We start from the raw sequence: 57,297 nt of genomic DNA on the forward strand, positions 1-57,297 counted from the left end.
CGGCGGCCTGGTAGTTCTGGCTCGCGTCGTAGATGAACGACTGCGGCGCGCCCGCGACGGTGAAGTCGCGGGTGTAGCCGCCCTCGACGTCGTCGAGGAGCTGGTTGCGCAGCCGGATGTTGGCGAAGGTGCCGCGGATCATGACCTCGTGGTTGCCCCGGCGCGATCCGTAGGAGTTGAAGTCGCCGCGGGCGACCCCGTGCTCGACGAGGTACGCTCCGGCGGGGCTGTCGGCCTTGATGTTGCCTGCCGGGCTGATGTGGTCGGTCGTGACAGAGTCGCCGAGCTTCGCGAGCACCCGGGCGCCGACGATGTCGCTCACCGGGGTGGTCTCGAGCGTCATGCCGTCGAAGTACGGGGGCTTCCGCACGTAGGTGGACTCGCTGTCCCACTCGAAGACTTCGCTGTCTGGCGTCGGCAGGGAGCGCCAGCGCTCGTCGCCCTCGAAGACGGCGCCGTACTCCTTCGTGAACATCTCGGTGTCGATCGAACTGTCGATCGTCGACTGCACCTCGGCGGAATCCGGCCAGATGTCCCTGAGGAACACCGGGTTGCCCTCGGTGTCGTCGCCGAGGGCATCCGTCTCGAAGTCGAAGTTCATCGAACCGGCGAGGGCGTATGCGATCACGAGCGGCGGGCTCGCCAGGTAGTTCATCTTGACGTCCGGGCTGATCCGGCCCTCGAAGTTGCGGTTGCCCGAGAGAACGGCCGTGACGGCGAGGTCGTTCTCGTTGATCGCGGCGGACACCTCGTCGATGAGCGGACCGGTGTTGCCGATGCACACGGTGCAGCCGTAGCCAACGGTGTAGAAGCCGAGGGCTTCGAGGTCACCGGTGAGGCCGGCCTTCTCGTAGTAGTCCGTGACGACCTTGGAGCCCGGTGCGAGGGTCGTCTTGACCCACGGCTTGCTCGTGAGGCCCTTCCTGACGGCGTTGCGGGCGAGGAGCCCGGCCGCGAGCATGACGCTCGGGTTGGACGTGTTCGTGCAGGAGGTGATCGCGGCGACGGCGACGGCCCCGTGGTCGAGGGTGTAGCTCGCCCCCGCGGCGGTCTCGATCGCGACCGGGCTGGAGATGGTACGCGGCGGGTGGCTCACGTGGGTGTGCGAGATCGCGTGGGCGCTGCTCTCGTCCTGGGCGGTGAACCCGATCGGGTCGGAGGCGGGGAAGGTCGCCTCGACGGCGGCATCGACCTGGGACAGGTCCTGGGTCGCGTAGCTCTGCAGGTCGGTCTCGAACTGGTTCTTGGCGCGGCTGAGCTCGACCCGGTCCTGCGGACGCTTGGGACCGGCGATCGAGGGGACGACGGTACCGAGGTCGATCTCGAGGTACTCGCTGAAGACGGGCTCCCGGGCCGGGTCGTGCCAGAGGCCCTGCAGCTTCGCGTATGCCTCGACGAGGGCGACCTGTTCCTCGCTGCGGCCGGTGAGGCGCAGGTAGCCGAGGGTGACATCGTCGATCGGGAACATGGCGGCGGTCGAGCCGAACTCGGGGCTCATGTTGCCGATGGTCGCGCGGTTGGCGAGGGGGACCTCCGCGACGCCTTCTCCGTAGAATTCGACGAACTTGCCGACAACGCCGTGCTTGCGGAGCATCTGCGTGATGGTGAGGACGACATCCGTCGCGGTGACGCCGGTCGGGATGGAGCCGGTGAGCTTGAAGCCGACGACCTTGGGGATGAGCATGGAGACGGGCTGGCCGAGCATGGCCGCCTCTGCCTCGATGCCGCCGACGCCCCAGCCGAGAACGCCGAGACCGTTGACCATGGTCGTGTGCGAGTCTGTACCGACGCAGGTGTCCGGGTAGGCCTGCAGCACACCGTTGACGACGCGGGTCATTGTGACGCGGGCGAGGTATTCGATGTTGACCTGGTGGACGATGCCGGTTCCCGGCGGGACGACCTTGAAGTCGTCGAAGGCGGTCTGGCCCCAGCGCAGGAACTGGTAGCGCTCGCCGTTGCGCTGGTATTCGATCTCGACGTTGCGCTCGAGGGCGTTCTCGCTGCCGAAGAGGTCGGCGATGACCGAGTGGTCGATGACCAGTTCGGCGGGTGCGAGCGGGTTGATCTTGTTCGGGTCGCCACCGAGCTCTGCGACGGCCTCGCGCATCGTGGCGAGGTCGACGATGCAGGGCACGCCCGTGAAGTCCTGCATGATCACGCGGGCTGGCGTGAACTGGATCTCGGTGTCCGGTTCGCTCGTGGGAACCCAGGCGCCGAGGGCGCGGATGTGATCGGCCGTGATGTTGGCGCCGTCTTCGGTGCGGAGGAGGTTCTCCAGCAGCACCTTGAGACTGAACGGCAGCAATTCGTAACCCTGCACCGAGTCCAGGCGAAAGACCTCATAGTCTGTCGCTCCGACGCGGAGGGTGTCCTTGGCTCCAAAACTGTTTAACGCAGACACGATGCCCTCTCCTTTGTTGAAACTGACGGGAATCCGTCCGCAGTCCCCAATCCTGACGAACGGACCAGCGCAAGGCCAGCAAGGGTAACCTAACCGGCGGCGTCACCGAACGATATCACCGTCAAACTATCTTGACGTAGAGATAACTCTAGCAGGGAGCGGCTGCCCGGTCTTCCCCTGGCGCGCCCTATTCGCGGTCGAAAACGAGACCGGTGCGCCGCGCACGCCGGTACATGAGCTCGATGCCCGCCGCTCCGAGCGCCCCGATGCCGATCCCGAAAAGCAACGGGAGGTCGAGGCGCACGTCGATGACGAAGAACGCCCGGGTGAACGGGATCGTGCACGCGAGCACCATCGCAGCGGCCATTCCCGTGACGAGGGCGAGACGGGGACCGGTGAGCGGCCGGGCGAGCACGCAGAGAATCCAGAGCGAGACGACGAAAAGCGCGATGGTCGTGACGCTCCGCGCCTCGTGGAGCGGAATCCTGCCGTAGAGGAAGAGGAACGTCACGAGGGCCGTCGCCGCGGCGATGGCGCCTGTCGGCACGGCGTAGCGGAGGATGCGGCGCAGGACCCCCGGGGTGTAGATCCGCCGGTTGGGCGCAAGCGCGAGCACGAAGGAGGGGATGCCGATCGCGAGGCTGGAGACCAGCGTGAGCTGCCGGGGCAGGAACGGGAACGGCAAGGCGAGCAGGGAGGTCGTCAGGGCGATCAGGATGCCGTAGACCGTCTTGGACAGGAACAGGTTGGCGACGCGTTCGACGTTGGCGATGACCCTGCGACCGAGGCCGAGCACCTCGGGGAGGCGGTCGAAGCGGTTGTCGAGCAGGACGAGGCGCGACGCCGCCTTCGTGGCAGGGGTCGCAGACCCCATCGCGATGCCGAGGTCGGCGTCCTTGATCGCCATCGCGTCGTTGACGCCGTCCCCCGTCATCGCGACCGTCCGCCCCTGTCCCTGCAGCAGGGCGACGGCCGTCCGCTTCTGCTCGGGGCTGACCCGTCCGAACAGGCTCGTCGTTTCGAGTGCGGCCGCCAGTGCTTCGTCATCGTCGAGTTCTGCAGCGTTGACCGTCTCGCCGGCCACGCCGAGGCGGCGCGCGATCGCGGCGACCGTCACGGGGCTGTCCCCGGACATGACGATCACGCGCACCCCCTGCGTCGCGAAGTACCGCAGGGTCTCTGCCGCGTGCGGGCGCACCGATTCGCGGAACACCACGAGGCACACCGGTTCGAGGCTGGAGTGCTCCGGGTCGATCGCCATGTCGAGGGGTGTCGTCCCGTCCAGGCGCACGAGCGCGAGGGTGCGGTGTCCCTCGGCGGCGATAGCGGATGCCGCGGCCAGCGATTCGGGGTGCGCCGCGAGCAGCCGCTCGGGGGCCCCGAAGAGCCACGACGAACTGACGCGCCCGGGAAGGTCGAGGGTGATGCCGCTGAACTTGCGGGCGGAGCTGAACGGGAGCCGGGCGCCCACGACGGCCGCCCCCGGTTCGAAGTGCAGCCCGAGCACCCGCGCGGTGAGGTTCGCCGCATCGTCCGTGCCGATCAGGCCGAGCACGAGCCGGGCATCCGCTTCGTGCGCCGCCGACTGCACGACGAGCCTGTCGAAGTCGAGCGTGCCGCTCGTGAGGGTACCGGTCTTGTCGAGGCAGAGCACGTCCACCCGCGCGAGCACCTCGACAGCGGCGAGTTCCTCGATGAGGACCTTGTGCCTGGCCAGCTGGATGGCGGCGAGGCCGAAGGCGAGGCTGATCAGGAGGACGAGGCCCTCGGGGATCATGCCGACGACGCCGGCCACCGAGTCGCGGAGTGCGCTTCGCCACGGAGCATCCGGCCCGGTGAAGAGCGCGTCGAGCCCGCCGTATGCCGCGATGCGCCCGATCAGGGTGAGAAGGATCACCGGGCCGAGCAGCCACGACAGCAGCACGAGGATGCGGTTGGTCGCCGCCCGGAGCTCGGAGTGGACGAGGGAGTGCCGTTTGATCTCGGCGGTGAGCCGGTTCGCATACGAGTCAGCACCCACGAACGTGAGCCGCGCGTAGCCGGAGCCGCCCGAGATGTACGAGCCGGACAGGAGTTCGTCGCCGACGACCTTGACGACCGGATCGGACTCCCCGGTGAGGAGGGACTCGTCCGCGACGAGATCGTCTCCGTCGAGGACGACGGCGTCAGCGGGCACCTGGTCGCCCGGCCGGAGGATGAGCACGTCGTCCTGCACGACCAAGCCGAGCGGGACGATGTGCGCGAACCCATCACGCTTGACCGCGACTTCGGGAACCGCGAGGAGCGCGAGGCGGTCGAGCACGAGCTTCGCACGGACCTCCTGCACGATCCCGATCAGCGCGTTCGCGACGACGACGAGGTAGAAGAGGCCGTCCCGGTAGTCGCCGAGCACGGCGACGGCGACGAAGCACACGGTCAGGATCGCGTTGAACAGGGTGAAGACGTTCTCCCGCAGGATGTCCGCCACCGTGCGCGACGTCGACTGCCGGACGTCGTTGCCTCGACCGTCCGCGAGCCGCTCGGCGACCTCGGCGTCGCTCAGCCCATCGTGAACCCCCGCGCCGGTCATGAAGCTGCGCCGGTCACGACGCTGCTGTGGTCATGGATCAGTTCCCGGATTCACCGTCGGCGGGCGGGCTCGGACGGTAGACGGACCGCACCATCAGCCACGACACGATGAGGAGCGGCGCATACAGCGGGATGCCCATCAGGAGCTTGGTCGCGCCGAGCCAGGCGACGTTGCCTGCGTAGTACAGCGGGAGTTCCACGGCGAGGCGCAGGAGGAACAGCCCTGCCCAGAGCGCGGTCAGCAGGGTGAGCACCCGGCGCTTGGACGGGTCGGACCGCCAGTTCACGCCGTCGCCGACCAGGAAGCCGACGGCGAGGCCGATGAGCGGCCACCCCACGATGATCGAGATCACGAGGGCTCCCCCGTACACGCCGTTGATCCAGAACCCGGAGAGGTAGAAGTCCTCTGCCTTTCCGGAGAGCAAGGCGAGCACGGCGCTGATGCCGATGCCGACGAGTCCGCCGACAGCCTGCGTCACGGTCTGCCTCGCCGCGACACGCAGGCCCGCCATCACGACACCGATCACGATCGGGGCGACGAGGGAGGGAACCAGGGCCCGGGTCAGGGTGTACGTGACGAGGAAGACGAGCCCGGGCACCACGGCCTCGACCAGGCCGCGGATGCCGCCCATCGCTGCGAGCAGGGCGTGGCCGCTGATCGGCTCCCCCTCTGCCGCGGGCGAGAAGCCGGCACGTCGCGCCGCAGCGGCCATGCCGTCGGCGAACACGGCCTTCGGGGCCGGCTCCACCGGGTGGGGGGTCTCCGGCTCGTCGCGGGATGCTGGGGTGTCCGTCATGTCGGGGCGATCTTCCTGGCGGGAACGGGTGGGGTCAGGCGTCGGACGGTTCTGCGGGGCCGGCGGGCGTGACCGGCATGCGCAGCGGGATCAGGTCGCGCGGCGGCATCGGTGCGGACCCCCGCACGACGACGATGCTGCGGAAGAGGTCCTCGATCTGCGCGGCGGCGTCCGGGTTGATGGCGCCTTCGCCCGCGATCACTCCGCGGAGGAACCAGCGGGGGCCGTCGACGCCGATGAAACGGGCCAGCCTGCTGGTTTCGGAGGCGTCCTGGCCGGTGGCTACGGGGATCTCCGCGACGAGCTCCGGACCGAACGGTCCTTCTCGCAGCGTCGTCGTGCCGCCCTGCTTGCCGATCTGGTCCGCGATCTGGTCGCGGATCTCGTGCCACAGCCCACTCGACCGCGGTGCGGCGAACGGCTGGACCTGCAGGGTCGAACCGGCGTAGTCCAGGCCGATGGCCACGACACGCTTGCTGCCCTCTTCGATCTCGAGGCGCAGGTGCAGGCCCTCGCGCGGCAGGACCTTGACGCCGCCGAGGTCGACGTACGGTCGCACCGGGTTCGCCTCGCTCTCGTCGAGGGGCCCCTCTGTCTCACGGTCCTCCGGCGCCGACTTGGGCAGTGGTTCCGGGAATTGGTCCGCATTCGCGACGTCGGTCACGGGGTGTCTCCTGACATTGGTGAGCCGGCGGTCTGCCGGCCGTTTCCCGATTCACTCACACCCGTTGATCCGAAGCCGCCCGCGCCGCGCTGGCTGTCTGGCAGCCGGTCGACGGGAATGAAAGCGGCCCGGGAGACGGGCGTGATGATGATCTGGGCAATGCGATCGCCCACGGCGATCGCAAAAGATTCGGTCTGGTCGGTGTTGAGCAGCGAGACCTTGATTTCGCCCCGGTAGCCGGCATCGACGGTACCCGGCGAGTTCACGATCGTGATGCCGTGCTTGGCCGCGAGGCCGCTGCGGGGCACGATGAACGCCGCATAACCGTCCGGGAGGGCGATCGACACGCCGGTCCCGACCAGGGCACGCTCGCCGGGGGCAAGAACACGCTCTTCAGCCGAGTGCAGATCTGCTCCGGCGTCGCCCGGATGCGCGTACCGCGGAACGATGGATGCGGTTATCAACACTTCGACGCTTTCTGCCACGTGTCGAGGGTAGTGCAGAAGTCTGATCGAATAGAGCCATGCCTGAATATCGTGAAAAACTCTGGGCCTCACCAGCCCCATTCCTCGCGACCGCACTGCTGATGCCGGCGAGCATCCTCGTTTTCGCACCGATCTCGATGCTCTGGGGAATCATCATCGCCATCGTGCTCTACGGTGCCGCGATCCTCACCCTGCTGCTGACTGCTCCGGTCGTCTCCGTCGCGGACGGTGTCTTCACGGCGGGTCGCGCGCGAATAGGAACGGAGCTGATCGGGGAGGCCGTGCCCTTCGAGGCCGCAGAAGCGACGCTCGAGCGCGGACGCAGGCTCGACGCGCGGGCCTGGCTGTTGATCAGGGGCTGGATCGGTCCCGTCGTACGGGTCCCGATCGAGGATCCCCAGGATCCGGCACCGTACTGGCTCGTCTCGACACGCCACCCAACGACGTTGGCCGCCGCGATCAATGGATCACGACGGCCGGCATCAAGTAACTAAAACGCGCTTTTAGGAGTCGCACTCCAGGCAGACCGGGCCGAGCTTGGTCTCGTGCGACATCTGCGAGCGGTGCTTCACGAGGAAGCACTCTACGCAGGTGAATTCATCGGCCTGCGGGGGCAGGACGACGACATCGAGGTCGAGGTCGGACAGATCGGCACCGGGTAAATCGAACCCACCGGGGTTGTCTGAGTCGTCTACATCCACGACGCCAGACATCTTGTCCGGTACGCGCTCCTTGAGGGCCTCAATCGACTCAGAGTCGTCTTCGGACTTTCGGGGTGCGTCGTAATCGGTTGCCATGCCCATCCATTCATTCATTTAATGCCGATTAACGAAATCAGCGGGCACAGTTTGCAACAATCCCGAAGGAATAGCAAACTCTCGCCGCTGATAACTTCGGCTGAGTGGTCAACTTACGGCACGCCCGGCGTATTCCCCGGAATGAGGGGCGTTTCATGACAGTGTTGGCGAATCAGTGATCGCGAGAGGGCTTTCGCCATGCAGGATTTGAAGGTAATCGGAGTAGAGAACGGCGCGCTGCTTGCAGCGAGCGAGGATGGTGACCGTTTTCGGATCCCCATCGACGAGGTTCTCCAGTCCCGGCTTCGCCAAACCCAGATAGAACACACCCCGAAAACAAAGCTGTCCCCGCGGGACGTGCAAGCGCACATCCGTTCCGGCATGTCGGCTGAGGACGTCGCCGCCGTGACGGGAGCCCCGATCGACTTCGTCCGTCGCTTCGAGGGTCCGGTTGTCGCCGAACGCGAGTACATCGTCTCGTGCGCCCTCGGCGTGCCCGTCCACACCGCGATCGAGCCCGATCCCGGAGAGGGATCCGCGACGTTCGGCGGCGTCATCCGCGAGCGCCTCGCCTCCCTCGGGGCAACGGACGAACGCTGGGCCAGCTGGAAGGAACCCGGCGCCGGCTGGATCGTCAAGCTTGCCTTCACCGCGGACGACATCGACCACGATGCCCGCTGGTCCTTCGAACCGAAGAAGAACGCGCTCTCCCCCCTCGGCAACGAGGCCATCGCACTCTCCCAGCAGGGCGAGCTCAAGGGCGCGCTCATCCCCCGCCTCCGCGCGGTCGGCGCGGAGACGAGCCCCGCCGACGTGTCCCGCTTCGACAGCGGCGCATTCACGTTCAAGGAGTCCCTGCCGGACGAGCTCATGAACGACACGGCGCCCCAGTTGGATCCGATCCCCTATTCCCGCTCGGCCGGAACGACGGAGGCCGTGTCCAAGGCGGCGATCAAGCGTGCCGCAGAACCGCCCAAGAGCCTGAGCGAGACCGCGGACCTGCTCGAGTCCCTGCGCCGCCGCCGCGGCGAGCGTGAAGCCGCCGTCCTCGGCTCAGGCGCCCCCGTCCCGGACTCCCGGGGCGAAGCGCCGGCACCGGGCGGACCGCGACTCATCGACGACCCCGCCCAGGCATCCGTCGCCGACACCCCGGTCGAGGCCCCGCGTACGGACCCGACCCGCAACGCCTGGGCCTCCCAGGCGGCCACCGGGCAGCCGCGCAACACCGGCAACCTCGGAAAGCGTGGACGCGCCTCGATGCCCAGCTGGGACGAAATCGTCTTCGGCGCCCGCACCGACGACGACCTCGCCTGAGCGCTCACCTCCTCCTCCTCCTCCCCCCCCGCTTCCGTCCTCCGCGGGCGGGGACCCGGCCCGGCCACGATCCGACTTCGTCGCCGTGGCTGGTATTCGGCGGGCCTCGTTGTTATAGTTTTATCGAACATACGTTCGATACGGCAGGCGAGGTGATCAGTGGTCCCGATCGACGGGCAACACCCTGAACCCGTCACGGTCCAGACGAACAGCAGGGGAGAACCCCGCCGGATCCTCTGGCGCTCGCGACGATTCCGGGTGACGGACACGCCGACCGCCCTCGTCGGCACGGCGGACTGGTGGCGCCCCTTCGCGCCGAACACCTTCGGTGTCGGGCATCCGCCGCTGTGCATCGCCGGCTGGCGGTTCCAGGCGACGGCGGAGGACGGCGAAACGCACGTCTTCGACGTGCGCCATGCGACGGAAGACGACGACTGGTTGCTGCTGCGGACCTTCGACTGACCCGGCCGGTTCCACAGTGTCCCCGCCCGGCGTCATACTGGCCGCATGCCCACGCGTGCCTCCCGCTCCGATGTCCTGCGCCTCCGACTGGTGAGCCACGGGCTTTCCGCGCCCGCAGGAGAGGCCGGCGGGCCGGACGGCCCGCTCGCCGTGGTCGAGCGGATGCTCGCGGTGCAGGCCCAGGACCTTCCCGCGGCGAGCTGGGCGCTCGGGGTGCGCTCCCCGGGCACCGTCGCCGCCGATGTCCTGTCCGCGCTCGATGCCGGGTCGATCGTGCGTTCGTATCCGATGCGCGGAACGCTGCACCTGGTCCCCGCGACCGACGTCCGGTGGATGCTGGACCTCACCGCCGCGAGGGTGCTCGCATCGATGGCGACCAGGCAGAGACAACTCGGGCTCGACGACACCATCATCGCCGCGGCCGCGGAGGCGGCCACCGGCCTCCTCTCCGGCGGCAGGCGCCTCAGCCGCACCCCGTTCCTCGCCGGGCTGCGGTCCGCGGGGATCAACCCCGACGGCCAGCGCGGCTATCACCTGATCGCCGCCCTCGCGCTCGCGGGTCTCGTGGTCTGGGGTCCCAACCAGGACGGCCAGCCTGCGCTCGCCCTGCTCGACGAGTGGGCGCCCGCGCAGCGCCGCCTCGACCGAAGTGAGGGACTCGCCGAGTTCCTCGTCCGCTACCTGGATGGCCACGGCCCCGCGACCCTGCGCGACTTCGCGGCGTGGACCCAGCTCACGGTCGCTGACGCCCGGGTCGCTCTCGCGGAAGCCGGCGACCGGCTGGAGGAGCTCGAGGTGGACGGCGAGACCCTGCTCCTCCCCGCGGCCACGGAACGCGGCACCCTCGGCTCGCGACCGGCACAGCGCACGCCCGTGCTCGCGCTGCCCGGCTTCGACGAGTACCTGCTTGGCTACCGCGACCGGTCGTACGTCGTGGACGACGCCGATTTCCCGCGGGTCGTTCCCGGTCTCAACGGGATCTTCCTGCCGCTCATCGTCGCGGACGGGCGCGTGATCGGCACCTGGCGGAAAGAAACCACGCGCACCAGGGCGGCCGGACCGACCGTCGCGGTCGAGGCTGCGCCGTTCGGCACCCTCACCGCACGGCGAACCACCGGCTTCGCCAGGGCGATCCGTGACTATTCCGCCTTCACCGGACTTCCCACGACGATCACTCCCCCGACTGCCCCTTCCGCTCGAGCGGGCACGATATCCTGAACGGGTGAGAATATCGGCCCGCGTTCGATCCTCGAGCCGGATTCCGTTGCTCCAGGCTGTGAAGACCTCCCTCGCCGTCATGCTCGGCTGGGTGCTTTCGCAGGGACTCCTGCACACTGAGCTCCCGATCTTCGCCGCGATCGCGGCGCTTCTCGTCGTGCAGCCGAACATCAACCAGACCCTCGGCCGGGCGATCGAGCGCAGCCTCGGCGTCGTCGGCGGGGTGCTCGTCGCCTACGGCGTCGGCGTAGCATTCGGCAAGTCGAGCTGGATCGTGCTGCTCGCGATCGTATTCTGCATCCTGCTCGCCTGGGCGCTCCGCCTGGCCCCGAGCTCGGCGAGCCAGATCCCGATCAGCGCCATGATGGTGCTCTCCATCGGAGCCACGACGCCGGAATACGCCAGGGATCGCATCATCGAGACGATGATCGGCGCCGCGGCCGCACTGCTCGTCAATGCGCTCATCGTGCCGCCGGTGCTGCTCGCGCCCGCGCACGAGACGGTCATCCGCCTCGCTCGCGAGGTCGCGGACACCCTGGACCGCATCGTCGACGCGCTGCGCTTCCCGCAGACGCAGACGCAGATCGAGGAGATGATGATCAAGGCGCGGCTGCTCAGGCCGATGCTGAACAAGGCGGAGAAGGCCCTCAAATCAGCGGAGGAGAGCCTGACCCTGAACCCGCGCCACACCACGAACCGACGCCTGCTCGACGTCGACGAGGAGTTCTACAACCGGCTGACCTCTCTCGTGACCCGTGCGATCGGCATGACGAGGTCGCTCAGGGACCACTACGACCATTCCCTGCATCTCGAGCCGACGGTGCTCGCGATCACCGTCGAGCTGAGCCGCTCCGCGCACGACCTCCGGCTCCTCGCTGCGGAGGCGGACTATCCCGATCGGGATCACCTGCCCGTCGCGGTGGAACCGCCCGCCCTGACCGAACCGCTCCTGATCATGACGCCGCATCCGCAGCACTGGATCCTGATCGGATCGCTCATGGAGGACCTGCGGAGGGTCCGCGAAGAGATCAAGGGCGAGTAGTAGCCCAAAAAAAGGGGCCCCACCTAAGTGGGACCCCTTTTCACGAACCGGGAAGACTACGCCTGGTTGAGGACGGCCTGCAGCTCGATCGTGATGGTGACCTTTTCACCGAGGAGGAAGCCGCCGGTCTCAAGCGCTGCGTTGTAGTTGAGGCCGAAGTCGGCGCGGGTGATCTCGGTCTTGGCCGTTGCACCGGCCTTGTAGTTGCCGTACGGGTCGGTGCCGAAGCCGCCGAACTCGAAGTCGAAGGTGACGGGCTTGGTGACGCCCTTGATCGTGAGGTTGCCGTCGACGAGGAACTCGCCCTTGACTTCACGGACACCGGTGGAGACGAAGTCGATCGTCGGGTAGGTCTCGGCCTCGAAGAAGTCGCCGGTGCGGAGGTGGCCGTCGCGGTTGGCTTCGTTGGTGTTGATCGAAGCGACGTCTGCCGAGGCGGTGACGACGGAGTCGAGGGGGTTCTCGCCGGTGACGAAGGTCGCTGCGAAGGTGTCGAACGTGCCCTTGACCTTGCTGATCATGATGTGGCGGATGCTGAAGCCGACCTCGGAGTGGGTCGGGTCGATGGTCCAGGTTCCGGCCTTGTAGCCCGGGATGGTCGTCGCGGTGGTTTCGGTCATGATGCTCCTCAAGTCTGCGTGACGGATGGATCGCCGCCCTCGGATACATGCAAGCGCATAGAGAGCGGGTTTATTCCGGATCGGGGAGAAACTCCCGAAATACTTTTGCCGGACTACACTCGGCCATCACAGGGGAGGCCGGTCATGCTGCAGCTTCGGGACATCGCGGGCGAAGCCGTCATGCTGCTCGCGGGCGGTCGCTCCATCCTGCTCCAGCTCGCGGATCCGGCGATCGGGCACGGGGTCGCCCACCACAGCGATTTCGAGAACCGGCCGCTCGACCGGCTGGCCGGCACCCTGAGCTACGCATACGCCGTGACCTGCGGCACTCCCGATCAGGCAAGGGCTGCGGTCCGGCGGGTGAACCGGGCCCACGTTCCCGTCGTCGGCGCGGCAGCCGGCGGGGCGCCAGCGTACAACGCCTTCACGCCCGAGCTGCAGCTCTGGGTGGCCGCGACGCTCTACGACTCGGCCGTCGGCATGTACGAACGGGTGTTCGGAGCGTTCGACGAAGGCACCGCCGAGTCCCTGTACCGGGAATACGCGGTGCTCGGCACGGCCCTGCAGGTGCCCGAAGCGCTGTGGCCGCGCGATCGGGCGGCCTTCGCGACCTACTGGCAGGAGAGGCTCGATGGGCTCCGGACGGATGACACCACCCGGGAGGTCGCCAGACGGCTCCTGTACCCCCGCAGCGGGCCGCTGCTGTTGCGCCTGGCCATGCCCCTCGCTCGCCTGGTCACCGTCGGACTGCTGCCACCCTCCGTGCGCGACCTGTTCGACCTGAGCTGGTCTCCTCGTCGGCAACGCCGCTTCGACCGGATGCTGCGCCTCACGATCCGCGTCTACCCGCTGCTCCCGAGGCGCGTGCGGCACTGGCCGCGCGACCACTACCTCGGCTCCCCCGCTCCGTCAGCCGCACGGATTCGTGTTCGCTGATCCGTTTCGCTGATCCGTGGAACGCCGCGTTTGCCGGGGCGATACACTCTCGCCATGGACAGCACGACGGACACCGTTCGCCCCACGACGACGCAGCATGAAGAGCTGGGCCGTGCAGCGCGGATGCGGCTGCCGCGATCGTCGCTCGCCGCCTGGGAGGCCCCGGCGAATCGCAACGATCCGGTGGACCTGCTCCTGGGCCAGGCGAGCACGAGAGACCCGTCCCTGATCCCGCTGCGGCATGCCCGGATGGGCGTGTCACCGTTCACGTTCTTCCGTGGAACGGCGCTCGTGATGGCGCGGGACCTCGCCGCGCTTCCGGACACGGGGCTCGGCACCCAGCTCTGCGGTGACGCGCACCTGTCCAATTTCGGCCTGTTCGCGAGCGAGGACCGCCGCGTCGTCTTCGACGTCAACGATTTCGACGAGACCTGGCGCGGACCCTTCGAGTGGGACGTGAAGCGTCTGGCGACCTCGTTCGTCCTCGCCGCTGCCGACGCCGGCCTGCCTGCCGAGATCGGCAGGGCTGCTGCCCTCGAGGCCGCGCACAGCTATCGCAGCACGATCGCGGACTATTCGAGTATGCCCATCATGCGCGTCTGGTACGACCGGATGGAATCGAGCCACGTCGAAGCCATCATCTCCGCGTCGACGGGCAAGACCGGTCGCCGCGCGGTCAGGGACAGCGTCGCCAAGGCGGAGACCCGCGACACCTGGTCCGTCGTGCGCAAGCTCACCCGGGTGGTGGACGGGCACCGGCGGTTCCTCGACCAGCCGCCGCTGCTGACCAGGATCCCGCTCGCCGGCTCGACGGCCGAAATCGTCGAGGCGACCTTCGCCGCCTATCGCGCATCGCTCAACGAAAGCCGCAGGCGCCTGCTCGACCGGTTCCACATCATCGACTTCGCCCACAAGGTCGTCGGGGTCGGCAGCGTTGGCCTGTACTCCTGGGTCGTCCTGCTCGAAGGGATCGGACCGGAAGACGTGCTCGTGCTCCAGCTCAAGGAGGCACAGCGATCGGTGATCGACCGGAGTGACACGGCGACGGGGTCGCACGCGGGGCCCGCCCATGCCGGCCAGCGCGTCGTCGAGGGCCAGCGCCTGATGCAGGCCTCGGGAGACGTGTTCCTCGGTTGGGCGACGACCCCGCTCGGCGGGCAGTACTACGGGCGTCAGCTGCGCGACATGAAGTGGTCGCCCGATCCTGCGACGTTCACCGCGGCAGGGCTGCTCGCCTATGCCCGGCTGACCGGCACGACACTCGCGCGCGCCCACGCCCGTTCCGGAGACCCGGTGCCGATCGCCGCCTACCTGGGCCTGGGCGGCAAGGCCGACAGGGCGTTCGCCGACTTCGCGGTCGCCTATGCGGAGCAGGCCACGGCGGACTACGCCGGTTTCGTCGCCGCGACCAGGTCAGGGCGCCTCGTCAGCGCTTAGTGGAAACCGTCGCCTAGAAGAAACCGTCCGGCGTGCCCGCCGCCTTGGTGACCTCATCGGTGCCGATGTGGGCTGCGGTGAGCTTGGCCATCGCCACGCGGAGTCCCGATTCCATCTGGGCAGCCCAGACCTCGGTCTCCCGGCTCGACGCGTCCGCGACGTCGGCCCGCTTGATCGCGGTCTCCTTCTCGGCGCGCTCGTTCTTGACCTGCTGGATGCTCAGGGTGATTCCGTAGTACGCCGCGACCATCGAGGCGATCGGAGTCGCGAAGACGGCGAGGGCGTTGATGCTCTCGCTCGAGACGCCGACGAGGATCATCACGACGAACGCGAGTCCGAGCATCCCGATGGCGGCCAGCACGACGAGCGCAGTGCGCGACGCGCCGCTCCCGCTGGCCGAAACGGCGGATGCCGGCCGAGGCTGCTTCTCCGGCGGGGCCGAGATCGCCCGGGACCCGGTCTCCGTTCCAACGACCGGGGTCACGGCCGTGTTGTCACCCGTGTTGTACGGGGTGGTGCGGTTGAAGTTCTCTGTCGGAAAATCAGTCATGGTGGTACTCCGTCATCCCTGTGGTTTCGGCACGTATGTGGTTTCGGCACGTGTGTGTGGGTCTGAAGCTGCGGGCATCCGCCCGATCCGGTTCACGTGGTCCGGCCGGCCTGGCCGGACGCGTCCGGCGGGCTCGGCACGTCGTCCGCTGCGTCGAGGAAGACCCGTTTATACGAGCGGCCGTCCGGCAGCTCGATGGTCTGGCTGGCCAGTTTACCCCGGCTCACCCGGAGATAGACGGCCTGGACGGTGATACCGAGCCTCGTCGCCGCCTCCGCGACCGAGTATCCGGGCAGTTCGGTCGGCACGGAACTCGGACGGGCCGATCGCTTCCGGCCTGCCTCGAGGCGGGCGGCGATCTCGGAATCCGAACCGCTCCACCGCCACCTGGCCGCCGGTGGTTTCAGCCCGGCCGCCGCCGCGATGGCCTCCCAGCCGGTACCGGCGGCGAGGGCGTCCCGCACCGCGGCGAGGGTCGCCGGGTCGGCGTCGAGGGCGAGCAGCAGCCGGCGGATGCCGCGTACGCGGTCGAGCGGGTCCGCTGCGGAATCGAGGGCCGCGAGTGCGGCAAGGGCCGTTCCGGTCTCCGCGGACAGGAAGCCGCGCTGACCGCTCACGAGGCCGCCTGGGCGAGGACGAGCACGGAGTGCGGTGCCAGCACGACGGACCCGTCGTCCGCGCGGGAGAGCAGCGCGGGCCCGTCCGTCCCGAAGTCGAGCAGCACGGCGCCGGACCCGGCAGGCATGCGCCGGGCATCCGCTGCGAGGTTCACCAGGATCTCCGCGGAACCACGGACCAGGCGCAGCCAGGACCCCTCGGCGTCGTACTCGACACCGACCCGGTCAAGGCGCGGTTCCGTGAAGGACGGCACCTCGCGGCGCAGTTCTGCGAGCCGTCGGTAGAGGCCGAGCAGCCGTGCGGGTCCTGGACGCTCGGATTCGTCCCAGTCGAGCCGGGACCTCGTGAACGTCGCCGGATCCTGCGGGTCGGGCACGAGTGCGGGATCCCAGCCCATCCGCGCGAATTCGCTGATCCGCCCGGTCGCGGTCGCCGCGCCGAGTTCCGGCTCCGGGTGCGAGGTGAAGAACTGCCACGGCGTGGTCGCACCCCATTCCTCCCCCATGAAGAGCATCGGGGTGAAGGGGCCGAGAAGGGTCAGGGTCGCGGCGATGGCGAGCTGGCCTGCGTCGAGCGTGCCGGTCAGGCGATCGCCGGTGGCACGGTTTCCGATCTGGTCATGGTTCTGGCTGCCGACAACGAGACGCCAGGCCGGCATCCGTTGCCTGTCGATCGGACGGCCGTGCCTGCGGCCGCGGAAGCTCGAGAACGTTCCGTCGTGGAAGTAGCCGTCGGTGAGGACCTTGGCGAGGGCGCTGAGCGGGGCGAAGTCGGCGTAGTAGCCGGTGGTCTCCCCGGTCAGTGCGACGTGCACGGCATGGTGGAAGTCGTCGCTCCACTGTGCGTCGAGGCCGTAGCCTCCGGCCTCCGCCGGGGTGATCAGGCGTGGATCGTTGAGGTCGGACTCGGCGATCAGGGTCAGCGGGCGACCGGCGAAGGCACTGAGCGCGGCGACCTCCCCGGCCATTTCCTCGAGCAGGTGGGTTGCCCGATCGTCGCGGAGGGCGTGCACGGCGTCGAGGCGCAGCCCGTCGACGTGATATTCGTCGAGCCACATCAGGGCGTTGTCGATGATGTGCCGCCTGACCGGATCGGAGTCCGGTCCGTCGAGGTTCAGCGAGGAACCCCAGGTGTTCCCGGCCGCCTCGCTGAGGTACGGCCCGAATTCCGGCAGGTAGTTCCCACTCGGCCCGAGATGGTTGTAGACGACGTCCTGGATCACTCCGATGCCGGCCTGGTGGCAGGCGTCGACGAAGCGCTGGTAGGCGGCGGGTCCCCCGTAGCCCTCGTGGACGGCGTACCAGAGCACGCCGTCGTAGCCCCAGTTGTGGGTTCCGTTGAAGGCGTTGACCGGCAGGAGCTCGACGAAGTCGATCCCGAGTGAGACCAGGTGGCCGAGGCGTGCTGCCGCGGCGTCGAGGGTGCCCTCCGGGGTGAAGGTACCGAGATGCAGCTCATAGATCGTGGCGCCCGCGAGCTGGCGGCCGGTCCACCGCGAGTCCTGCCAGGCGTGCGCGCCGGGGTCGAAGGTGCGGGACAGGGCATGCACGCCGTCGGGCTGGCGGCGGGAACGCGGGTCGGGGAACGGCCCTGCGCCGTCGATCACGAATCCGTAGTCGCGAGGCTCTGCCCGGCCGTCGGACATCCGCAGGCGCCACCAGCCGCCCTCCGCCCTGGCCAGGGACCGGGTGACCGGTTCCCCGGCAGAGCCGGGGGCGGTGTCGCGCAGGAACAGGTCGACCGCCTGGGCGTGCGGCGCCCAGACCTCGACATCCCAGGCCTCGTTGGTGGGCTCTGCTCTGCTCATCTGCCGGCCTCCCCCGTGACGATCGGTGATTCGATCCCCTGGCCCGTGCCCTGATCCGGCACGAGGAGGGCGACCGGGTAGCGGCGCAGCAGGTCGCGCACGAGGAGGGTGCCGCCGGCGAACCGTTCGCCGGTGAGGACGTCGGTCACCGGGATGCCGGCGAGCACGATCGTGGTGTCCCGCCAGCCTCCCTGTGCTGCGAGGCCGAGCGGAAGCCGGGTGGCGACCGTGACGGCGTCGCCGCGGTCGAAGGCGAGCAGGTGTGCCGCGGCGGCGCCGTATGCCGGAACGGCCGCGTGGCGGAAGAACCGTTCGGGGGCGTCGCGGCGCTGGCGCAGCGCGCGGCTCGTGACGAGCATCTTCGCGGCGCCGGTCTCGTCGATGGGCGGCAGCCATCCGTCGTCGATACGGGCGAGGATGCCGCGGCGGACGGTGTAGTCGACGGGGCGCCGGTTGTCCGGGTCGACGAGGGAGGTCTCCCAGAGTTCGCTGCCCTGGTAGACGTCCGGTGCTCCCGGCATGGTGAGCTGCACGAGCTTGGCCGAGAGGGAGTTGCTCCAGCCCGCCTGCCGCACCCGTTCCACGAAGTCCGTGAGGGCGGCCGTGACGGTGGGGTCGTCGAAGGCCGCGGCGACCAGGGTCTCGAGCTTCTCCTCGAAGGGGGCGTCCGGGGCGTTCCAGGTCGTCGACGTTCCGGATTCGCGGGCGGCCTTGAGCGCGTATGCGCCCAGGCGTTCGCGGCTGGCCGGCCAGGACCCGACGACCGCCTGCCAGAGCAGGTTCTCGAGCGGGCCGTCGCCGAGCGGCACATTCGTGCGAAGCGTGTCCAGGGTCGCCTCCCACTCCGCGGGAATCTCGGCGATGACGGTGATGCGGGCGCGGACGTCCTCTCCCCGTTTCGTGTCGTGGGTGGAGAGCGTCGTCATCGAGTCAGGGAAGGTCGCCGCCCTGGCCTGCTGGCGCGCGTGGAAGGTATCCGCATCGATGGAGAATTCCGAGGGGTCTGCTCCGACCTCGTTGAGCGAGGTGAGCCGGCTGTAGCGGTAGTACGCGGTGTCCTCGACGCCTTTGGCCATCACCATGCCGGAGGTCTGCTGGAACCGGACGGCAGCGGGGGTCCGCGGGTCGGCCAGCACGGCCAGGAGCCGGCCGATCGTTCCGGCGAGGTCCGGCCTGCGGTCGGACGCGCGCCGTGCGGCCTCGTCGACCAGCTCGAAGCCGAGCGGGAGGTAGGAGCGGTACACCGGCATGGCGGTGAGCAGCTCTGCGAGGGCGTCGACCGCCTCCGGCCCGGGGATCCCGGGGATGAGGCGTGCGATCCTGCGCACCTCTGAGCCCAGGATGCCGTCGGCGATGCCTCGTTTCCGCTCGGAGACGAGCTCGGCCCAGGTCTGCGGGCGGCCGTTCTCCCCCGGTTCCGGGGAATCGTCCTGCAGGCGTTTCTCGAGCGCGTCGAGGGCCGGCCGTCCCGCCGGGTCGACGAGGATCCGGTCGACGTCGGCGAGGGCGTCGTAGCCCGTCGTGCCCCTGGTGGACCAGCTCGTCGGCAGGGTCTCGTCGCCCTCGAGGATCTTCTCGACGAGCACGTACGTTCCGTCGGTCGCCAGGCGCAGCCGGTCGAGGTAACCGCCCGGGTCGGCGAGGCCGTCGGGGTGGTCGACCCTGATGCCCTGAACGAGGCCGTCCCGCACCCAGCGAACGATCTCGCGATGCGACTCGTCGAAGACCCAGGGAACCTCGACGCGGATGCCCGCAAGGCTGTTCACGGCGAAGAAGCGCCGGTAGTTGAGGTCCCGGTCGGCACGGCGCCAGTTGACCAGCGTGTAGTGCTGCCTCGAGTGCACGGTCCGGGGATCGGCGCCGTCGTCGGCCGTGCCGGGGAGGATCGGGAACCGGTGGTCGTAGTAGTGCAGCTCGTCGCCGACGATCTCGAGCCGGTCGAGTTCGCTGCCCTCTCCCGCGTCGCCGAGGGCCGGAAGCAGGATCTTTCCATCGCCCGCCGCCCAGTCGACGTCGAACGCCTCCGAATAACGGGAGTCCTGCCCGAATCGGAGCAGGTCCCACCACCAGGCGTTGCGGTGCGGGTCGTCGACGCCCATGTGATTGGGCACGATGTCCACGAGGATGCCGCGCCCGGCATCCGCCACCGCTGCAGCGAGCAGGCGGAGCCCCTCAGGCCCGCCCCTGGCGGGGTCGATGGCCGCGTGGTCGACGACGTCGTAACCGTGGTCGGAGCCGTCGGCGGAGGTGAGGAGCGGCGAGAGGTAGATCCAGTCCGCGCCGAGGCCGACGATGTAGTCGAGGACCCTCTCAGCGGCGGCGAGGTCGAAGGCCGCGGTGATCTGCAACCGGTAGGTCGAGTGCGGGATCCTCATGGTTCGACCGGGTGGTCCGGGTTGAGCGCGAGCGCCGTCGGCGTTCCGGCGAGGCCGGCGAGGGAGGCTGCCACGGAATGGTCAGGCGCGACCTCGGGCGCCTGGTAGGCACGGAGCACGACGACGGACCGGGACTTGACCGTCTGGATCGCGCCGGCCGGGCGCGGGATCGCGTCGGCGCCTTCGCCGGCCGTGTCGACCACGATCTCCCACTGCGGAGCGTAGATCGCAGGGGGCAGCCGGAATTCGACGTCCTCGGCGTCCGTGTTGAAGCACACGAGGAAGTTGACGTCGACGACGGGCTGGCCGCGATAGTCACGTTCCCGGATGCCGTCGCCGTTGAGGTACATGGCGACCGTGCCCGCCCTGCCCTCGTCCCAGTCCTCCGTGCGCATCTCCTCGCCGTCGCTGTTCAGCCAGACGATGTCGCTCAGGGTGTCGCCGTCGGCGGCGCGGACGTTGGGATGTCCGTCGAAGAAGCGGCTGCGGCGGAAGGTGGGGTGGTCCTTGCGCAGCCGGGAGATCGCGGCGGTGAATTCGATGAGCGGCTGGTCTGCCGTGTCCCAGTGGATCCAGCTGAGCTCGGAGTCCTGGGCGTAGGTGTTGTTGTTGCCCTGCTGGGTGCGGCCGAGCTCGTCGCCGTGCAGGAGCATCGGCACGCCCTGGGACAGAAGGAGGGTGGTCAGGAAGTTGCGGTGCTGCCTGGCGCGCAGGGCGAGGACTTCCGCGTCGTCCGTCGGGCCCTCCGCACCGGAATTCCAGGACCGGTTGTGCGACTCACCGTCGTTGTTGCCCTCGCCGTTGGCGTCGTTGTGCTTCTCGTTGTAGGAGACGAGGTCGGAGAGGGTGAAGCCGTCGTGCGCCGTGACGAAGTTGATCGAGGCCACCGGACGCCGCCCGGAGTGCTCGTAGAGATCCGCGGAGCCCGTGATCCGCGAGGCGAACTCTCCGAGGGTCGACGGCTCACCCCGCCAGAAGTCGCGGACGGTGTCCCGGTACTTCCCGTTCCATTCCGTCCACTGGGCCGGGAAGTTGCCGACCTGGTAACCGCCGGGGCCGACGTCCCACGGCTCGGCGATGAGCTTCACCTGGGAAACGATCGGATCCTGCTGGACGAGTTCGAAGAAGGTGGAGAGCTTGTCGACGTCGTAGAGGTCCCTGGCCAGGGCGGAGGCCAGGTCGAACCGGAAGCCGTCGACGTGCATCTCGATCGCCCAGTACCGCAGGGAATCCATGATGAGCTGGAGGACATGGGGGTGGCGCACGTTGAGCGTGTTTCCCGTGCCCGTGTAGTCCATGTAGTACCGCTTGTCGTCGTCCATCAGACGGTAGTACGCCTCGTTGTCGATGCCCTTGAACGAGATGGTCGGGCCGAGGTGGTTGCCCTCTGCGGTGTGGTTGTACACGACGTCGAGGATGACCTCGATGCCGGCATCGTGGAGGCTGCGCACCATTCCTTTGAACTCCTGCACCTGCTGGCCGCGATCCCCCGTTGAGGAGTACGCGTTGTGCGGGGCGAAGAAGCCGATCGTGTTGTAGCCCCAGTAGTTGCGGAGCCCCTTCTCCTCGAGCGTCCCGTCGTTGACGAACTGATGCACCGGCATCAGTTCGATGGCCGTGACTCCGAGTTTCTGCAGGTGGTCGATGACCGCGGGATGCGCGACCCCCGCGTATGTGCCGCGCTGCGACTCAGGGACGAGCTCCATGAGCTCGGTCAGGCCCTTCACGTGGGCCTCGTAGATGAACGATTCGCTGTACGGCGTGCGCGGCGGGCGGTCGCCGAGCCAGTCGAAGAACGGGTTCACCACGACACCGAGCATCATGTGCGACGCAGAGTCGTCGTCGTTCCGGGAATCCGGGTCGCCGAAGTTGTAGGAGAAGAGCGACGGATCCCAGTCGATCGTCCCGGAGGTGGCCTTGGCGTACGGGTCGAGCAGGAGCTTGTTCTCGTTCAGGCGGTGTCCCGTTGCTGGGTTGTAGTCGCCGTGCACCCGGTAGCCGTACCGCTGCCCCGGCTGCACGAGCGGCAGGTAACAGTGCCAGATGAACGCACTCGACTCGATGACCTCCACCCGGGTCTCGGTGCCGTCATCGTCGAAGAGACACAGTTCGACGCGTTCCGCCGCCTCGCTGAAGATGGCGAAGTTCGTTCCGGTTCCGTCGAACGTCGCTCCGAGGGGGTACGCGGTGCCTGGCCAGGTTTCCAAGGGACTCCTTATGCTGATTTCCGGTGGATGCGCTCACCCGAGCGGGCAGGCGGCACCCCTTGTACGCTACCGCGTCACGAACCTCCCCAGCTGGGAGATCAACCCAGCGCGTCCCGCACCAGCGGAGCCACCCGGGTGCCGTACAGCTCGATGCTCGACATGAGCTTCTCGTGGCTGAGGGTGCCGAGGCTGTACTTCAGGTCGAAACGCGACAGGCCGAGGCCCTGCGCCGTCGCGACGATCTTGGCCGCCACGGTCTCCGGCGAGCCCACGAACAGGGCGCCCTCCGGTCCGGCATCGTGTTCGAACTGGGCGCGGCTCACGGGACCCCAACCCCGCTCCCGCCCGATGCGCTCCTGCATCGCGGCATAGTGCGGCCACATCTCCTCGCGCGCCTGCGCATCCGTTTCGGCGACGTACCCCGGGGAGTGTTCACCGATCGGCTGGGTCGGACGCTTGAATTCGCCGAGGGCGCGGTGGTAGAGCTCGACGAGGGGTGCGAAGGCGAGGGGTGAGCCGCCGATGATCGCGAGCATGAGCGGGAGCCCGTAGTGGGCGGCGCGGACAACGGACTGCGGGCTGCCGCCGACGCCGACCCAGGTGCGCATGGACCCGGACTCCGTCGGCGGGTACACGCTCTGGTCGGTGAGCCCCGCGCGGGTCGTTCCCGTCCAGGTCACCGGTTCTTCCTTGAGGAGTTCGGCGAAGAGGTTGAGTTTCTCTTCGAAGAGCCGTTCGTAGTCACCGAGGTCGAGACCGAAGAGCGGGAAGGATTCGGTGAAGGAGCCGCGGCCGAGGATGACCTCCGCGCGGCCGTTCGATACGCCGTCCAGGGTCGCGAAGCGCTCGAACACCCGGACCGGGTCGTCGGAACTCAGCACCGTCACGGCAGATCCGAGCCGGATGCGTTCGGTCCGCCCTGCGATCGCCGCGAGCACGACCTCGGGCGCCGAGACCGCGAAGTCCGTGCGGTGGTGCTCCCCGATGCCGAAGAAGTCGAGGCCGACCTGCTCGGCGAGGACCCCTTCAGCCACGACGTTGCGGAGCACCTGCGCCTGGTGCAGGGGCGCGCCGTCGGCATCCCAGGTCACGTCTCCGAAGGTGTCGAGTCCGAGTTCAAGCTCCTGTGCCATGCCATGCTCCTCTGTTGCCGGTCGTGGTGTTGCCGGGTCTGGTCCTGCCGCGCATCCCTGCACATGTCTATGCAAATGCATCCACTACCCGAACCTCCGGCACCACGCTGGTATTCCGCCCGGATCGCATTATCGTGTCAGCATCCGTCGTTCATCGCCACGTCGCGTCGCACGCCCCCCACGAATGGAGAAAGCATGGACTGGAAGATCGAGCTCATCTTCGTTCCCGTGACCGACGTCGACCGGGCGAAATCCTTCTACGTCGATCAGGTCGGCTTCCATGCCGACTTCGATTCCCAGGTCAGCGACACGCTTCGTTTCGTGCAGCTGACCCCGCCCGGTTCCGCGTGCTCGATCGCATTCGGCACCGGGATCACCGATATGGCACCGGGCTCCCAGCGTGGGGTGCAGGTCGTCGTGCCGGACGCGGACGAGGCCTGGCGGCATTTGCGCGACCACGGTGTCGACGCCACGCCCGTCGATGAGCAGCCCTGGGGTCGCTTCGTGACCTTCGCCGATCCGGACGGAAACGCCTGGACGCTCCAGGAGCTCCCTCCGCGCGACTCGTGACCGGGCCCTCCCGCGCCCGGTCGGGGCACGGGTCGGGTCAGACCTCGGCGTCGACGTAGTACCAGCGCTGGGCGACGCGGGTGAAGCGGCTCACCTCGTGTTGGGCGCTCCGCACACCGCCCTGGCGGCAGTATGCGGTGAATTCGACCACACCGGTCGAGTCGAATGGTCCGCCCTTTTCGGTGCGTTCGATATCGAGACGTGTCCAGTGGAGGGTGTCGTCGAGTTCGAAGTGCGCGGGTCGGGTGCTCGGATGCCACGAGTCGAGCAGGTAGTCCACGTCGCCGACGGCGAAGGCGGAGTAGCGCGATCGCATCAGGCGCTCAGCCGTCGGTGCGGAACTGACCCCGGCGTGCAGCGGGCCGCAGCACGCCGAATAGCGCTCGCCGCTCAGGCACGGGCAGTGTTCCGGGCGTTGCGCGTGCGGATCGGCGCGGGGGTCACGGGGGTTCGGCACAGCACCATTATCGCCGCCGCCGGAAGACCGGGGCGAATTCCGGGCAACGGGATCAGGGGCGAGGAGATCAGTACTGGACGTCCGACTCCGGTTGGGCGCGCACCTCGGTGGCGTCGTCACCCTCCGCAACGCCGACCAGCCCGGCAGCCTCGCCGGATTCTCCGGTCTCGGCCCCGGCCAACAGGTAGGACACGAACCAGTCGCACGCGAGGTTCGCCGCGGTGGCGAGGGCTCCGGGTTCCTCGAAGAGGTGGGTCGCACCCTCGACGACCGCGAGCCGGTTGCGACAGCGCATCCGGGTCCTGGCCCGGCGATTGAGGTCGAGCACGCCCGGGTCTGCGCCGCCGACGATCAGGAGCGTCGGGGCCGTGACCTCGGGGAGCCGGTCCCCCGCGAGGTCGGGACGGCCGCCGCGGCTGACGATGGCCGCGAGCCGTTCGTCGGCGTCGGCAGCGGCCCAGAGCGCGGCGCCGGCACCTGTGCTCGCACCGAAGTAGCCGATCCGGCAGGACCGGGTGTCCGGCCGGCCGAGGAGCCACTCGGTCGCCGCGGCCAGGCGCCCGGCGAGGAGCCCGACGTCGAACACGTTGGCCCGGTCTGATTCTTCCCCCGGCGTGAGCAGGTCGAGGAGCAGGGTGCCGAGGCCGGCGCGGTGCAGGACGTCGGCGACGAACTGGTTGCGCGGGCTGTGGCGGCTGCTCCCGCTGCCATGGGCGAACACGACGACCGCGGGGGCGTTCTCGGGAAGGTACAGGTGCCCCTCGAGGACGACCGTGCCGACCGGGATCTCCACGTCACGGTCGAGCCCGGATCCGCCGGCATGGCGTCCGGAACGGATCCGCCTGGCGGCGGCGTCCAGCAGCGCGGTCACTTCGTCGTCGGTTGTGGCCGCGAAGTCGATGTAATGGTTGCCGACGGCCACGAGGCGGCGCGGCACGTTCACGCAGACCAGTTCGTCGAAGCTCGTGAGGTCGAGCAGCGCTTCCGCCGAAGCCACCGGGACGGCCAGGATCACCCGCGTTGCGCCGTGCAGCCGGGCGACGTCCCCGGCGGCGCGCGCCGTCGCACCAGTCGCGATCCCGTCGTCGACGATGACGACGGTGTGACCGCGCACGTCGACCCGTTCCCTGCCCTTGCGCAGCTCCGCGACGCGGGCGTCGAGAATGGCCCGTTCGTGGCGTTCGACCGTCGCGAGCTCGTCCGCGCTGATGCTGGCCATCGAGAGGATGTCCGGGTTGAGTTCCCTGACGCCGTCCTCGCCGATCGCTCCCATCGCGAGTTCCGGCTGGAAGGGAACGCCGAGTTTTCGGACCACGATCACGTCGAGCGGCGCGGCGAGAACCCTCGCGACCTCCGCAGCGACGGGCACCCCTCCCCTGGGCAGGCCGAGCACGATCGTGTCGGTACCCCGCAGGTACTCGAGCCGCTCGGCAAGCTGCCGGCCGGCATCCACCCGGTCACTGAACAGGACCATCGCCCCCACCTCCTCTGGACTGCAGAATCGTTCACCATCATGGTCCGGTGCGGCGAATCGCAATAGGGCGTGTTCGAGACGGGCACGGCCGAAAGCCGATTCATTCCGCGGTCGGAATGAATCCCGGAGGGGTGGCGGATCGCCGAAAGTCGCACCGGCGACCGGGTGGACGAGCGATTCAGACCGCCACGAGCGAGCGAAGTCCGGGGTGGAGGTCGCGCAGGGCGCGCTCGACGCGGGCGTGCAGGGTGAACCCGACGGCGGGACATCCGCTGCAGGAGCCGGTCAGGCGCACCGTGACGACCTCGTCGTGTGCAGAGACGAGCTCGACGACGCCGCCGTGGGAGCGGATGAAGTCGCCGACGCGCCCGGACAGCACGGTGCGGGCCGCCACGGCGAGGTCGGCGTCGCGCGTGCCGGGAGTCCCCGCAACGGCAGGAACCCACTCCGCGGGATTCTCGAGGGCGGCGTGCAGCGCGCTCCGCACCGCCGCGCCCTCCGAGGACCAGCTGCAGGTCGCGGAAAGGCACGTCGTGACGGAGCCGGCACCGACCGTGAGCCCGGTGAGCACGCCGGTGTCGAGCAGGCGACCGAGGTCGCCCGGTGCCGATCGGACGGCACCGGTGAATCCGAGCGAACCGGGCGGCATCACCCAGCGGAGCGCCTCTGGGCGGTCGTGCACGGCTTCCGGGTGCAGCGGGATCATCTCAGGCCGTCCCGGTCGCGAGTGCGACGATGCCGTGGACGATCCACGCCGAGCTCCAGGCCAGCACGAACATGTACCCGAACGCGATGGCCGGCCACTTCCAGGTGCCGGTTTCCCGCTTCATCACGCTCACCGTGGACATGCACTGCAGCGCATACACGAAGAAGACCAGAAGCGCGGCGATCGTCGGGGCCGTGAAGACCCGGTCGCCGGCATGGGCGCCGTCGGTGTACGTCATGGCGGAGAGGGCAGCGGACGGGTTGTCCGGGTCGTCGGCTGCGGCGATCTGGCCGAGCGTTGCCACGAAGGTCTCCCGCGCGGAGAGGGAGGCGACGACGCCGATGTTGACGCGCCAGTCGAAGCCGAGCGGCGCGAAGACCGGTTCGACGGCACGGCCGATCGAGGCCGCCGCACTGTGGTCCATCACGAAGGACGTCACCGCGCCCTCATCCGTGACGTCGACACCGGATGCCGTCAGTTCTGCGGTCGAGTGCAACGGGAAGTTCAGGAGGAGCCACAGCACGATCGTCGTGAGCATGACGATCGTTCCGCACTTGCGCAGGAAGGCCCGGGACGAATCCCACATCGTGAGGCAGATGGACCGCAGCGTCGGGACGCGATACGGCGGCATCTCCATGTAGAACGGCATCAGGAGGCCGTTCCGGTCCTGCACGGTCTTCACGATCCAGGCCGCGAGCATGGCAGACACCGCCCCGAGAAAGTAGAGGCAGAACATGATGACGCCCTGGGTCTGCAGCGGGCCGATGCGGGACTCCGGGCTGACGAGCATCCCGATCAGGAGGATGTAGACCGGCAGCCGTGCCGAGCAGGTCATCAGGGGCGCGCCCATCATCGTCGCGATGCGGTCCTTGGCCGACGGCAGCGTGCGGGTCGCCATGATCCCGGGGACCGCGCACGCGAAGGAACTCATCAGCGCGACGAACGCCCGGCCCTCGAGCCCCGCCCGCGACATGATGCGGTCCATCAGGAACGCGGCCCGGCACATGTAGCCGACGCCCTCGAGCAGGGAGATCAGCAGGAACATCAGCATGATCTGCGGGATGAAGACGACGACGGCGCCCACCCCTCCGATGATCGCGTCACCGAGCAGGCCCGCGAGCCAGGGCACCGGCACGAAGACGTCGACCAGTCCGGCGAGCCAGCCGAAGAACGTCTCCACGAGTCCCTGCAGGGGTGCTGCGAAGGAGAAGATGATCTGGAAGAAGGTGACCATGACCGCGATGAAGATCGCGGTGCCCCACACCGGGTGCAGCAGCACCGCGTCGATCCGCTGGGTGGTTTTGTCGGGCTGCGCCGGGCGGTACTCGCTCGCCAAAAGGATGGATTCGGTCCAGGCCTCGAGCTCGGCCGGGTCTGTCGGTGGATCGAGCACGGGCACCGCCCAGTTCCGCCAGCCGGCGATCTTCATGCGGAGTTCGGGGATGCCGATGCGCCGGTTGCCGATCACCCGGACCACCGGCACGCCGAGGGCCCGTTCGAGCCCGGCGATGTCGAGGCGCCCGCCGCGGGTGATGAGTTCGTCGGTGAGGGTCACGGCGATGCACACCGGCCGGTGCAGGCGCAGGACCTGCGACACGAGCCGCAGTGACCGCCAGAGCGTCGTCGCGTCGATCACGACGACCAGGGCGTCGGGCGATTCGACCCCGGTGAGCCGGCCCTGGAGCAGGTCGGTGACGATCTGCTCGTCCGGACTCACCGGCTCGAGGCCATAGGTGCCTGGCAGGTCCTCGACGACGAAATCCTGGCCGCCCGAGCGGAAGACGCCGACGGACCGGCCGACGGTGACGCCGGGATAGTTGCCGGTCTTCGCCCGGAGTCCTGTGAGGGCGTTGAAGATGCTCGTCTTGCCGGCGTTCGGGCTGCCGACGAGCGCCGTGCGCGGGGCGCCGGTGACGACGGTGCCGCCGGTCGGTCCGCCGTGGCAGTCCGGCCCGCTCGATGCGTCCGTCACAGAGTCGTTGTCACGCGGATGCCGCGGGCCTGCGCGAGTCGGAGGCAGATGTCGTAGCCACGGACCCGGTACACGGCAGGGTCTCCGAGCGGCGCCCGGCGGAGGAGCTCGATCCTGGCGCCGGCGACGAAGCCGAGGTCACCGAGGCGACCGGCGTACGGGGCCGTACCGTGGTCTCCCACATCGATGATGCGGGCAGGCACTCCGATCGGCAGCGCCTCCAGGCCGCAGGGGTTCGACAGCGGAGGTGTGGTGGCCGCAGGCGATCCGTCTACCCGGCTGGACACTCTCACTTCACGTTCTCCTCGGCGTCGTCGGGTCTCCCCGCCGACTGCGGAGCGCTCACCCTCAGCCTAGCTGAAGTTAGGGCAGGCTTACCTACTCCCGCTCCCGGCCGGGTGGGTTCGCCCGCTCGCTCGCTGCGCCTATGCCGGATACTGGGTTCGGAAAGCGGGAGCGAAAATGACAGGAATAACGCCAGGGCGGTACCGGCACTACAAGGGCAATCTGTACGACGTGATCGGCGTCGCCCGGCACTCGGAGACCGAGGAGGAGCTCGTCGTCTACACGGCGCTTTACGGCGATCGTGGCCTGTGGGTGCGTCCCCTGGTGATGTTCCTGGAGTCCGTCAACATCGACGGACAGGCGGTTCCCCGGTTCGCCCCGATCGACACCGACGCCGCAGCGCACTCCGTGCTGGATATCCGGGACTGAATATTCCGAGCTGACATCGTGCTGGAAGCAGCTCTGATACAGGAAAAGCCCCGACCGAAGTCGGGGCTTTTCCTGTCTTGGTGGATCCGAGGGGATTCGAACCCCTGACCCCCTGCATGCCATGCAGGTGCGCTACCAGCTGCGCCACGGACCCAGATTGTGTTTCAGGTTTTCCCCCGAAACAACTTCTCTAGGCTACTACATGCGGAAGCCTGTTGTGACCACTGTCAGTCCTGGACCTTGTGGACGGGCAGTTCGATCGGGATGACGGGGCAGTCCTTCCAGAGTCGCTCGAGGGAATAGTACACGCGCTCCTCCTCGTGGAAGACGTGCACGACGAGGTCGCCGAAGTCGACGAGAACCCAGCGACCCTCAGCGCGGCCTTCGCGGCGCAGCGGCTTGTGACCGGCTGCGGTGAGCTGGTCTTCGATCTCGCCGGCGATGGCGACGACGTTGCGCTCGGAGCGGCCGGTGACGATGAGGAAGATGTCGGTCAGTGGGAGAGGGCTGGAAACGTCGATCGCGACGAGGTCCTCCCCCGCTTTCGAGTCTGCGGCGGCGGCGGCCAGCTTGAGGAGCTCGAGAGCGTGGGCAGAAGCGGTCATCGAATGAATCCCTGTGTTAGTGAAAGCGAGTGAAATGGCATTAAAAGATGTGGAGGAAGTAGCCGACCGCGAACAGGGCCAGCACGCCGACGGCGAGCACGCCGACGGTGACGGTGAGAACGGTGGGAAGCGTGAGTCCGCGCTGTTTCGGCGGGGCCATGACGCCTCGGGTCGACGCGTGGGTGCTGACGGCGCGACTGGCGCTCACCGGGACGATCCCGTTGCGGTGGCCGCCCTCGTCGAGCTGGTCGAGCATGCGGTCCATCTCGGAGGAGTCGTAGACGTTGGGGTGCACCCCGGTTTCGCCGAGGCTGCGTGGCAGGTCGATCGAGCCCGTGATCATGATTTCACCGGTACTCGTCAGCGGACCAGAGGAGTTGCCCTGGTGCGGGATCGAGGGAAGGATCAGCGCGTTCGTCGTGGTCGGGATGCCGCCGGCGCTCACGCCCTGGTTCACCAGCTGGTCGAACGGGGCGAGCGTCTCGAACCCGGGCAGCAGGTCGTTCTCTTCGCCGCGGTCGAGCGACCAGTGCCCGACAGGAGGGTGCAGGGAGCCGGGACGGGTCTCGCCGACGGGGCTCGGCGCGACGTCGACCATGAAGGCGATGGGTTCCGGCTCGACCGGGCGACCCTGCGGGCGGACATTGTCCTGCTCCTCGGCGGGGGAAGCTGGCGTAGTGAGGGGTCGGGATGCGGTGAGCGTCGCGACGGCCGCGAGCAGGGAATCCTCGGCCGGAGGCGCTTCGGCGGATTGCAAGGCGCGGAGTTCGCGCCGGGTCAGGGTGTGCTCGCGGACCGGAACGTCCGCGGCAGTCCCGGCGCTGGTTTCACCGGGAGTCTCGACGGCGTCGGTCGTTGCGCCGGATTCCGGCGCCGCCGGGGTTTCAGCTTCGGCTTCAGCTTCGGCTTCGGGAACGAGCTCAGCGAGGATGACGGGTCCGGATTCGGCCGCGGGTCCACCGGTCGACGGCAGGACCAGAAGAGACTCGGGCTCGACAGTGGGGGCATCCGCTGACGGGGCCGCCGGGGTGACCGGTTGCGCGGGCTGCGTGTGGTGCGGGGAGTGTTTCTGCGCAGCGGAGGGCGCGTCGGGCTGGTGCCCGTTTGCCAACTCGCGCGCTTGACGACGCGTCAGTGGCGGTGGGTTAGTACCCAACGTCATGCCACACTCCGATACAGATGATGCTTTGAGATGTACTGGACGACCCCGTCGGGAACCAGATACCAGACCGGGAAACCCCGGTTCACGCGTGCACGGCAGTCGGTGGACGATATCGACAATGCCGGAACTTCCAGCAAGCTTACGTCCTGGTTCGGCAATCCCGAAATGGTGAGCTCATGTCCCGGTCGACTCACAGCGACGAAATGGGCGAGGTCCCAGAGTTCCTGCACGTCTTTCCAGCTCAGGATCTGGCGGATGGCGTCGGCACCGGTGATGAAGAACAGTTCGGCATCAGGGCGCTGGGCGTGCAGGTCGCGCAGGGTGTCGATCGTGTACGTCGGGCCGACCCTGTCGATGTCGACGCGGCTCACGGTGAAACGGGGGTTCGACGCCGTCGCGATCACGGTCATCAGGTAGCGGTGTTCGGTTTCGGTCACGTCGCTCTTCTGCCACGGCTGCCCGGTCGGCACGAAGACGACCTCGTCGAGGTGGAAGCTCTGCGCCACCTCACTCGCGGCGACGAGGTGGCCGTGGTGGATGGGATCGAAGGTGCCGCCCATGACGCCGATGCGGGGGCGGCGCTCAGTCACGGAGACGGTGTCCCTAGTGCTCGTCGACGCGGCCGTGCGCTGCGGCGTATGCGCGCGCCTTTTCGGCGTGGCGGTTGGCGACATCGCGGTAGGACCAGACGACCCCGCCGAGGGCGCCGAAGGTGACCAGGGCAATCAGGCCGTAGACGAACGTCGGCATATACACTCCTTTTCTGCGGGACGGCACGCGTGACGTGCAGTACCGCACCATTCTAGTGGGGCCGTTCGGACTAGGCCCGCACCTGTCCGCTGCCGCGCACGATCCACTTCGTGCTCGTGAGTTCCTGGAGTCCCATCGGGCCTCGGGCGTGCAGTTTCTGGGTGGAGATGCCCACCTCGGCACCGAAGCCGAATTCGCCGCCATCGGTGAACCGGGTCGATGCGTTGACCATGACGGCCGCGGAATCCACTTCGTTCAGGAACCGTTCGGAGTTGACGATGTCGTTCGTGATGATCGACTCGGTGTGGCCCGTCGAATACCGGCGGATGTGCGCGAGCGCCCCATCGAGGCCGGGAACGACCGCGACCGCGAGGTCGAGGCTCATGTATTCCGTCTCCCAGTCGAATTCGGTCGCGGGGACGGCGTCCGGGAAGAGCGCCTGGACGCGGGCGTCGCCGTGGATGGTGACCCCGGAGGCGGCGAGACGACCGAGGACGGCAGGCAGGAGACGGTCAGCGGCGCCCTCGTGGACGAGGAGGGTCTCGACGGCGTTGCAGACGCTCGGGCGCTGCACCTTCGAGTTGTGCACGATCTCGACGGCCCAATCCCGGTTGGCGCTCTCGTCGAGGAAAATGTGCACGACGCCGGCACCGGTCTCGATGACCGGGACCTTCGACTGGGTGACGACGGCATTGATCAGGCCGGCACTTCCGCGCGGAATGAGCACGTCGACCTGGCCGCGGGCCTGCATGAGTTCGGTCGCGCCCTCGCGCCCGAAGGGATCGATGGTCTGCACCACGTCCCCCGGCAGGCCGACGGAGTCGATGGCTGACTGGAGGAGGGCGACCAGGACCCGGTTGGTGTTCTCGGCGGCGGATCCGCCGCGGAGGACGACGGCGTTGCCGCTCTTGAGCGCGAGCGCCGCGATATCGACGGTCACGTTGGGCCGCGCCTCGTAGATGACGCCGACGACGCCGAAGGGCACCCGCACCTGGCTGATCTTCACACCGTTGGGCAGGCTGCTGCCTCGGACGACCTCGCCGACGGGGTCTGTCAGGAGCGCGATCTGGAGCACAGCGTCCGCGAGGCCGGCCACGCGGGCCTCATCGAGGGTGAGCCGGTCGAGGAGACCGGTACTGAGTCCGTTTGCGGCGCCGGCGGCGAGGTCGTCACGGTTCGCCACGAGGATGTCTGCCGTGTTCCTGCGCAGGGAGTCCGCGATCGCGGTGAGCGCCCTGTTCTTCTGCGAGGTCGGAGTGGACGCGAGGACGATCGAGGCCCTGCGCGCCGCATCGAGGGTCAGGGTGAGCCGGAGGGAGTCGACGGGTGACTGCAGCATGCCGGTAGTTTACGGCACGTTTCCCACCCCCGCGGGGCCAGGACCGGACAGGTTACAGCCGGGGAGTCGGTTCGAACCAGGTGCCGACGTAATCGCCGCGCAGGGCCTGGGCGACGAGCCCTGTCGAGGTGACCAGCACGGCCGTTCCAGCTTCCGCTGCAATCCGGGCCGCTGACACCTTCGTACCGGCCCCACCGGTGCCGACACCGGAGGAGCTCGCGCCGAATTCCACGCCGGGAAGCCGGTCGCCTGCCGCGATGTGCGGGATGCGTTCCGCCCCTGGGAGATGCGGCGGGCGGGTATAGAGGGCGTCGACGTCGCTCAGAAGCACGAGGAGGTCGGCTCCGATCAGGGTCGCGACGAGGGCCGCGAGCCTGTCATTGTCGCCGAAGCGGATCTCGTGGGTGGCGACGGTGTCGTTCTCGTTCACGATCGGGAGGATCCGCAGCCCGAGCAGCCGGTTCATCGCGCGGCGCGCATTGGACCGGTGTGACGGGTTCTCGAGGTCGCCGGCGGTGAGCAGCACCTGCCCGGCGATGATCGAGTAGCGCCGGAGACTGTCCTGGTAGCGGAAGATCAGGAGGTTCTGGCCGACGGAGGCCGCGGCCTGCTGGGTTGCGAGGTCGGTGGGCCGTTCCTCGAGGTTGAGGTACGGCATCCCGGTCGCGATCGCACCGGAGGAGACCAGGACGATCTCGGCGCCGCGGGCGTGCGCCTCGGCGAGGGCGTCGACGAGCGGGGAGATCTGCGACACGTTCGCGCCGCTGATCGAGGATGACCCGACCTTCACGACGATGCGTGCCGCCGTCTTGATGTCGTCCCGCCCGAGGACGCTCACTCGGAGTCTTCCTGGCTGCTTTCCGAGCCTGCTGGGGCGCTCTCGCCGTTGTACTCGACCTCGCCAGAGGTCCACATTCCGGCGTCGCGCTCGCGGATGAGCTCGGCACGGGCGGCCGCCTTGGCGTCCATCCGGCCGAAGTACTCTTCCCGGCGCTCGCTGCTCGTGCGACGCTTCGAGTCGTCCAGGCGGGTGTCGGTGCCGCGGGGGGCCGTGATGAGCTCCGCCGTCGACGTGAGAGTGGGCTCCCAGTCGAAGACGACACCGTTGCCTGCGCCGATGATCACGGTCGAGCCGGCGACGGCTCCCGCCTTGAAGAGTTCGTTCTCGATGCCGAGCTTGGCCAGGCGGTCGGCGAGGAAGCCGACGGCCTCGTCGTTGGTGAAGTCGGTCTGCTGCACCCAGCGCTCGGGCTTGGTGCCGATGATGCGGTAGATGTTGCCGAACGAGCCGCCCTCGACCTTGACGACGAAACCGCTGTCGTCGACGGCCTTCGGACGGATGATGATGCGCGGCTTGGCCGCGAGTGCCGCGGCGGACTCGATGCGGCCTGCTTCGACGAGTTCGGCGAGGGCATAGTTCAGCTGGCGGAGGCCCTCGTGGCTGACGGTGGAGATCTCGAAGACGCGGTAGCCGCGGGCTTCGAGGTCTGCCTTGACGAAGTCCGCGAGTTCGCGGGCCTCTGGAACGTCGATCTTGTTGAGCGCGACCAGCTGGGGACGGTCGAGGAGGGGTTTCTGGCCTTCCGGAACCGGGTAGGCGCCGAGTTCTCCGAGGATCACGTCGAGGTCGCTGAGCGGGTCGCGGTCGGGGTCGAGGGTCGCGCAGTCGAGGATGTGCAGGAGAGCTGTGCAGCGTTCGACGTGGCGCAGGAATTCGAGGCCGAGGCCCTTGCCCTCGCTCGCGCCCTCGATCAGGCCGGGAACGTCTGCCACCGTGTAGCGCACCTCGCCGGCGTCGACGACGCCCAGGTTCGGGAACAGGGTCGTGAAGGGGTAGTCAGCGATCTTGGGCCTCGCGGCGGACATGGCCGCGATCAGGCTGGACTTGCCTGCGGAGGGATAGCCGACGAAGGCGACGTCCGCAACAGTCTTGAGCTCGAGCTGGACATCGCCTTCCCAGCCGTAGGTGCCGAGGAGTGCGAAACCGGGGGCCTTGCGCTTCGAGGAGGCGAGTGCGGCGTTGCCGAGCCCGCCCTGGCCGCCGGGGGCCACGACGATCCGGAAACCCGGTTCGGTCATGTCGGCGAGTTCGTTGCCGTCGACGTCCTTGACGACGGTGCCGAGGGGTACGGAGAGTTCCATGATCTCGCTGCTGAAACCGGCGCGGTGGTCGCCCATGCCGGGACCGCCGTTGACGGAGCTGCGGTGCGGGGACCGGTGGAAGCCGAGGAGCGTGGTCACCTGGGGATCGGCGACGAGCACGATGTCGCCGCCGTTTCCGCCGTTGCCGCCGTCGGGGCCGGCCAGGGGCTTGAACTTCTCCCGCTTGACGGACACACAGCCGTTGCCGCCGTTGCCCGCGCGCAGGTGCAGCGTGACCTGGTCAACGAATGTGGCCATGGGGGTGCCCCTTTCAGGTGGCGTAAAACAAGCAGAGGGCGAGCCGAAGCCCGCCCTCACGCTTACAGATTGTGGATGCCTACGCGGCAGCCACCACGATGTTGACGACCTTGCGGCCACCCTTCGCGCCGAACTCGACCGAGCCGGCCTCGAGGGCGAACAGCGTGTCGTCGCCACCGCGGCCGACGTTCACGCCGGGGTGGAAGTGGGTGCCGCGCTGGCGGACGATGATCTCGCCCGCTCCGACAACCTGACCACCGAAGCGCTTCACGCCGAGGCGCTGGGCGTTGGAGTCGCGACCGTTGCGAGTGGAACTCGCACCTTTTTTGTGTGCCATTTGTTCTGCTCCTCGGGCCTAGGCGATGCCGGTGACCTGAACGCGAGTGAGCTCCTGACGGTGCCCCTGACGCTTCTTGTAACCGGTCTTGTTCTTGAACTTCTGGATGACGATCTTCGGGCCGCGGAGGTCGTTGAGGACCTCGGCGGTCACGGTGACTTTGGCCAAAGACTTCGAGTCAGAGGTGATCTTGTCGCCATCGACGAGGAGCACTGCGGCCAGCTCGACGTTGCCGTCCTTGTCAGCCTTGATTCGGTCCATCGTTACGATGGTCCCGACCTCTACCTTCTCCTGCCGCCCACCGGCGCGCACAACTGCGTAAACCACGTTACGTACCTATCTCTGGGGAGCCGTGAGGCCCCGATTCCTATGATGGAAAGTTACTGCGTAAACGGCCCAAGTCGGCCCGTCTCTGTCAGAAAACCTTAGGTGTCAGCGCGGGCTCAGGCCCAACGCACACCAACAGTCGAGTTTAGCTGATCAACCTGCCCCGGTCAAACTGGGGCTGGGATCGACCGGGGATCGCCTGCTCCCCCGGCACAACGCTGCGGGGAACATACAATCTTGGGATGACCGTGTTGATAGATCAGCCTACATGGCCCGCGCACGATACGGTCTGGTCGCACCTCGTCAGCGACGTGTCGCTCGAAGAATTGCACGGTTTCGCCGCGGCGAACGGCATTCCCCTGCGGGGTTTCGACCTGGACCACTATGACGTGCCCGCGCACCGCTACGAGGCCCTCGTGGCGGCTGGGGCGCTTCCGGTGGGCAACAGGGAGCTCGTGCTGCGCTTGCGCGCGAGCGGGCTCCGCGTGTCCGGACGCGAACGCTCCGGACGCTGAACCCACCGCGGCCCGGCGGCGCGTCGCGGCGTGTCTCGGCGTGTCGCGGGTACGGAAAACGGCGGCCGACCGAAGTCGACCGCCGTACGGCCCCGATGCCCCTGGGCTCGTGCTGAACTAGTTCTGCGTCTCCCGTGCCGGCAGCACGATGGGCTGCGCGTTCGACGTCGAGCCGCCGGCCGTCGTGACCCTGCGGCTGCGCGAGCGGCCCTGGCCGGGCTGCTTGGGCTCAGGGAGCGACTCGAGCACCGAGTCGAGCAGCTGGTCGGTGACCTGCTTGCTCACGGTACGACGGGCGCGGGACGACTTCCGCACCGGGATGTCGAGGATCTCGACGGAACCGGTGTTGGCCTCCGTCAGGTCCGCGGCAACGGCCTGGGTGATGCTCGGCGCCTCCACGGGGGCGGATGCCTCGGCGACGGGCGTGACCGTGGGCTCGACCGGGGCTGTGGACTCGTTCGCGTGCACCTCCTGCTCTGCGGAGACGGGGACGGACGCGGGGGCATCCGGCACGTGGATGATCGGGATGGACCCGGTCAGGGCGCGCGGGATGGTCCTGGCCGCGATCAGGGCGAGTGCGTGCTTGGCATCCTCGGTGATCCCGTGCGTGCCCGATGTGGCCTTCGCCTGCTCGGACACGGATCCGTTGGTGCCGGAGTTACCGCCGCGGTGGCCGTTGTTGCCGCCGTTGCCGTTCCCGTTGCCGCCGTTGCTCCCGTTGCCGTTGCCGTTGCCGTTGTCGTTGCCTGAGTTGCCCGACTTGCTGCGCGGGCGGCGTTCCTGGGGCGGCTGGGCGGTCTGGCGGTGCTTGGTGACGGGGTCGTGGTGGATGACGACTCCGCGGCCCGCACAGGCCTCGCAGTTCTCGCTGAACGACTCGAGGAGTCCCAGTCCGAGCTTCTTGCGGGTCATCTGCACAAGCCCGAGCGAGGTGACCTCCGCGACCTGGTGCTTGGTGCGGTCGCGGCTCAGGCATTCGAGCAGGCGGCGCAGCACGAGGTCGCGGTTGGTCTCGAGGACCATGTCGATGAAGTCGACGACGATGATGCCGCCGATGTCGCGCAGCCGGAGCTGACGCACGATCTCCTCTGCGGCCTCGAGGTTGTTCTTCGTGACGGTTTCCTCGAGGTTGCCGCCGGAACCGACGAACTTGCCCGTGTTGACGTCGACGACGGTCATCGCCTCTGTACGGTCGATCACGAGGGAACCGCCGGAGGGCAGCCAGACCTTGCGGTCGAGGGCCTTCTCGATCTGCTCGGAGATGCGGTACTCGTCGAAGGCGTCGTTTTCGCCCTCGTAACGCTCGACGCGGTCGACGAGGTCGGGGGCGACCTGGCCGAGGTAGGTCTGGATCGTCTCGCGGGCTTCGTCCCCGGAGATGACCATCTTCTGGAAGTCCTCGTTGAAGACGTCGCGCACGATCTTGATCAGCAGGTCGGGCTCACCGTGCAGCAGCGCGGGGGCCTGGACAGTGTCGACGAGCTTGGAGATGGATGCCCACTGCTCGGTGAGGCGGTTGACGTCGAGCGTCAGCTGCTCGTCGGTGGCACCTTCCGCGGCGGTACGCACGATCACGCCGGTGTTGTCCGGCAGGACCTCTTTGAGGATCTTCTTGAGGCGGGCACGCTCGGTGTCCGGAAGCTTGCGGCTGATGCCGTTCATCGAGCCGTTCGGCACGTAGACGAGGTACCGGCCGGGAAGCGAGACCTGGCTCGTGAGCCGGGCGCCCTTGTGGCCGATCGGGTCCTTCGTGACCTGGACGAGCACCTTGTCGCCTGGCTTGAGCGCGAGCTCGATCCGACGCGCCTGGTTGCTGTTGGCGGCATGTTCCGCCGCGGCTTCCCAGTCGACCTCACCGGAGTACAGCACGGCGTTGCGGCCTCGTCCGATGTCGACGAAGGCGGCTTCCATGCTCGGGAGCACGTTCTGTACCCGGCCGAGGTACACATTCCCGATCAGGGATGCGTCCTGGTTCTTGGCGACGTAGTGCTCGACGAGCACGCCGTCCTCGAGGACGCCGATCTGGATCTTGTTGTGTTTGGCCCGAACGACCATGACCCGGTCGACCGATTCACGGCGGGCGAGGAACTCGGCCTCCGTGATGACCGGACGGCGACGCCCGGCGTCGCGGCCGTCGCGGCGGCGCTGCTTCTTGGCCTCGAGGCGGGTCGAGCCCTTGATCCGCTGCGGCTCGGTGATGAGCTCGGGTTCGCGCGGAACGCGGACCCGGACGACGGTGTTGGCAGGGTCGTCGGCACCGGAGCGGTTCTCGTCGCCTGGCCTGCGGCGGGCGCGGCGGCGGACGGTCGACGTCTCGTCCGGGTACTCATCGCGGTCCGAGCGGCCGTCGGGACGGTTGTCCGAGCGGTTGCGGTCGTGACGGTTCTCCGCGCCGTTGTCCTGGCGGTTGCCCGAGCGGCTGTCCTGACGATCCCCGTCTGGGCGGTTGCCGTCCTGACGATCGTCGAAGGCACGCGAATCGTCGCGCCTGGCTCCGGCACGTGCCGGAAGCGGCACGATGTTCGGCGCCTGGAAAAGAAGAGAGGTCGAGGGCCTGCGAACCGGCTGTGCGGGTTCGACGGGCGGAGTCGGCTGGTCCACGGTGGTGTCCTGTTCGGCTGGGGTCGTCGCGGTGGACGCCCAGGGTGCGGGCTCCCCCTCGAGGAATGGTGCTGTCGGTGCCTCCACGGCGTCTGTCGCGGCGCCGGGTACCGTGGCCGGTGCTTCCGTTGGCGCGATCGCCGCGGCGGCTACACGCCGACGGCGGGATCCGAACAGACCTTTGCGTTTTTTGGTGTTTTCGTTGTCTTCCACCATTACTGGTGCGCTCCTTGACCGTTTTGGGCGACCGCGCCACCCATCCGGCTACTCTCTCGTGCGAGAAAAACGCTTGCGCGTTCACCTCGGGAATCCTCTTCGTTCGCAACCGGCTCTTGGCTCTGGCTGCTAATACCTTTGGTCGTGGGACCAATGAATCTGGGCTGTTACGGCCCATTAAGCCTTCTCTGGCTGTGCTTGAGCGCGGCCCAAGCATCCGTGTTGATTATCGCATGTATTGTTCAGGATCGAGTGCGAGGCGCATGACATAATCCTGAGGTGCAACAGACCGAGCAATCCAGGCGCCCCACCGGGCTCGCCATCTTCATGATCATCGGGGGTGCGATCGCCCTCGCGGCGGCCTTCGCGCTGACCCTGGACAAGATCGCCATCCTCGAGGATCCGCAGGCGCAGCTCTCCTGCAACTTCAGCGTGCTCGTCGGCTGCAGCACCAACCTCGGTTCCTGGCAGGGTGCGCTGTTCGGTTTCCCGAACCCGTTGATCGGACTCATCGCCTGGACGGTCGTCATCACGATCGGCGCCGCGATCCTCGCTGGCGCCCGGTTCGCCCGCTGGTTCTGGATCGGACTGAACGTCGGCGTGGCGCTCGCGCTCGTCTTCGTGATCTGGCTGATGGGCCAGAGCTTCTTCGTGCTCGACGTGCTCTGCCCGTGGTGCATGGTGACCTGGGTCGTCACGATCCCGATGTTCCTGGCCGTGACCCTCTACAACCTCAGGACGGGCACCCTCCCGGTTCCGGCCGGGGTGCGGCGCTTCGCCGCCGGCGCCTCCTCGTGGATCGTCGTCATCACGATCGGCTGCTATCTCGTGGCCGCAACGGTCGCCCAGCTCAAGATGGACTTCCTGCACCGCCTCTAGCACTGCACCGCCTCCAGCGCAGCACCGCCTCCAGCCGGGCGGATGCCGACCGTCGTCTTAACCGCAGAGTGTCGCCGTTCCTCCGCCTGGTTTCGGCGGGGACGGCGACACTCGGCGCGACGGGGCTGCGGTTCTAGTCGAACCAGAGCGCCAGTTCGCGGGACGCGGACTCTGGCGAGTCTGAACCGTGCACGAGGTTCTGCTGGACCTTGGAACCCCAGTCGCGGCCGAGGTCGCCGCGGATCGTACCGGGTGCTGCGGTCGTGGGATCGGTCGTGCCCGCGAGGGAGCGGAAGCCCTCGATGACGCGTTCGCCGGCGATGCGGATCGCGAGGATCGGCCCGCTCTCCATGAACTCGACGAGGGGCTCGAAGAAGGGCTTGCCCGCGTGCTCCGCGTAGTGCTCAGCGAGAAGGGAGCGGTCGGCCTGGACGAGCTTGATGTCGACGAGGGAGTATCCCTTCTGTTCGATGCGTCGCAGGATCTCTCCGGAGAGGTTGCGTGCGACGCCGTCGGGCTTCACCAGGACGAGGGTTTCTTGGACCGGGGTACTCATGAGTTCTCCTTGTTGTTGTCTAGTCTCGAGCCGGTGACCATGCAGTATGCCCACATGCCGGTGAACAGTGCGCCAACGATGAACATGGCCGGGTTGATGAACCCGGTCAGGACGATGACGGCCTGGACGAACCAGCCGATCCCGTATGACCAGTTGTAGCGGAGCAGGCCGATCGTCGCGACCATCACGAGGCAGAGCAGCGCTCCCCCGCCGAGTGCCACCCAGGCCGGCAACGAGCCGAGCCCGAACAGCAACAGCGCCGCGAGGAACACGATGATCGTCTCGAAGCCGAGCACGATCGACGCGAGCGACTCGCGCACAGACCGGTTCCGCCGCGAACGCGGGGCGTCGGTCATTTCTTGAGCCACTCCCTGGCTACGGCGAGCGACAGGGCCTCGCCGACCAGGGTGATCGAACCGGTGACGATCACGCCGCGACGTGGGGCGTCTGCGGCCCAGGTCCTCGCGGCGTCGAGGGCGTCGGCGACGTCGTCGAAGCGGCTGACGGCATCCTCGTCCGTTCCGGCCGCGACGATGTCGGCGAGGTCGTCGACGGGGATCGCCCGGTCGGACTCGGACTGGGTGACGTGGAACCGGGTCACGACGGGAGCGAGCGCCGCGACGATGCCCGCTGCGTCCTTGTCGGCGAGGATCCCGATCACGGCGACGACCTCATCGAAGTGGAAGTAGGTGCCGAGTGCCTCGGCGAGGGCGCCGGCCCCGTGCGGGTTGTGCGCGGCATCCACGAGCACGGTCGGTTCGATGCCGATCAGCTGCAGCCGCCCGGGTGAGGTCGCGGTCGCGAGCCCCTCCGTGAGGATGTCGTGGTCGAGCGGGCGGGTGCCCGCGCCGAGGAAGGACTCGACGGCGGCGATCGCGACGGCAGCGTTGTGCGCCTGGTGGGTGCCGTACATCGGCAGGAACAGGTCGGGGTATGTCGCGGCGAGGCCGCGCACCGTGATGAGCTGCCCGCCGACGCCGACCTGGCTGTCGAGCAGGGCGAACTCCTCCCCCTCGCTCGCGAGGGTCGATTCGGTCAGTTCGACGGCGCGTTCCAGTTCGGCCTGCACGGTCTCGGCCTGCCGGGCGCTGATGACGGATGCCGCAGGCTTGATGATCCCTGCCTTGGTGCGGGCGATCTCCGCGACGGTGCTTCCGAGCCGCTTGGTGTGATCGAGCGCGACCGGGGTGACGACGGCGACGAGGCCGTCGGCCACGTTCGTGGAGTCCCATTCGCCGCCCATGCCGACCTCGATCACGGCGACATCGACGGGAGCGTCCGCGAAGCAGGCGAAGGCGAGCACGGTGAGGGCTTCGAAGAAGGTGAGCGGCTCCTCGTTCTTCGCACCGAGTTCGGCGTCCACCATCGCGAGGTACGGCTGGATGTCCTCCCAGTTCGCGGCGAGGGCGCGGTCGCTGATCGGTTCCCCGTCGATCACGATCCGTTCGTTGAGGCGGACCAGGTGCGGGCTCGTCATCATGCCGGTGCGCAGTCCGTACGCGCGCAGGATGCTCTCGGTGATCCGGCTCGTGCTGGTCTTCCCGTTGGTGCCCGTGATGTGGATCACCGGGTAGGTGGTCTGCGGGTCGCCGAGCAGTTCGACGACCCGCCGGGTCGGGGCGAGCCGCGGTCGTGGAGCGGCTTCGCCGACCCGGTCGAGGAGGGCTGCGAAGACGGCCTCTCCCGCGTCGCGGTACTCGTCGTCTTCCGGCAGGTTCTGGTCCATCGAATCAGACATTCACGATTCCGTTCTCTCGGGCGACGGCGACGAGCACCGGCCCGCGGTTGGCGTAGTGGCCGGCCTCGAAGCGCACGTAGTGCTCGACGGGGGCCCCCGCGAGCTGTTCCAGCCACTCGGAGGGCACGGCGCCCGCGAGGATGGCCGGGTCGACCTCGGTCGGGGCGTGCGCGGCGAAGCGCACGGTGAGCGTTTCCGCGGCCACGTCGACTCCCGGCGCGAGGCGCAGGGTGTCGAGGTCGGCCTGGTCGAAGAAGACGAGGTCGAGGCGGATCCGGTCCGCCACGAAGAATCCTGCCGACTTGCGGGTGTCCTGCACGGCGCGGATCAGGTCGCGGGCGAAGCCCTCGGCCTCGAGCTCCGGCGTGGTCACGGTGTCGAGCAGCACGAAGCCGCCGCCCTGGAGCAGCGCGAGGGCGGGTCCGGCCTCCGCGACGGCCGCGGATGCCGCGTCGGCGTTGCTCGCCCCTGTGCCAGCCTGCAGCACGAGTTCGTATTCGCCGGCCTCGAGCGCGATGCCGCCTGCGGTCACGATCCCGTCGGTTTCGCTCCAGTCGCCGCTGCGCGCGGCCTTGATCGCGGCCTGCACCTGCTTGCCGAGCCGGGGCCCGGCCGCGCGGGCGTTGACGGTGAGCCGGGAGGTGATGCCGTAGTTCGCCGCGCTGTCCTCGGCGAGTTCGACGAGGTTCACGCTCTTCACGTTGAGCTCGTCGCGCAGGATCGCCTCGAACGGGGCGAGTGCCGCCGTTCCGGTCGTGACGACGGTGAGCTGCGCGAGCGGCAGCCGCACGCGCAGGCCCGCCTGCTTGCGCAGCGAGAGCACGGTGGAGCTGATCGTGCGGATCTGGTCCATCGCGGTGACGAGCCCGTGGTCCGACGGGAAGAGGCCGGCGTCCGGCCAGTCCGTCAGGTGCACGCTGCGGCCAGCGGTCAATCCCTGCCAGATCCGCTCGGTGACGAGCGGCAGAAGCGGCGCGGCGACCCGGCAGACGGTCTCGAGCACGGTGTACAGGGTGTCGAAGGCTTCCGTGGCCGTACCGCCGGCGACGGCGCCGGTCCAGAAGCGGTCCCGGGAGCGCCGCACGTACCAGTTGGTCAGCACGTCGGCGAAGTCGCGGAGGCGGGCGGTCGCCTGGGTCGAATCGAGCGCCTCGAGGTCGCTCGTGACGTCGACGATGAGGTCGCGGGTCTTCGCGAGCAGGTACCGGTCGAGCACGTCGGTCGAGTCGGTGCGCCAGACGGCGTCGTAGCCGTTCTCCCCCGAGGCGTTGGCGTAGAGCGAGAAGAAGTACCAGGTGCTCCAGAGCGGCAGCATCACCTGGCGGGTGGCCTCCCGGATGCCCTCCTCCGTGACGATGAGGTTGCCGCCGCGCAGTACGGATGAGCTCATCAGGAACCAGCGCATCGCGTCGCTTCCATCGCGGTCGAAGACCTCGAAGACGTCGGGGTAGTTGCGCAGCGACTTCGACATCTTCTGGCCGTCGTTGCCGAGCACGATGCCGTGGCTCACGACGTTGGTGAACGCCGGCCGGTCGAAGAGAGCGGTCGAGAGCACGTGCAGCAGGTAGAACCAGCCGCGGGTCTGGCCGATGTACTCGACGATGAAGTCGGCGGGGTTGTGGGTGTCGAACCAGTCGCGGTTCTCGAAGGGGTAGTGCACGGCCGCGAACGGCATCGACCCGGAGTCGAACCAGACGTCGAGCACGTCGGTGATCCGGCGCATCGTGGAAGCCCCGGTGGGGTCGTCCGGGTTCGGCCGGGTGAGCTCGTCGATGTACGGGCGGTGCAGGTCGGTCGGGCGCACCCCGAAGTCGGCTTCGAGCTCGTCGAGCGAGCCGTAGACATCCGTGCGGGGGTAGTTCGGGTCGTCGCTCTTCCAGACCGGGATCGGCGAGCCCCAGTACCGGTTGCGGCTGATCGACCAGTCGCGGGCGTTGCCGATCCACTTGCCGAACTGGCCGTCCTTGACGTTCTCCGGCACCCAGGTGACGTCCTGGTTGAGTTCGACCATGCGGTCGCGGAACTCGGTGACGCGCACGAACCAGCTCGACACCGCCTTGTAGATCAGCGGGTTGCGGCAGCGCCAGCAGTGCGGGTACGAGTGCTCGTAGCTGGCCTGGCGCAGCAGCCGGCCCTCGGCCTTGAGCATCTGGGTGAGCGGCTTGTTCGCGTCTGACCACAGCAGGCCGGCGACCTCCGGCACGTCGGCGAGGAACTTGCCGCCCTCGTCGAGGGAGATGATCACGGGGATGCCGGCGGCCTCGCAGGCCTTCTGGTCCTCTTCGCCGTACGCGGGCGCCTGGTGCACGATGCCGGTGCCGTCTGCGGTCGTGACGTAGTCGGCGAGCAGGATCGTCCAGGCCTTCTGGGTGTTCCAGACGGATGCGTCGGCGTAGTAGTCGAAGAGACGGTCGTATGCGACACCCTCGAGTTCGCGTCCCGTGACCGTGCGCGCAACGGCCGCGGAGGCCTCCTCAGGCGTGTCGTAGCCGAGGTCCTTGGCGTAGTTGCCGACGAGGTCGATCGCGATCAGGTACTCGGCGCCGAGCACGGACACGTCCACGCGGGCGTCGTCGCTGCCGGTGACCGACTCCTCGCGGAGCACGGTCGCGTCTGGCGTGCCGTTCGGGCCGGCCGGGACGACGGCGTAGACGATGTCCGGCCCGACGGCGAGGGCGAGGTTGGTCGGCAGGGTCCAGGGGGTCGTCGTCCACGCGAGGGCGCGCACCGCGGTGAGGCCGAGGGCTTCCGCCTTCGTGCCCACGAGCGGGAACGTCACGGTGACGGTCTGGTCCTGGCGCATCTTGTAGACGTCGGCATCCATGCCGAGCTCGTGGTTGGAGAGCGGCGTCTGGTCGCGCCAGCAGTACGGAAGCACCCGGTAGCCCTCGTAGGCGAGGCCCTTGTCGTGCAGGGTCTTGAACGCCCAGATCACGGATTCCATGAAGGTGATGTCGAGGGTCTTGTAGTCGTTCTCGAAGTCGACCCAGCGGGCCTGGCGGTTGACGTAGCGCTGCCAGTCGTCGGTGTACTTGAGCACGGAGTCGCGGGCGACCTTGTTGAAGGCGGCGATGCCGAGCTTCTCGATGTCGGCCTTGTCGGTGATTCCGAGCTGCCGTTCGGCCTCGAGCTCGGCGGGGAGGCCGTGGGTGTCCCAGCCGAAGCGGCGGTGCACGAGCTTGCCGCGCATGGTCTGGAAGCGCGGGAACAGGTCCTTCGCGTAACCGGTGAGGAGGTGCCCGTAGTGCGGCACGCCGTTCGCGAAGGGCGGGCCGTCGTAGAAGACCCACTCCGGCGCATCCGCCCGGTTGTCGATCGACGCCTGGAAGGTGCCGTCGGCCGCCCAGTACGCGAGCACCTCTGTCTCGATCGCCGGGAAGTTCGGCGAGGGCACGATGGGGGCGGATGCGGCGAGCGCGGCCTGCTCGGGTGCTGCGGCCTGGTCGTCTGCTGCGGGGAAGGGCGGGGCTTTGGGGTACACGTGCATCTCCTGGACAAAAGGGGCCGACAGGCCCTGTTCCACGAGGACGCCGACTCCGGGAAGACTCGACGCGGTACCACCTCGCTTGCCGTCTTCGTGCTGTGACGACCGCTTGTTCAGAGGCTGTGACGGGCCCGACCCGTTCGGTTCTACCAGGGGTCCGCCTTTCGACGGTTCCCGTTCTTCCGAAGACTCACCGGTGATGGCCGGATCACTGTCATGCGAGCGCAATTCTATCCCGTCGGAGCGATACTTACGGGAATTTCGGGCCGGACCGTGATGTTTTACGATGGGACCCGGCCCGGCCCCGCTACGCCGAGAGAGATTCCTTCCCCATGCCCCCTCTGGTTCACCACTCCCGCGTGCCGCGTTCGCTCGTCGCCGTCGCCACCCTCGCCCTGCTCCTGACCGGGTGTTCCGCATCCCCGCAGGCCACGGAGAGCACCGCTCCCGTCTCCGGCGGCACGCTCAACTACGCCTCCGGCGATGCCGAACCGACGTGCCTCGACCCGCACGTCGGCGGCAACTATCCGCAGGCCCTCGTCGGCACCCAGTTCCTGGAGTCGCTCGTCTCCCGCGACAGCGCGGGCACGATCATCCCGTGGCTCGCGTCGAGCTGGTCGCAGAGCGCCGACGGCCTCGCCTGGGACTTCACCCTCCGCGAGAACGTGACCTTCACCGACGGGACGCCCTTCGACGCGGCGGCCGTGCAGGCGAACATCGCGCACGTGCAGGACCCGAAGACGGGATCGTCGACCGGGTACCTCGCCGTGCGGAAGGTGGTGTCGACATCCGTCGTCTCCCCCACCGTGGTGCGCCTGACCCTGAGCGAACCAGACAGTGCCCTGCTCGAGTCACTCAGCCAGCCGTGGCTCGCGATGGAGTCGCCGACGGCGCTCGCCCGCAGCCAGGACGAGAACTGCGCGGCCCCGGTCGGGACCGGTCCGTTCACGGTCGCCTCCTGGGTCAAGCAGGACGCGATCACCCTCGTCAGGAACGACGCGTACACCTCCCCGCCTGCCGACGCCGCCCACACCGGGCCCGCCTACCTCGACTCCATCGTCTGGCGGTTCATCCCCGACTCGGCCTCCCGCTACGCCGCCCTGCAGTCCGGCGCCGTCGACGTGATCGACAACGCCCAGCCGGACACCATCGTGCAGGCCGGGAAGAGCAGCACCATCCGCCACCTCGACGCGCCCCGGCCTGGCGCATCCAACCGGATCGAGCTGAACTCGGGCAGGGCCCCGTTCAACGACCCGCTCGTGCGCGAGGCCTTCGTCCGTGCCTCCGACGTCGACTCCGCGGTTGCGAGCCTGTTCCAGGGCACGGCGACCCGCTCGTTCTCGGCGCTCTCGAGCATCGAGCCGCTCGGGGTGTCCCGGCCGGACCTGTTCGGCTACGACCCCGAGGCCGCAGCCACCCTTCTCGACGAGGCCGGCTGGACCGGTCGGGACTCCGACGGGTACCGCACGAAGGGCGGCGTGCGCCTGTCCGTCGTCTTCCCGGTGAGCACCAACCAGTCGATCCCGGCGGAGCAGTCCCTGTTCGAGCAGCTGCAGGCGACCGCGAAGGCCGTGGGCTTCGACGTGGTGCTCTCGCCGCTCGACCTGTCGGCCTGGTACACCGCCCTCGGTTCGAACTCCTATGATGCGGTGAGCGCGCCGTACACGAAGGTGGGCCCCGACGTGCTCCGCACCCTCTTCGACTCGGCCGGCATCGTGCCGGCCCCGAGCGGGTACTTCGCCAACCACGCCCAGGTCAACGACCCCGAGGTCGACGCCTGGCTGACCGAGGCCTCCCAGACGGCGGATGCACCCAAGCGCGCCGCACTGTACGCCCAGGCGCAGAACCGTGTCCTCGAGGGCTTCTACGTGCTGCCGCTGTACGACCAGCAGAACCATTACCTGCTCTCCTCCGTCGTCTCGGGCACCCGGGCGATGCCGACGGTGTCGACGCCCACGTTCTACGACGCGTGGCTGAACCGGTAACCGGAGCCCACCCGGCCGGCCTCTCCCGGCCGGCCGTACTGCGGCGCGCCCTGCCGCGTCGAGCCCTGCTGCGAGCGATGGCCCGGCTCGGCGGGGCCGTCCTCGTGCTCTGGCTCGTCGCGACCGTCACCTTCTTCGCGATGCGGCTCGTCCCCGGCGACCCGGCGGAGGCCGTGCTCGGCGGACCGGGATCGCAGACCTCGCCGGAAGCGCTCGCGGCGGTGCGGGCCCAGTACGGCCTCGACCAGCCGCTCCCTGTGCAGTACGTCGCCGAGCTCGGCCGCCTCGTCACGGGCGACCTCGGCCGTTCGTACGCGCTCCGCGTCCCCGTCGCGCCGCTCCTGCTCGGGCAGCTCGGTGGCACCCTGCTTCTCGCCGTGCTCTCCCTGCTGCTCGCGTGGCTGTTCGCGATCGGCCTCGCCCTGTTCTCCACCCGCGCAGGCCGCTGGGGGCGGATGCTCGGTTCCGGCCTCGAAATCGGCGCGGCCGCCCTGCCGCACTTCTGGCTCGCGAGCGCGCTCATCGTGGTGTTCAGCAGCTGGCTCGGCGTGCTGCCGCCGGTCAGCACCCCAGGCCCTGCCGGACTCGTGCTGCCCGTGCTGACCCTCGCCATCCCGCTCGCCGGTTTCCTCGGCCAGCTCATGCGGGAGTCGATGCTCACGGCGCTCGAAGCCCCGTTCGTCGTCTCCGCGCGGGCCAGGGGGGAAAGTGAGGGCGGCATCCGCCGGGTGCACGTGCTGCGGCACGCGAGCCTGCCCGGGATCAGCCTCTCCGGCTGGGCGTTCGGTTCGCTGATCAGCGGGGCCGTCGTCGTCGAGACGATCTTCGCCAGGCCGGGACTCGGCCGCACCCTGCTGAACGCCGTCACGGTGCGGGACGTGCCTGTCGTGATCGGTGTCGTGCTGTTCGTCGCCGCCGCTTACATCCTGATGACCCTTCTGACCGATGTCGCCCAGCGGATCGCCGACCCGAGGCTGCGGCGCGCATGAGCGACCTCGAGATCCAGGCCGGCCTCGCCGGGGCTGCGGCGCGGCGCCAGACGGGAAGGGGCCTCGGCACGAGGTTCGGCACGCGGTTCGGCGGTCGGGTCGGCCTCACCGAGGTCCTCGCCGCCGGTTTTGTGCTGTTCCTGCTCCTTGCCGCCTTCGCACCCGGCCTCGTGGCGCCGGGAGACCCGCTCGCGATCGACCCGCGCGCGGCGTTCCAGCCCCCCTCGTCGGCGCACTCGTTCGGCACGGACGAATCCGGGCGCGACGTCTACACCCGGGTCAGCCACGGCACCGGGGGCTCGCTCCAGATCGGCGTGGCGGCGACACTGATCGGCCTCGGCCTCGGGGCCGTGCTCGGGATCATCGCCGGCATGCTCGGTTCGATCGTGGACTTCACCGTGAACCGACTGCTCGAGGTCATGTTCGCGTTCCCCGGCCTGTTGCTCGCCCTGCTGTTCATCATGGTCTTCGGGCCGGGGCCGGCGACGGCGACCCTCGCCGTCGGTCTCGCGACCGCGCCCGGCTACGCACGCATCATCCGCGCCCAGCTCGTCTCCGTGCGATCCTCGGCCTTCGTCGAGGCCGCGACCGTTCTCGGTCGCAGCCGCACCCGGATCCTCGTGCGGCACATCCTCCCGAACACGCTCGCACCGCTCCTCGTGCTCGGCACCCTGGGCATCGGCCAGGCCATCATCTGGGCGGCGGCGCTCAGCTACCTCGGCCTCGGCGCCAAACCGCCCGCCGCGGAATGGGGCGCGATGCTCTCGGCCGGGCGCACCTACCTGAACACCGCCGTCTGGATGAGTTTCTTCCCCGGACTCTTCGTCGTGCTCACCGCGATCTCCGCGACCGTTCTCGGGCGCGCGATCGAGCGACGGCTGAGGCACGCGTGACGGGGGCGCGGGCGGATGCCGGCGCGCCGGCCCTGCTGGTCCGCGGGCTGAGCGTCGGTTTCGGAAGTAAACCCGGACGGGATCCCCTTGTCGACGACGTGTCGTTGGAGGTCGCTCCCGGGGAATGCCTCGCGATCGTCGGCGAATCCGGTTCGGGGAAGAGCCTCACGGCGCGCAGCCTGCTCGGCCTGGCCGGGACCGGATCGTGGCTGCACGCCGACGAGCTGAGCGTCGGCGGGACATCCGTGCTCGGTCTGAGCGAGAACGCCTGGCGGCGGAGGCGCGGCAGGGACGTGGGACTCGTGCTCCAGGACGCGCTCGTGTCGCTCGACCCGCTGCGGCCGATCGGGCGCGAGATCGGTGACACCCTGCGGCTGCACACGAACCTCTCTGCGGCCGCGCGGGCTCGCCGGGTGCTCGAGCTCCTCGCCGAGGTCGGGCTTCCCGACGGCGAGCTCCGGGCCGGCCAGCGTTCCGGTGAACTCTCCGGCGGCCAGCGCCAACGCGCCCTGATCGCATCGGCGATCGCGCTGCGGCCGCCCCTGCTCATCGCCGACGAACCGACGACGGCCCTCGACGTGACCGTGCAGGCCAGGATCCTCGACCTGTTCGAGGCTCTGCTGCACGCAGGGACGGCCCTCGTGCTGATCAGCCACGACCTCGCCGTCGTCAGCCGGATCGCCGACCGCGTCGCGGTGATGAGCGGCGGCCGGATCGTCGAGACCGGCACGACCCGCGCGCTCCTCGACGACCCTCGGCACGACGAGACCCGGCGGATGATTGCCGCGGTCCCGGCCGGGCAGCCCCGAGGAGCCCGGCTCTCGGCGCAGGACCGGCCGAACCGGCCGGCACCCGGTGTCGTTCCTGGGGCCGTTCCTGCTGCCGTTCCCGCGGTCGCCGATCGCGTCGTGCTCGAGGCTTCCGGGCTCGTCAAGAGCTTCCGGATGCCCGACCGGAGCCGGCTGTTCGCCGTCAACGACGTGTCCTTCACGCTCGACCGCGGCACGACGCTCGGCATCGTCGGTGAGTCCGGTTCGGGCAAGACCACGCTGGCCCGGCTGCTGCTCGCGCTCGAGTCCCCGGACGCCGGCGAGGTCCGGGTGCTCGGCGAGACCTGGACCGGGATCACCGAACGCGCCCGCCGACCGATGCGACCGGCGCTCGGCGCCGTCTACCAGGACGCCCTGGCCTCCTTCGACCCGCGGCTCACCGTCGGCGCCGTCCTCCGCGACGCCGCCGGTTCCGCGGACCGGTCGGTCGAGCTCCTCGACCGGGTCGGGCTCGGCGCGGCCGTGCTCGGCCGCCGCCCGCTCGAGCTCTCCGGCGGCCAACGACAGCGGGTCGGCATCGCGCGCGCCCTCGCGAAGCGGCCGCAGGTCCTGATCTGCGACGAACCGGTGTCCGCGCTCGACATGACCGTGCAGGCCCAGGTGCTCGACCTCCTCGACGAGCTGCAGCGCGACCTCGGCCTGAGTCTCGTGTTCATCTCGCACGACCTCGGCGTCGTGCAGCACGTCAGCGACCGGATCGTCGTCATCGAGAACGGATCGGTCGTCGAGACCGGCCCGACGGAGCAGGTCTTCGCCGCGCCGGCGCATCCGTACACCCGGCGCCTGCTCGACGCCGTGCCGCGCCTGCCCGCCCCCTGACCCCCCCCCCCCCCCNATCGCCGGTGAACGGGGCATCGGGTAGGTTGGGTTAGGCCAATATTCAGGCACCTCACCGCAGACACGGTGCCGCAGACAGTGAATCGGAGAACCATGACGATCCCGAACGTTCCGGACAAGCCAGCCCTCGAGGGCCTCGAGAACAAATGGGGCGGCACCTGGGACACCGAGGGCACGTACCGCTTCGACCGCGACTCCGCGACCAGGGCGAACATCTTCTCCATCGACACTCCCCCGCCGACCGCGTCCGGCTCACTGCACATCGGCCACGTGTTTTCGTACACGCACACCGACGTCGTCGCCCGCTTCCAGCGGATGCGCGGCCGCGACGTGTTCTACCCGATGGGCTGGGACGACAACGGCCTGCCGACCGAACGCCGGGTGCAGAACTACTACGGCGTGCGCTGCGACCCGTCGCTGCCGTATGCCCCCGACTTCACCGCGCCCTTCGAGGGCGGCGACGGCAAGAGCACCAAGGCCGCCGACCAAGTCCCGATCAGCCGCCGCAACTTCATCGAACTCTGTGAACGCCTCACCCTCGAAGACGAGAAGCAGTTCGAAGCGCTCTGGCGCGACCTCGGCCTGAGCGTCGACTGGACCCAGACCTACCGCACGATCGGTTCGCACTCGATCGCATCCTCCCAGCTCGCCTTCCTCGGCAACGTCGCCCGCGGCGAGGCCTACCAGGCCATGGCGCCGACCCTCTGGGACGTCACCTTCCGCACGGCCGTCGCGCAGGCCGAGCTCGAGGACAAGGACATGCCCGCCGCGTACCACCGGGTCTCCTTCCGCAAGCCCGACGGTTCCACGATCGAGATCGAGACCACCCGGCCCGAGTTGCTGCCGGCCTGCGTGGCCCTCGTCGCGCATCCGGACGACGAGCGCTACAAGCACCTCTTCGGCACGACCGTGCGCACCCCGCTCTTCGACGTCGAAGTTCCTATCCTCGCCCACCACCTCGCCCAGAAGGACAAGGGCAGCGGCATCGCGATGATCTGCACCTTCGGCGACGTGACCGACGTGGTCTGGTGGCGGGAGCTCGACCTGCCGAACCGCGCGATCATGGGCTTCGACGGCCGCATCATCGCCGAGGCGCCCGAGGTCATCACGAGCGAAGCCGGAATCGCCGCGTATGCCGAGCTCGCCGGAAAGACCGTTTTCTCGGCCAAGCAGGCCGTCGTCGCCCTTCTCACGGCGAGCGGCGACATGATCGGCGAACCGAAGCCGATCGTGCACCCGGTCAAGTTCTTCGAGAAGGGCGACAAGCCCCTCGAGATCGTGTCGACCCGCCAGTGGTACATCCGTAACGGAGCGCGCGACGAGGCACTCCGGTCCCGCCTGCTCTCGCACGGCGCCGACCTGCAGTGGCACCCCGAATTCATGAAGGTCCGCTACGACAACTGGGTCAACGGCCTCACCGGCGACTGGCTCGTCTCCCGCCAGCGCTTCTTCGGAGTTCCGCTTCCGGTCTGGTACCCGCTGGATGCCGACGCGAACCCGGTCTTCGACCAGCCGATCGTCGCCACCCGCGACCAGCTCCCGGTCGACCCCTCTTCCGACACCGCGCCGGGGTACGCAAGCACCCAGCGCGGCCAGGCCGGCGGTTTCGTCGGCGAGGTCGACGTGATGGATACCTGGGCGACGTCCTCGCTCACCCCGCAGCTCGCCGGCGGCTGGGAGCGCGACCCACAGCTCTTCGACCTCGTCTACCCGTACTCGCTCCGCCCGCAGGGCCAGGACATCATCCGCACCTGGCTGTTCTCCACCCTGCTCCGCGCCGAACTCGAGGACGGCCGGTCCCCGTGGAAGCACGCGGCCCTGTCCGGGTTCATCGTCGACCCCGACCGCAAGAAGATGTCGAAGTCCAAGGGCAACGTCGTCACCCCCGCCGACATGCTCGTGCAGCACGGTTCGGATGCCGTGCGCTACTGGGCCGCCTCCTCGCGCCTCGGCACCGACGCGGCCTTCGACCCCAAGAACCCGACGCAGATCAAGATCGGCCGTCGCCTCGCGATCAAGATCCTGAACGCGTCGAAGTTCATCCTCGGCTTCGACGGGGCAGCGGACGCCGCGATCACCGAGCCCCTCGACCGCAGCATGATCGCCCGCCTCACGAGTGTCGTCGCCCAGGCGACGACCGCGTTCGACAGCTACGACCACGCCCGCGCCCTCGAGGTCACCGAGAGCTTCTTCTGGACGTTCTGCGACGACTACCTCGAGCTCGTCAAGGAACGCGCGTACGGCGAAGCCGGCGCCGGGCAGGCCTCGGCCGTCGCGGCGCTCCGCACCGCACTGTCGACCCTGCTCCGTCTGTTCGCCCCGTTCGTGCCGTTCGCGACCGAAGAGGCGTGGTCCTGGTCCAACGAGGGATCCGTGCACCGGGCCGCCTGGCCCATCGCGGCAGACCTCGCCGCAGGTTCAGGGGGGAACCCCGCACTGCTCGAGCTGTCCAGTCGCGCGCTCACCGGCATCCGGCGCGGAAAGACGGATGCGAAAGCGTCCCAGAAAACCGACGTCGCATCTGCTGTAATTAGCGGTACGGCTGCAGAGGTTGCCCTGCTCGCGCAGGCTGCCGCAGATCTGCAGGCTGTCGGCCGGATCTCGGAATTGGTTTTTGTCGAAGGCGGCGAGTTGGCAGTCACGGAAATCGTGCTCGCCACGGTGTCGGAGAGTTAGGGAGAACCAGATGGCTATTCACGTACGAGCATTGGGCGACAAGGACTTTTTCGCCTGGCTGGGCCTCTTCGAGGGCTACAGCGAGTTCTACAAGAGCGAACTGACCGATGAGAAGGCCCTCCGCGTCTGGAGCTGGATCATCGATCGGAACCACGTGCTGAACGGCGCGGTCGCAGTCAGTGACGACGGCGACTTCGTGGGCTTCGCGCACTACCGGGAGGTGCCGAACACGCTCAGCGCCACCCGCGGTCTCTTCATCGACGACCTGTTCGTCGTGCCGGAGCACCGTACGGGCGGCGTCGGCCGTTCGCTGATCGGGTTCGCCAAGGACTACGCGGCCGAGCACAAGCTCACGACCGTGCAGTGGATCACCGCCGCGGACAACGAGACCGCCCAGCGTCTCTACGACGACGTCGGCACCCGCACCGACTGGGTCACCTACGAGATCGAGCTCTGAGCCCGATGCAGGTGGGAACCCGCTGGTCGTTCGGCGGCACGGCGCCGTCCGGTCTGCCCGAGGTTGTCCTCCTCGCGGTCAGCACGGTCGAGCAGGACCTCACGGTCGCCCCGAAGGACGGTACGGATTCGTGGCGTTGGACGCTGACCTGGCTCGAGGCCAAGCCGGTGATCGAGCTCGATGACGGCACCGTCATCCGCTACAACGCGGTCGACGACAGCGCAACGATCACGCAGCCCTCGATCGAGGTCGAGGACGACGAGGACTGGATCTAGACCCGGAGGTCCCGCGGGTATCAGTCGCGCGGGATCACCGGTTCCGTCGCGCCCGGCCGGTCCGGTCCCGCCGAGAGGGCGAGACGGATCATCGCGGCGGCGCCCAGGATGGGACCGGGTACCAGGACCAGCAGGGCGTACTGCCAGCCCACGAGTCCGGCGAGCACCGGGACGACCTGGATCGTGACGACTGTGATCAGGAAGCCGATGGCCGTCTGGACGGTCAATGCCGTGCCCACGTAGCGCGGATCGGCGGACTCGCTGAGCGAGGTGGAGAAGACGCCGGAATCGGCGATGACGGATGCGCCCCACACCGCTAGGACGATGACGAGGGTCACCGGCGCCGCAGTGAAGAACAGCGGAGAGGCGAGGGCACAGCTGCCGCTGACGATCAGGGCTCCGGCACCCGCAGGACCGCGACCGTATCGGTCGGCCGCCCACCCGCCCAGCAGGGCGCCGGACGCACCGGCCACTCCGATCACGAGAAAGATGACGAGTGTGTCCCAGGCCGCCACGGACTCTCCCGCCGCCGACCGGCCGGCGCGAACGAAGGCGGGCAGCCAGGTCCAGAGCGCGAACAACTCCCACATGTGGCCGAAGTAGCCGAAATTGGCCAGGCGAGAACGTCTGTCCCTGAACATGTCCACGGCGTACCGCGGGTTGATCGGGGCGCTCCCGGACGAACCGTGCGGGCCCGACCGGATCAGGAGCGCCGCAACGACCGCGGCGACGGCGGCGAGAACCGCGGAGACGTTCATCACGTCCCGCCACGCCAGATCGGGCAGTCCGCGGACGAGGTGCGGCAGTGCTGAGCCGAGGGTCAGGGCCGCGATCATGAGGCCGAAGGCCCGCCCCCTGGCCAGGGACGGCGCCCAGGACGCCGTGAGTTTCATCCCGACCGGGTACACGCCCGCCAGCAGCGCACCGGTCAGGAAGCGCGGGAGGAGCGCCGTCGCGAGGTCCGTCGCCGTCGCGGTGAACGCGAGAATGCACCCGGCGGTGCCCAGCGCGCACCCCGCCATCAACAGCTGGGGCGGTATCCGGTCCGCCGCGTTCAGGACCGCGGACAGGACGGCGCCGACCACGAAACCGAGCTGCACGGATGCCGTCAGCCAGACCGCGTCGACCGTCGAGATATTCCACTCCAGCCTGAGCGCAGGAACGACCGCGGACGCGGAGAACCAGGCGGACATGGCCAGGACCTGGACAAGCGCGATCAGCAGCCGCTGGCGCTTCTGCCGGGTCACGACCGGTCGCCCGCCCCCGGATCCCGGCGGCAGGGGCCGGGCCGCCGGGCCCGCGGATCAGGCCTGCGGCACGACATACCGCAGGTACACCATTCCGTTTCGGAATCGTCGTTCACCCCGGAGCTCGAGCGGCATCCTCAGGTGCTCCGGCAGGAACCGGGTGCCGCCGCCGACGATGATCGGCGTCACGAAACGGTGGATCTCATCGACAACGCCCGCCTTGAGCGCGTGCGCGGCGAGCCCAGGACCGCCGATGGACACGCTCAGCCTGCTGTCCGCGACGAGGCTGCGTACCTCGGCGGCGTCGAAGGAGCGCTCGATGCGCGTCCGCGTCGTCGTGACCGCCGCGAGGTTGTGCGAGTAGACGACCTTTTCGGCGGCCTGCCAGATATCGGTGTACTCCCGCACCACGTCGGGCGGATCGACGAGTTCTCTCGCGGTCTCCCAGAACGCCATCGTCTCGTACATCCTGCGTCCGTACAGGTAGGTGCCGATCTTGCGTTCGAGGGCGTTGATGAAGGCGTGCACCTCCTCGTCGGGCGTCGCCCAGTCGAAATCACCGGCGGCATCCGCTGTGTACCCGTCGAGCGACGTGATACCCGAGTAGATCAGCCTGGCCATGTGTCCTCCCGTCGCCCCTGCGTCTGCAGCTTCATACTGGCCTGCCCTGTCGCCCAGCGGAAGAGCCCTGAGACGAACGAACCCCTAGCCGGGCGCGCCCTCCCAGCGGAAGAGCGCCGCGAGCCCGAGACCGCCGGCGATGCTGACCATGGCGAGGGCGTGCGCCCCCTTCGGGGCATCCGCCCCCTTCGGGGAATCCGCCCCCTCGACACCGTCGGCGCGGGACTGTGCCAGAAGCCGCAGCACGATCAGGG

Annotated in this window: 53 protein-coding genes and 1 tRNA gene (2 of these 54 running past the window's edge); 18 read left to right on the plus strand and 36 right to left on the minus strand. The window is 68.6% G+C overall.

The window, feature by feature from the left end; translation table 11 throughout:
* From acnA to dut, 5 genes are all read right to left on the minus strand, one after another.
* Window positions 1–2,401, minus strand: the 5' portion of a protein-coding gene (acnA, locus tag E3O46_RS04505; protein ID WP_134561176.1) for an aconitate hydratase AcnA. It extends 419 nt beyond the left edge of the window; 2,401 of the gene's 2,820 nt are visible here — the first part of the coding sequence; it begins with the start codon at window positions 2,399–2,401; its stop codon lies beyond the left edge, outside the window.
* A 187-nt stretch (window positions 2,402–2,588) separates the two neighbouring features.
* The gene (locus E3O46_RS04510) at window positions 2,589–4,970 is read right to left on the minus strand and encodes an HAD-IC family P-type ATPase (protein WP_134561177.1); all 2,382 of its coding nucleotides are present in this window, start codon (window positions 4,968–4,970) and stop codon (window positions 2,589–2,591) included.
* Window positions 4,971–5,007: 37 nt separating this feature from the next.
* Complete coding sequence (locus tag E3O46_RS04515; protein ID WP_134561178.1) at window positions 5,008–5,766, minus strand: DUF3159 domain-containing protein; 759 nt, start codon at window positions 5,764–5,766, stop codon at window positions 5,008–5,010.
* A gap of 34 nt (window positions 5,767–5,800) precedes the next feature.
* Complete coding sequence (locus E3O46_RS04520; RefSeq protein ID WP_134447986.1) at window positions 5,801–6,430, minus strand: DUF3710 domain-containing protein; 630 nt, start codon at window positions 6,428–6,430, stop codon at window positions 5,801–5,803.
* Window positions 6,427–6,915, minus strand: coding sequence for a dUTP diphosphatase (gene dut, locus E3O46_RS04525; RefSeq protein WP_241975429.1), 489 nt, complete (start codon window positions 6,913–6,915; stop codon window positions 6,427–6,429). Before dut ends, E3O46_RS04520 begins: the two co-directional genes overlap by 4 nt.
* A 38-nt stretch (window positions 6,916–6,953) precedes the next feature.
* Between dut and E3O46_RS04530 the strand changes: the two genes are divergently transcribed.
* On the plus strand, window positions 6,954–7,409 hold the full coding sequence (locus E3O46_RS04530) for a DUF3093 domain-containing protein (protein WP_134447982.1): 456 nt from the start codon (window positions 6,954–6,956) through the stop codon (window positions 7,407–7,409).
* A gap of 9 nt (window positions 7,410–7,418) precedes the next feature.
* Here E3O46_RS04530 and E3O46_RS04535 read toward each other — a convergent pair whose 3' ends face one another.
* Window positions 7,419–7,712 (minus strand): DUF4193 domain-containing protein, encoded by a 294-nt coding sequence (locus E3O46_RS04535; RefSeq protein WP_134447980.1) that lies wholly within the window; start codon window positions 7,710–7,712, stop codon window positions 7,419–7,421.
* A gap of 198 nt (window positions 7,713–7,910) precedes the next feature.
* On the opposite strand from E3O46_RS04535, the gene sepH reads away from it, so the two are divergent.
* From sepH to E3O46_RS04555, 4 genes are all read left to right on the plus strand, one after another.
* On the plus strand, window positions 7,911–9,026 hold the full coding sequence (sepH, locus tag E3O46_RS04540; protein WP_134559825.1) for a septation protein SepH: 1,116 nt from the start codon (window positions 7,911–7,913) through the stop codon (window positions 9,024–9,026).
* Window positions 9,027–9,185: 159 nt separating this feature from the next.
* Window positions 9,186–9,488: a hypothetical protein gene (locus E3O46_RS04545; RefSeq protein ID WP_241987333.1), complete on the plus strand. Its 303-nt coding sequence runs from the start codon at window positions 9,186–9,188 to the stop codon at window positions 9,486–9,488.
* Window positions 9,489–9,533: 45 nt separating this feature from the next.
* Window positions 9,534–10,706, plus strand: a complete 1,173-nt coding sequence (locus E3O46_RS04550; RefSeq protein ID WP_134561179.1) for a winged helix DNA-binding domain-containing protein — start codon at window positions 9,534–9,536, stop codon at window positions 10,704–10,706.
* 4 nt (window positions 10,707–10,710) lie between these two features.
* Entirely contained in the window at window positions 10,711–11,748 is a 1,038-nt protein-coding gene (locus tag E3O46_RS04555; protein ID WP_134559821.1) for an FUSC family protein, read from the plus strand.
* 56 nt (window positions 11,749–11,804) lie between these two features.
* Here E3O46_RS04555 and E3O46_RS04560 read toward each other — a convergent pair whose 3' ends face one another.
* Entirely contained in the window at window positions 11,805–12,368 is a 564-nt protein-coding gene (locus tag E3O46_RS04560; RefSeq protein WP_134559820.1) for a YceI family protein, read from the minus strand.
* Between the two features lie 144 nt (window positions 12,369–12,512).
* On the opposite strand from E3O46_RS04560, the gene E3O46_RS04565 reads away from it, so the two are divergent.
* Together E3O46_RS04565 and E3O46_RS04570 are read left to right on the plus strand one after the other, a co-directional pair.
* Window positions 12,513–13,304 (plus strand): oxygenase MpaB family protein, encoded by a 792-nt coding sequence (locus E3O46_RS04565; protein ID WP_174774629.1) that lies wholly within the window; start codon window positions 12,513–12,515, stop codon window positions 13,302–13,304.
* Window positions 13,305–13,358: 54 nt separating this feature from the next.
* Entirely contained in the window at window positions 13,359–14,741 is a 1,383-nt protein-coding gene (locus tag E3O46_RS04570; RefSeq protein WP_134561180.1) for a DUF2252 domain-containing protein, read from the plus strand.
* 13 nt (window positions 14,742–14,754) lie between these two features.
* Here the strand turns inward: E3O46_RS04570 and E3O46_RS04575 are convergent, their stop codons facing one another.
* From E3O46_RS04575 to E3O46_RS04600, 6 genes are all read right to left on the minus strand, one after another.
* Window positions 14,755–15,291: a hypothetical protein gene (locus E3O46_RS04575; RefSeq protein WP_134447966.1), complete on the minus strand. Its 537-nt coding sequence runs from the start codon at window positions 15,289–15,291 to the stop codon at window positions 14,755–14,757.
* A 92-nt stretch (window positions 15,292–15,383) separates the two neighbouring features.
* Window positions 15,384–15,908, minus strand: coding sequence for a hypothetical protein (locus E3O46_RS04580; RefSeq protein WP_134561181.1), 525 nt, complete (start codon window positions 15,906–15,908; stop codon window positions 15,384–15,386).
* Window positions 15,905–17,716: a malto-oligosyltrehalose trehalohydrolase gene (gene treZ / locus E3O46_RS04585; RefSeq protein WP_134559810.1), complete on the minus strand. Its 1,812-nt coding sequence runs from the start codon at window positions 17,714–17,716 to the stop codon at window positions 15,905–15,907. Before treZ ends, E3O46_RS04580 begins: the two co-directional genes overlap by 4 nt.
* The gene (treY, locus tag E3O46_RS04590; RefSeq protein ID WP_134561182.1) at window positions 17,713–20,091 is read right to left on the minus strand and encodes a malto-oligosyltrehalose synthase; all 2,379 of its coding nucleotides are present in this window, start codon (window positions 20,089–20,091) and stop codon (window positions 17,713–17,715) included. The genes treZ and treY overlap by 4 nt, the downstream gene beginning before the upstream one ends.
* The gene (glgX, locus tag E3O46_RS04595; protein ID WP_134447958.1) at window positions 20,088–22,298 is read right to left on the minus strand and encodes a glycogen debranching protein GlgX; all 2,211 of its coding nucleotides are present in this window, start codon (window positions 22,296–22,298) and stop codon (window positions 20,088–20,090) included. Before glgX ends, treY begins: the two co-directional genes overlap by 4 nt.
* 98 nt (window positions 22,299–22,396) lie before the next feature.
* Window positions 22,397–23,431, minus strand: coding sequence for an LLM class flavin-dependent oxidoreductase (locus tag E3O46_RS04600; protein WP_134561183.1), 1,035 nt, complete (start codon window positions 23,429–23,431; stop codon window positions 22,397–22,399).
* A gap of 195 nt (window positions 23,432–23,626) precedes the next feature.
* Between E3O46_RS04600 and E3O46_RS04605 the strand changes: the two genes are divergently transcribed.
* Window positions 23,627–24,001: a glyoxalase superfamily protein gene (locus E3O46_RS04605; RefSeq protein WP_134447954.1), complete on the plus strand. Its 375-nt coding sequence runs from the start codon at window positions 23,627–23,629 to the stop codon at window positions 23,999–24,001.
* A gap of 37 nt (window positions 24,002–24,038) precedes the next feature.
* Here the strand turns inward: E3O46_RS04605 and E3O46_RS04610 are convergent, their stop codons facing one another.
* From E3O46_RS04610 to E3O46_RS04630, 5 genes are all read right to left on the minus strand, one after another.
* On the minus strand, window positions 24,039–24,458 hold the full coding sequence (locus E3O46_RS04610) for a YchJ family protein (protein WP_134447952.1): 420 nt from the start codon (window positions 24,456–24,458) through the stop codon (window positions 24,039–24,041).
* A gap of 67 nt (window positions 24,459–24,525) precedes the next feature.
* Entirely contained in the window at window positions 24,526–25,932 is a 1,407-nt protein-coding gene (locus tag E3O46_RS04615) for a phosphoribosyltransferase family protein (protein ID WP_134447950.1), read from the minus strand.
* A 178-nt stretch (window positions 25,933–26,110) separates the two neighbouring features.
* Window positions 26,111–26,638, minus strand: a complete 528-nt coding sequence (locus E3O46_RS04620) for a NifU family protein (protein WP_134559802.1) — start codon at window positions 26,636–26,638, stop codon at window positions 26,111–26,113.
* Window position 26,639: 1 nt separating this feature from the next.
* On the minus strand, window positions 26,640–28,610 hold the full coding sequence (gene feoB, locus E3O46_RS04625) for a ferrous iron transporter B (RefSeq protein ID WP_134561184.1): 1,971 nt from the start codon (window positions 28,608–28,610) through the stop codon (window positions 26,640–26,642).
* Window positions 28,607–28,903 (minus strand): FeoA family protein, encoded by a 297-nt coding sequence (locus tag E3O46_RS04630; protein WP_241975426.1) that lies wholly within the window; start codon window positions 28,901–28,903, stop codon window positions 28,607–28,609. Before E3O46_RS04630 ends, feoB begins: the two co-directional genes overlap by 4 nt.
* A 169-nt stretch (window positions 28,904–29,072) precedes the next feature.
* Between E3O46_RS04630 and E3O46_RS04635 the strand changes: the two genes are divergently transcribed.
* Window positions 29,073–29,324, plus strand: a complete 252-nt coding sequence (locus E3O46_RS04635) for a DUF1653 domain-containing protein (protein WP_134559798.1) — start codon at window positions 29,073–29,075, stop codon at window positions 29,322–29,324.
* Window positions 29,325–29,402: 78 nt separating this feature from the next.
* Here E3O46_RS04635 and E3O46_RS04640 read toward each other — a convergent pair.
* The 10 genes from E3O46_RS04640 to rplU form a co-directional block, all read right to left on the minus strand.
* A tRNA-Ala gene (locus E3O46_RS04640) sits at window positions 29,403–29,478 on the minus strand.
* A 73-nt stretch (window positions 29,479–29,551) separates the two neighbouring features.
* Window positions 29,552–29,929: a ribosome silencing factor gene (gene rsfS / locus E3O46_RS04645; RefSeq protein WP_134447942.1), complete on the minus strand. Its 378-nt coding sequence runs from the start codon at window positions 29,927–29,929 to the stop codon at window positions 29,552–29,554.
* A gap of 40 nt (window positions 29,930–29,969) precedes the next feature.
* The gene (locus E3O46_RS04650; RefSeq protein WP_134561185.1) at window positions 29,970–31,040 is read right to left on the minus strand and encodes a hypothetical protein; all 1,071 of its coding nucleotides are present in this window, start codon (window positions 31,038–31,040) and stop codon (window positions 29,970–29,972) included.
* A 47-nt stretch (window positions 31,041–31,087) separates the two neighbouring features.
* Window positions 31,088–31,681 carry a nicotinate-nucleotide adenylyltransferase gene (nadD, locus tag E3O46_RS04655; RefSeq protein ID WP_255454114.1) on the minus strand — a complete coding sequence of 198 codons (594 nt, stop codon included), beginning with the start codon at window positions 31,679–31,681 and terminating at the stop codon, window positions 31,088–31,090.
* A 13-nt stretch (window positions 31,682–31,694) separates the two neighbouring features.
* Window positions 31,695–31,841 carry a hypothetical protein gene (locus E3O46_RS04660; protein ID WP_241975425.1) on the minus strand — a complete coding sequence of 49 codons (147 nt, stop codon included), beginning with the start codon at window positions 31,839–31,841 and terminating at the stop codon, window positions 31,695–31,697.
* Between the two features lie 70 nt (window positions 31,842–31,911).
* Window positions 31,912–33,180, minus strand: a complete 1,269-nt coding sequence (locus E3O46_RS04665) for a glutamate-5-semialdehyde dehydrogenase (protein ID WP_134561186.1) — start codon at window positions 33,178–33,180, stop codon at window positions 31,912–31,914.
* A 52-nt stretch (window positions 33,181–33,232) separates the two neighbouring features.
* Window positions 33,233–34,018 (minus strand): glutamate 5-kinase, encoded by a 786-nt coding sequence (gene proB / locus E3O46_RS04670; protein ID WP_134447932.1) that lies wholly within the window; start codon window positions 34,016–34,018, stop codon window positions 33,233–33,235.
* Entirely contained in the window at window positions 34,015–35,580 is a 1,566-nt protein-coding gene (obgE, locus tag E3O46_RS04675; protein ID WP_134447930.1) for a GTPase ObgE, read from the minus strand. Before obgE ends, proB begins: the two co-directional genes overlap by 4 nt.
* A 79-nt stretch (window positions 35,581–35,659) precedes the next feature.
* Complete coding sequence (gene rpmA, locus E3O46_RS04680) at window positions 35,660–35,917, minus strand: 50S ribosomal protein L27 (protein ID WP_066595878.1); 258 nt, start codon at window positions 35,915–35,917, stop codon at window positions 35,660–35,662.
* Window positions 35,918–35,935: 18 nt separating this feature from the next.
* Window positions 35,936–36,244 (minus strand): 50S ribosomal protein L21, encoded by a 309-nt coding sequence (rplU, locus tag E3O46_RS04685; protein WP_134447928.1) that lies wholly within the window; start codon window positions 36,242–36,244, stop codon window positions 35,936–35,938.
* Window positions 36,245–36,486: 242 nt separating this feature from the next.
* Between rplU and E3O46_RS04690 the strand changes: the two genes are divergently transcribed.
* On the plus strand, window positions 36,487–36,759 hold the full coding sequence (locus E3O46_RS04690) for a DUF4031 domain-containing protein (RefSeq protein ID WP_134447926.1): 273 nt from the start codon (window positions 36,487–36,489) through the stop codon (window positions 36,757–36,759).
* Window positions 36,760–36,876: 117 nt separating this feature from the next.
* Here the strand turns inward: E3O46_RS04690 and E3O46_RS04695 are convergent, their stop codons facing one another.
* A complete protein-coding gene (locus E3O46_RS04695) occupies window positions 36,877–39,576 on the minus strand; it encodes an Rne/Rng family ribonuclease (protein ID WP_134561187.1) in 2,700 nt (899 codons plus the stop codon).
* A gap of 279 nt (window positions 39,577–39,855) precedes the next feature.
* Between E3O46_RS04695 and E3O46_RS04700 the strand changes: the two genes are divergently transcribed.
* Window positions 39,856–40,455: a vitamin K epoxide reductase family protein gene (locus tag E3O46_RS04700; RefSeq protein WP_241985049.1), complete on the plus strand. Its 600-nt coding sequence runs from the start codon at window positions 39,856–39,858 to the stop codon at window positions 40,453–40,455.
* A 133-nt stretch (window positions 40,456–40,588) separates the two neighbouring features.
* Here E3O46_RS04700 and ndk read toward each other — a convergent pair whose 3' ends face one another.
* The 4 genes from ndk to ileS are packed head-to-tail and all read right to left on the minus strand — an operon-like array spanning window position 40,589 to window position 46,236.
* Window positions 40,589–41,011: a nucleoside-diphosphate kinase gene (gene ndk, locus E3O46_RS04705; protein WP_134447922.1), complete on the minus strand. Its 423-nt coding sequence runs from the start codon at window positions 41,009–41,011 to the stop codon at window positions 40,589–40,591.
* The gene (locus E3O46_RS04710) at window positions 41,008–41,367 is read right to left on the minus strand and encodes a DUF4233 domain-containing protein (RefSeq protein ID WP_134561188.1); all 360 of its coding nucleotides are present in this window, start codon (window positions 41,365–41,367) and stop codon (window positions 41,008–41,010) included. Before E3O46_RS04710 ends, ndk begins: the two co-directional genes overlap by 4 nt.
* Window positions 41,364–42,749, minus strand: coding sequence for a bifunctional folylpolyglutamate synthase/dihydrofolate synthase (locus E3O46_RS04715; RefSeq protein WP_241987334.1), 1,386 nt, complete (start codon window positions 42,747–42,749; stop codon window positions 41,364–41,366). The genes E3O46_RS04710 and E3O46_RS04715 overlap by 4 nt, the downstream gene beginning before the upstream one ends.
* Entirely contained in the window at window positions 42,742–46,236 is a 3,495-nt protein-coding gene (gene ileS / locus E3O46_RS04720) for an isoleucine--tRNA ligase (protein ID WP_134561220.1), read from the minus strand. The genes E3O46_RS04715 and ileS overlap by 8 nt, the downstream gene beginning before the upstream one ends.
* A 329-nt stretch (window positions 46,237–46,565) precedes the next feature.
* Here ileS and E3O46_RS04725 point away from each other — a divergent pair, with 329 nt between their 5' ends.
* From E3O46_RS04725 to E3O46_RS04755, 7 genes are all read left to right on the plus strand, one after another.
* Window positions 46,566–48,218 carry an ABC transporter substrate-binding protein gene (locus E3O46_RS04725; protein ID WP_134561189.1) on the plus strand — a complete coding sequence of 551 codons (1,653 nt, stop codon included), beginning with the start codon at window positions 46,566–46,568 and terminating at the stop codon, window positions 48,216–48,218.
* A gap of 77 nt (window positions 48,219–48,295) precedes the next feature.
* Entirely contained in the window at window positions 48,296–49,207 is a 912-nt protein-coding gene (locus E3O46_RS04730) for an ABC transporter permease (protein WP_134448106.1), read from the plus strand.
* Entirely contained in the window at window positions 49,204–50,100 is an 897-nt protein-coding gene (locus tag E3O46_RS18530; RefSeq protein WP_134561190.1) for an ABC transporter permease, read from the plus strand. The genes E3O46_RS04730 and E3O46_RS18530 overlap by 4 nt, the downstream gene beginning before the upstream one ends.
* The gene (locus tag E3O46_RS04740; RefSeq protein WP_198413685.1) at window positions 50,097–51,749 is read left to right on the plus strand and encodes a dipeptide ABC transporter ATP-binding protein; all 1,653 of its coding nucleotides are present in this window, start codon (window positions 50,097–50,099) and stop codon (window positions 51,747–51,749) included. The genes E3O46_RS18530 and E3O46_RS04740 overlap by 4 nt, the downstream gene beginning before the upstream one ends.
* 111 nt (window positions 51,750–51,860) lie before the next feature.
* Window positions 51,861–54,443 (plus strand): valine--tRNA ligase, encoded by a 2,583-nt coding sequence (gene valS / locus E3O46_RS04745; protein ID WP_134447912.1) that lies wholly within the window; start codon window positions 51,861–51,863, stop codon window positions 54,441–54,443.
* Between the two features lie 10 nt (window positions 54,444–54,453).
* Complete coding sequence (locus E3O46_RS04750) at window positions 54,454–54,900, plus strand: GNAT family N-acetyltransferase (protein ID WP_134561192.1); 447 nt, start codon at window positions 54,454–54,456, stop codon at window positions 54,898–54,900.
* Between the two features lie 5 nt (window positions 54,901–54,905).
* Window positions 54,906–55,175, plus strand: a complete 270-nt coding sequence (locus E3O46_RS04755) for a hypothetical protein (RefSeq protein WP_134447908.1) — start codon at window positions 54,906–54,908, stop codon at window positions 55,173–55,175.
* Between the two features lie 20 nt (window positions 55,176–55,195).
* Here E3O46_RS04755 and E3O46_RS04760 read toward each other — a convergent pair whose 3' ends face one another.
* The 3 genes from E3O46_RS04760 to E3O46_RS04770 form a co-directional block, all read right to left on the minus strand.
* Window positions 55,196–56,422 carry an MFS transporter gene (locus E3O46_RS04760; RefSeq protein ID WP_198413686.1) on the minus strand — a complete coding sequence of 409 codons (1,227 nt, stop codon included), beginning with the start codon at window positions 56,420–56,422 and terminating at the stop codon, window positions 55,196–55,198.
* Between the two features lie 57 nt (window positions 56,423–56,479).
* Window positions 56,480–57,043, minus strand: a complete 564-nt coding sequence (locus E3O46_RS04765) for a dihydrofolate reductase family protein (RefSeq protein ID WP_134447906.1) — start codon at window positions 57,041–57,043, stop codon at window positions 56,480–56,482.
* Between the two features lie 84 nt (window positions 57,044–57,127).
* On the minus strand, window positions 57,128–57,297 hold the 3' end of the coding sequence (locus E3O46_RS04770; protein WP_241987335.1) for a thiolase family protein. It continues 1,117 nt past the right edge of the window; the window shows 170 of its 1,287 coding nt (coding positions 1,118–1,287); its start codon lies off the right edge, out of view — the gene reads right to left on this strand; its stop codon occupies window positions 57,128–57,130.

The organism is Cryobacterium glucosi, from assembly GCF_004402235.1.
Classification (GTDB): domain Bacteria; phylum Actinomycetota; class Actinomycetes; order Actinomycetales; family Microbacteriaceae; genus Cryobacterium; species Cryobacterium glucosi.

Coding starts and splice junctions, on each gene's coding strand:
- E3O46_RS04510 (WP_134561177.1), bottom strand. CDS start 4,970: ATGACCGGCGCGGGGGTTCACGATGGGCTGAGCGACGCCGAGGTCGCC.
- E3O46_RS04515 (WP_134561178.1), bottom strand. CDS start 5,766: ATGACGGACACCCCAGCATCCCGCGACGAGCCGGAGACCCCCCACCCG.
- E3O46_RS04530 (WP_134447982.1), top strand. CDS start 6,954: ATGCCTGAATATCGTGAAAAACTCTGGGCCTCACCAGCCCCATTCCTC.
- E3O46_RS04535 (WP_134447980.1), bottom strand. CDS start 7,712: ATGGCAACCGATTACGACGCACCCCGAAAGTCCGAAGACGACTCTGAG.
- sepH (WP_134559825.1), top strand. CDS start 7,911: ATGCAGGATTTGAAGGTAATCGGAGTAGAGAACGGCGCGCTGCTTGCA.
- E3O46_RS04550 (WP_134561179.1), top strand. CDS start 9,534: ATGCCCACGCGTGCCTCCCGCTCCGATGTCCTGCGCCTCCGACTGGTG.
- E3O46_RS04560 (WP_134559820.1), bottom strand. CDS start 12,368: ATGACCGAAACCACCGCGACGACCATCCCGGGCTACAAGGCCGGAACC.
- E3O46_RS04565 (WP_174774629.1), top strand. CDS start 12,513: ATGCTGCAGCTTCGGGACATCGCGGGCGAAGCCGTCATGCTGCTCGCG.
- E3O46_RS04570 (WP_134561180.1), top strand. CDS start 13,359: ATGGACAGCACGACGGACACCGTTCGCCCCACGACGACGCAGCATGAA.
- E3O46_RS04575 (WP_134447966.1), bottom strand. CDS start 15,291: ATGACTGATTTTCCGACAGAGAACTTCAACCGCACCACCCCGTACAAC.
- treZ (WP_134559810.1), bottom strand. CDS start 17,716: ATGAGCAGAGCAGAGCCCACCAACGAGGCCTGGGATGTCGAGGTCTGG.
- treY (WP_134561182.1), bottom strand. CDS start 20,091: ATGAGGATCCCGCACTCGACCTACCGGTTGCAGATCACCGCGGCCTTC.
- E3O46_RS04600 (WP_134561183.1), bottom strand. CDS start 23,431: ATGGCACAGGAGCTTGAACTCGGACTCGACACCTTCGGAGACGTGACC.
- E3O46_RS04605 (WP_134447954.1), top strand. CDS start 23,627: ATGGACTGGAAGATCGAGCTCATCTTCGTTCCCGTGACCGACGTCGAC.
- E3O46_RS04615 (WP_134447950.1), bottom strand. CDS start 25,932: ATGGTCCTGTTCAGTGACCGGGTGGATGCCGGCCGGCAGCTTGCCGAG.
- E3O46_RS04620 (WP_134559802.1), bottom strand. CDS start 26,638: ATGATCCCGCTGCACCCGGAAGCCGTGCACGACCGCCCAGAGGCGCTC.
- E3O46_RS04635 (WP_134559798.1), top strand. CDS start 29,073: ATGACAGGAATAACGCCAGGGCGGTACCGGCACTACAAGGGCAATCTG.
- rsfS (WP_134447942.1), bottom strand. CDS start 29,929: ATGACCGCTTCTGCCCACGCTCTCGAGCTCCTCAAGCTGGCCGCCGCC.
- E3O46_RS04660 (WP_241975425.1), bottom strand. CDS start 31,841: ATGCCGACGTTCGTCTACGGCCTGATTGCCCTGGTCACCTTCGGCGCC.
- E3O46_RS04665 (WP_134561186.1), bottom strand. CDS start 33,180: ATGCTGCAGTCACCCGTCGACTCCCTCCGGCTCACCCTGACCCTCGAT.
- obgE (WP_134447930.1), bottom strand. CDS start 35,580: ATGGCCACATTCGTTGACCAGGTCACGCTGCACCTGCGCGCGGGCAAC.
- rpmA (WP_066595878.1), bottom strand. CDS start 35,917: ATGGCACACAAAAAAGGTGCGAGTTCCACTCGCAACGGTCGCGACTCC.
- E3O46_RS04690 (WP_134447926.1), top strand. CDS start 36,487: ATGACCGTGTTGATAGATCAGCCTACATGGCCCGCGCACGATACGGTC.
- E3O46_RS04695 (WP_134561187.1), bottom strand. CDS start 39,576: ATGGTGGAAGACAACGAAAACACCAAAAAACGCAAAGGTCTGTTCGGA.
- ndk (WP_134447922.1), bottom strand. CDS start 41,011: ATGAGTACCCCGGTCCAAGAAACCCTCGTCCTGGTGAAGCCCGACGGC.
- E3O46_RS04710 (WP_134561188.1), bottom strand. CDS start 41,367: ATGACCGACGCCCCGCGTTCGCGGCGGAACCGGTCTGTGCGCGAGTCG.
- E3O46_RS04715 (WP_241987334.1), bottom strand. CDS start 42,749: ATGTCTGATTCGATGGACCAGAACCTGCCGGAAGACGACGAGTACCGC.
- ileS (WP_134561220.1), bottom strand. CDS start 46,236: ATGCACGTGTACCCCAAAGCCCCGCCCTTCCCCGCAGCAGACGACCAG.
- E3O46_RS04725 (WP_134561189.1), top strand. CDS start 46,566: ATGCCCCCTCTGGTTCACCACTCCCGCGTGCCGCGTTCGCTCGTCGCC.
- E3O46_RS04730 (WP_134448106.1), top strand. CDS start 48,296: ATGGCCCGGCTCGGCGGGGCCGTCCTCGTGCTCTGGCTCGTCGCGACC.
- E3O46_RS18530 (WP_134561190.1), top strand. CDS start 49,204: ATGAGCGACCTCGAGATCCAGGCCGGCCTCGCCGGGGCTGCGGCGCGG.
- valS (WP_134447912.1), top strand. CDS start 51,861: ATGACGATCCCGAACGTTCCGGACAAGCCAGCCCTCGAGGGCCTCGAG.
- E3O46_RS04750 (WP_134561192.1), top strand. CDS start 54,454: ATGGCTATTCACGTACGAGCATTGGGCGACAAGGACTTTTTCGCCTGG.
- E3O46_RS04755 (WP_134447908.1), top strand. CDS start 54,906: ATGCAGGTGGGAACCCGCTGGTCGTTCGGCGGCACGGCGCCGTCCGGT.
- E3O46_RS04765 (WP_134447906.1), bottom strand. CDS start 57,043: ATGGCCAGGCTGATCTACTCGGGTATCACGTCGCTCGACGGGTACACA.